This window comes from Endozoicomonas sp., from assembly GCF_965196975.1.
GTDB lineage: Bacteria > Pseudomonadota > Gammaproteobacteria > Pseudomonadales > Endozoicomonadaceae > Endozoicomonas.
The window spans coordinates 4,276,606-4,334,276 of sequence record NZ_OZ239981.1 but is presented as its reverse complement, the minus strand read 5'-3'; the positions used below and the strand labels follow the sequence as shown (position 1 = coordinate 4,334,276).

At 45.6% G+C, this 57,671-nt stretch carries 47 protein-coding genes (2 of these 47 only partly in view); 21 read left to right on the top strand and 26 right to left on the bottom strand.

Going from position 1 to position 57,671, the window contains the following annotated elements:
* A protein-coding gene (locus ACOCLE_RS19460) for a hypothetical protein (RefSeq protein ID WP_419533869.1) crosses the window boundary here: on the bottom strand, positions 1-170 show its beginning. 613 nt of this gene lie to the left of the window's left edge; only the first 170 of its 783 coding nucleotides appear in the window; its start codon is at positions 168-170; its stop codon lies off the left edge, out of view.
* Positions 171-184: 14 nt separating this feature from the next.
* On the opposite strand from ACOCLE_RS19460, the gene ACOCLE_RS19455 reads away from it, so the two are divergent.
* On the top strand, positions 185-1,465 hold the full coding sequence (locus ACOCLE_RS19455; RefSeq protein WP_419533868.1) for an ISKra4 family transposase: 1,281 nt from the start codon (positions 185-187) through the stop codon (positions 1,463-1,465).
* Positions 1,466-1,473: 8 nt separating this feature from the next.
* Here ACOCLE_RS19455 and ACOCLE_RS19450 read toward each other — a convergent pair whose 3' ends face one another.
* From ACOCLE_RS19450 to ACOCLE_RS19440, 3 genes are all read right to left on the bottom strand, one after another.
* Positions 1,474-2,565, bottom strand: coding sequence for a hypothetical protein (locus ACOCLE_RS19450; protein ID WP_419533867.1), 1,092 nt, complete (start codon positions 2,563-2,565; stop codon positions 1,474-1,476).
* Between the two features lie 312 nt (positions 2,566-2,877).
* Positions 2,878-3,720, bottom strand: coding sequence for a deoxyribonuclease IV (nfo, locus tag ACOCLE_RS19445; RefSeq protein WP_419533866.1), 843 nt, complete (start codon positions 3,718-3,720; stop codon positions 2,878-2,880).
* On the bottom strand, positions 3,717-4,358 hold the full coding sequence (locus ACOCLE_RS19440) for a helix-turn-helix transcriptional regulator (protein WP_419533865.1): 642 nt from the start codon (positions 4,356-4,358) through the stop codon (positions 3,717-3,719). The genes nfo and ACOCLE_RS19440 overlap by 4 nt, the downstream gene beginning before the upstream one ends.
* Positions 4,359-5,060: 702 nt before the next feature.
* Between ACOCLE_RS19440 and ACOCLE_RS19435 the strand changes: the two genes are divergently transcribed.
* Positions 5,061-5,531: a hypothetical protein gene (locus ACOCLE_RS19435; RefSeq protein ID WP_419533864.1), complete on the top strand. Its 471-nt coding sequence runs from the start codon at positions 5,061-5,063 to the stop codon at positions 5,529-5,531.
* A 1-nt stretch (position 5,532) separates the two neighbouring features.
* Here ACOCLE_RS19435 and ACOCLE_RS19430 read toward each other — a convergent pair whose 3' ends face one another.
* On the bottom strand, positions 5,533-6,813 hold the full coding sequence (locus tag ACOCLE_RS19430; protein WP_419532972.1) for an ISKra4 family transposase: 1,281 nt from the start codon (positions 6,811-6,813) through the stop codon (positions 5,533-5,535).
* A 150-nt stretch (positions 6,814-6,963) separates the two neighbouring features.
* Here ACOCLE_RS19430 and ACOCLE_RS19425 point away from each other — a divergent pair, with 150 nt between their 5' ends.
* Positions 6,964-7,590: a hypothetical protein gene (locus ACOCLE_RS19425; RefSeq protein ID WP_419533863.1), complete on the top strand. Its 627-nt coding sequence runs from the start codon at positions 6,964-6,966 to the stop codon at positions 7,588-7,590.
* Here ACOCLE_RS19425 and ACOCLE_RS19420 read toward each other — a convergent pair.
* From ACOCLE_RS19420 to ACOCLE_RS19410, 3 genes are all read right to left on the bottom strand, one after another.
* Positions 7,573-8,514, bottom strand: coding sequence for an alpha/beta hydrolase (locus ACOCLE_RS19420; RefSeq protein WP_419533862.1), 942 nt, complete (start codon positions 8,512-8,514; stop codon positions 7,573-7,575). The two genes, ACOCLE_RS19425 and ACOCLE_RS19420, sit on opposite strands and share 18 nt — an antisense overlap.
* Positions 8,514-9,158 carry a transcription termination/antitermination NusG family protein gene (locus ACOCLE_RS19415; RefSeq protein ID WP_419533861.1) on the bottom strand — a complete coding sequence of 215 codons (645 nt, stop codon included), beginning with the start codon at positions 9,156-9,158 and terminating at the stop codon, positions 8,514-8,516. Before ACOCLE_RS19415 ends, ACOCLE_RS19420 begins: the two co-directional genes overlap by 1 nt.
* Before the next feature lie 424 nt (positions 9,159-9,582).
* The gene (locus tag ACOCLE_RS19410; protein WP_419533860.1) at positions 9,583-10,749 is read right to left on the bottom strand and encodes a phosphoglycerate kinase; all 1,167 of its coding nucleotides are present in this window, start codon (positions 10,747-10,749) and stop codon (positions 9,583-9,585) included.
* A gap of 600 nt (positions 10,750-11,349) precedes the next feature.
* Here ACOCLE_RS19410 and ACOCLE_RS19405 point away from each other — a divergent pair.
* On the top strand, positions 11,350-12,135 hold the full coding sequence (locus tag ACOCLE_RS19405) for a hypothetical protein (RefSeq protein WP_419533859.1): 786 nt from the start codon (positions 11,350-11,352) through the stop codon (positions 12,133-12,135).
* A 60-nt stretch (positions 12,136-12,195) separates the two neighbouring features.
* Positions 12,196-13,476, top strand: a complete 1,281-nt coding sequence (locus ACOCLE_RS19400; RefSeq protein ID WP_419532972.1) for an ISKra4 family transposase — start codon at positions 12,196-12,198, stop codon at positions 13,474-13,476.
* A gap of 136 nt (positions 13,477-13,612) precedes the next feature.
* Here the strand turns inward: ACOCLE_RS19400 and tnpC are convergent, their stop codons facing one another.
* The 5 genes from tnpC to ACOCLE_RS19375 all read right to left on the bottom strand — a co-directional run bounded on the left by tnpC (position 13,613) and on the right by ACOCLE_RS19375 (position 21,767).
* Positions 13,613-15,118 carry an IS66 family transposase gene (gene tnpC, locus ACOCLE_RS19395; protein ID WP_419532963.1) on the bottom strand — a complete coding sequence of 502 codons (1,506 nt, stop codon included), beginning with the start codon at positions 15,116-15,118 and terminating at the stop codon, positions 13,613-13,615.
* A gap of 128 nt (positions 15,119-15,246) precedes the next feature.
* Positions 15,247-16,305 (bottom strand): type I glyceraldehyde-3-phosphate dehydrogenase, encoded by a 1,059-nt coding sequence (locus ACOCLE_RS19390; RefSeq protein WP_419533858.1) that lies wholly within the window; start codon positions 16,303-16,305, stop codon positions 15,247-15,249.
* A gap of 98 nt (positions 16,306-16,403) precedes the next feature.
* Positions 16,404-17,651: a Bcr/CflA family multidrug efflux MFS transporter gene (locus tag ACOCLE_RS19385; RefSeq protein WP_419533857.1), complete on the bottom strand. Its 1,248-nt coding sequence runs from the start codon at positions 17,649-17,651 to the stop codon at positions 16,404-16,406.
* A 424-nt stretch (positions 17,652-18,075) separates the two neighbouring features.
* Positions 18,076-20,073 (bottom strand): transketolase, encoded by a 1,998-nt coding sequence (tkt, locus tag ACOCLE_RS19380; protein ID WP_419533856.1) that lies wholly within the window; start codon positions 20,071-20,073, stop codon positions 18,076-18,078.
* A gap of 257 nt (positions 20,074-20,330) precedes the next feature.
* The gene (locus tag ACOCLE_RS19375) at positions 20,331-21,767 is read right to left on the bottom strand and encodes an Npt1/Npt2 family nucleotide transporter (protein ID WP_419533855.1); all 1,437 of its coding nucleotides are present in this window, start codon (positions 21,765-21,767) and stop codon (positions 20,331-20,333) included.
* Between the two features lie 245 nt (positions 21,768-22,012).
* Between ACOCLE_RS19375 and ACOCLE_RS19370 the strand changes: the two genes are divergently transcribed.
* The 6 genes from ACOCLE_RS19370 (at position 22,013) to ACOCLE_RS19345 (ending at position 28,491) form a co-directional block, all read left to right on the top strand.
* A complete protein-coding gene (locus ACOCLE_RS19370) occupies positions 22,013-22,975 on the top strand; it encodes an ArsR/SmtB family transcription factor (protein ID WP_419533854.1) in 963 nt (320 codons plus the stop codon).
* 103 nt (positions 22,976-23,078) lie between these two features.
* Positions 23,079-24,242, top strand: coding sequence for a methionine adenosyltransferase (gene metK, locus ACOCLE_RS19365; protein WP_419533853.1), 1,164 nt, complete (start codon positions 23,079-23,081; stop codon positions 24,240-24,242).
* A gap of 349 nt (positions 24,243-24,591) precedes the next feature.
* Positions 24,592-26,007, top strand: a complete 1,416-nt coding sequence (gene ahcY, locus ACOCLE_RS19360; RefSeq protein ID WP_419533852.1) for an adenosylhomocysteinase — start codon at positions 24,592-24,594, stop codon at positions 26,005-26,007.
* A 59-nt stretch (positions 26,008-26,066) separates the two neighbouring features.
* Complete coding sequence (gene metF, locus ACOCLE_RS19355) at positions 26,067-26,927, top strand: methylenetetrahydrofolate reductase [NAD(P)H] (protein WP_419533851.1); 861 nt, start codon at positions 26,067-26,069, stop codon at positions 26,925-26,927.
* A gap of 122 nt (positions 26,928-27,049) precedes the next feature.
* Positions 27,050-27,775 carry a 16S rRNA (uracil(1498)-N(3))-methyltransferase gene (locus tag ACOCLE_RS19350; protein ID WP_419533850.1) on the top strand — a complete coding sequence of 242 codons (726 nt, stop codon included), beginning with the start codon at positions 27,050-27,052 and terminating at the stop codon, positions 27,773-27,775.
* Between the two features lie 188 nt (positions 27,776-27,963).
* The gene (locus tag ACOCLE_RS19345; RefSeq protein ID WP_419533849.1) at positions 27,964-28,491 is read left to right on the top strand and encodes a DUF3332 domain-containing protein; all 528 of its coding nucleotides are present in this window, start codon (positions 27,964-27,966) and stop codon (positions 28,489-28,491) included.
* A gap of 15 nt (positions 28,492-28,506) precedes the next feature.
* Here the strand turns inward: ACOCLE_RS19345 and ACOCLE_RS19340 are convergent, their stop codons facing one another.
* On the bottom strand, positions 28,507-29,550 hold the full coding sequence (locus ACOCLE_RS19340) for a transposase (protein ID WP_419533005.1): 1,044 nt from the start codon (positions 29,548-29,550) through the stop codon (positions 28,507-28,509).
* A 185-nt stretch (positions 29,551-29,735) separates the two neighbouring features.
* Here ACOCLE_RS19340 and ACOCLE_RS19335 point away from each other — a divergent pair, with 185 nt between their 5' ends.
* Positions 29,736-31,217 (top strand): hypothetical protein, encoded by a 1,482-nt coding sequence (locus ACOCLE_RS19335; protein ID WP_419533848.1) that lies wholly within the window; start codon positions 29,736-29,738, stop codon positions 31,215-31,217.
* Positions 31,218-31,407: 190 nt separating this feature from the next.
* Here ACOCLE_RS19335 and ACOCLE_RS19330 read toward each other — a convergent pair whose 3' ends face one another.
* The 6 genes from ACOCLE_RS19330 to pilG form a co-directional block, all read right to left on the bottom strand.
* Positions 31,408-31,887, bottom strand: a complete 480-nt coding sequence (locus tag ACOCLE_RS19330) for a chemotaxis protein CheW (protein WP_419533847.1) — start codon at positions 31,885-31,887, stop codon at positions 31,408-31,410.
* 70 nt (positions 31,888-31,957) lie between these two features.
* The gene (locus ACOCLE_RS19325; RefSeq protein ID WP_419533846.1) at positions 31,958-38,245 is read right to left on the bottom strand and encodes an Hpt domain-containing protein; all 6,288 of its coding nucleotides are present in this window, start codon (positions 38,243-38,245) and stop codon (positions 31,958-31,960) included.
* Positions 38,246-38,369: 124 nt separating this feature from the next.
* On the bottom strand, positions 38,370-40,346 hold the full coding sequence (locus ACOCLE_RS19320; RefSeq protein WP_419537233.1) for a methyl-accepting chemotaxis protein: 1,977 nt from the start codon (positions 40,344-40,346) through the stop codon (positions 38,370-38,372).
* Between the two features lie 133 nt (positions 40,347-40,479).
* Complete coding sequence (locus tag ACOCLE_RS19315; RefSeq protein ID WP_419533845.1) at positions 40,480-41,037, bottom strand: chemotaxis protein CheW; 558 nt, start codon at positions 41,035-41,037, stop codon at positions 40,480-40,482.
* 80 nt (positions 41,038-41,117) lie between these two features.
* Positions 41,118-41,492 carry a twitching motility response regulator PilH gene (gene pilH, locus ACOCLE_RS19310; RefSeq protein ID WP_419537232.1) on the bottom strand — a complete coding sequence of 125 codons (375 nt, stop codon included), beginning with the start codon at positions 41,490-41,492 and terminating at the stop codon, positions 41,118-41,120.
* Between the two features lie 132 nt (positions 41,493-41,624).
* On the bottom strand, positions 41,625-42,023 hold the full coding sequence (gene pilG / locus ACOCLE_RS19305; protein WP_419533844.1) for a twitching motility response regulator PilG: 399 nt from the start codon (positions 42,021-42,023) through the stop codon (positions 41,625-41,627).
* Between the two features lie 259 nt (positions 42,024-42,282).
* Here pilG and ACOCLE_RS19300 point away from each other — a divergent pair, with 259 nt between their 5' ends.
* Positions 42,283-43,605, top strand: a complete 1,323-nt coding sequence (locus tag ACOCLE_RS19300; protein WP_419533843.1) for a TolC family outer membrane protein — start codon at positions 42,283-42,285, stop codon at positions 43,603-43,605.
* A gap of 178 nt (positions 43,606-43,783) precedes the next feature.
* Positions 43,784-44,818 carry an IS481 family transposase gene (locus ACOCLE_RS19295; RefSeq protein ID WP_419533178.1) on the top strand — a complete coding sequence of 345 codons (1,035 nt, stop codon included), beginning with the start codon at positions 43,784-43,786 and terminating at the stop codon, positions 44,816-44,818.
* A gap of 290 nt (positions 44,819-45,108) precedes the next feature.
* On the opposite strand, the gene ACOCLE_RS19290 is transcribed toward ACOCLE_RS19295, so the two are convergent.
* Complete coding sequence (locus tag ACOCLE_RS19290) at positions 45,109-47,514, bottom strand: hypothetical protein (protein ID WP_419533842.1); 2,406 nt, start codon at positions 47,512-47,514, stop codon at positions 45,109-45,111.
* A gap of 217 nt (positions 47,515-47,731) precedes the next feature.
* On the opposite strand from ACOCLE_RS19290, the gene hslO reads away from it, so the two are divergent.
* Together hslO and pckA are read left to right on the top strand one after the other, a co-directional pair.
* Entirely contained in the window at positions 47,732-48,601 is an 870-nt protein-coding gene (gene hslO, locus ACOCLE_RS19285; protein WP_419533841.1) for an Hsp33 family molecular chaperone HslO, read from the top strand.
* A 417-nt stretch (positions 48,602-49,018) separates the two neighbouring features.
* Complete coding sequence (gene pckA, locus ACOCLE_RS19280) at positions 49,019-50,632, top strand: phosphoenolpyruvate carboxykinase (ATP) (RefSeq protein WP_419533840.1); 1,614 nt, start codon at positions 49,019-49,021, stop codon at positions 50,630-50,632.
* Here the strand turns inward: pckA and ACOCLE_RS19275 are convergent.
* Both ACOCLE_RS19275 and ACOCLE_RS19270 read right to left on the bottom strand, forming a co-directional pair.
* Positions 50,621-50,821, bottom strand: coding sequence for a hypothetical protein (locus ACOCLE_RS19275; RefSeq protein WP_419533839.1), 201 nt, complete (start codon positions 50,819-50,821; stop codon positions 50,621-50,623). The genes pckA and ACOCLE_RS19275 overlap by 12 nt on opposite strands.
* 441 nt (positions 50,822-51,262) lie before the next feature.
* Positions 51,263-52,543 carry an ISKra4 family transposase gene (locus ACOCLE_RS19270; RefSeq protein ID WP_419533339.1) on the bottom strand — a complete coding sequence of 427 codons (1,281 nt, stop codon included), beginning with the start codon at positions 52,541-52,543 and terminating at the stop codon, positions 51,263-51,265.
* An 84-nt stretch (positions 52,544-52,627) separates the two neighbouring features.
* Here ACOCLE_RS19270 and ACOCLE_RS19265 point away from each other — a divergent pair, with 84 nt between their 5' ends.
* From ACOCLE_RS19265 to ACOCLE_RS19255, 3 genes are all read left to right on the top strand, one after another.
* Positions 52,628-52,846: a hypothetical protein gene (locus tag ACOCLE_RS19265; RefSeq protein ID WP_419533838.1), complete on the top strand. Its 219-nt coding sequence runs from the start codon at positions 52,628-52,630 to the stop codon at positions 52,844-52,846.
* 391 nt (positions 52,847-53,237) lie between these two features.
* Positions 53,238-54,365, top strand: coding sequence for an AAA family ATPase (locus tag ACOCLE_RS19260; RefSeq protein ID WP_419533837.1), 1,128 nt, complete (start codon positions 53,238-53,240; stop codon positions 54,363-54,365).
* Between the two features lie 63 nt (positions 54,366-54,428).
* A complete protein-coding gene (locus tag ACOCLE_RS19255) occupies positions 54,429-55,319 on the top strand; it encodes an IS982 family transposase (protein WP_419533099.1) in 891 nt (296 codons plus the stop codon).
* 724 nt (positions 55,320-56,043) lie between these two features.
* On the opposite strand, the gene ACOCLE_RS19250 is transcribed toward ACOCLE_RS19255, so the two are convergent.
* Genes ACOCLE_RS19250 through ACOCLE_RS19240 form a run of 3 tightly spaced genes read right to left on the bottom strand, consistent with a single transcriptional unit; the run spans position 56,044 to position 56,688 of the window.
* A complete protein-coding gene (locus tag ACOCLE_RS19250; protein ID WP_419537231.1) occupies positions 56,044-56,229 on the bottom strand; it encodes a transposase in 186 nt (61 codons plus the stop codon).
* Entirely contained in the window at positions 56,198-56,377 is a 180-nt protein-coding gene (locus ACOCLE_RS19245; RefSeq protein WP_419533836.1) for a hypothetical protein, read from the bottom strand. Before ACOCLE_RS19245 ends, ACOCLE_RS19250 begins: the two co-directional genes overlap by 32 nt.
* Positions 56,368-56,688, bottom strand: coding sequence for a transposase (locus ACOCLE_RS19240; RefSeq protein WP_419533835.1), 321 nt, complete (start codon positions 56,686-56,688; stop codon positions 56,368-56,370). The genes ACOCLE_RS19245 and ACOCLE_RS19240 overlap by 10 nt, the downstream gene beginning before the upstream one ends.
* Before the next feature lie 173 nt (positions 56,689-56,861).
* Here ACOCLE_RS19240 and ACOCLE_RS19235 point away from each other — a divergent pair, with 173 nt between their 5' ends.
* Both ACOCLE_RS19235 and ACOCLE_RS19230 read left to right on the top strand, forming a co-directional pair.
* Entirely contained in the window at positions 56,862-57,077 is a 216-nt protein-coding gene (locus tag ACOCLE_RS19235; RefSeq protein ID WP_419533834.1) for a hypothetical protein, read from the top strand.
* A 471-nt stretch (positions 57,078-57,548) separates the two neighbouring features.
* On the top strand, positions 57,549-57,671 hold the 5' end (the start) of the coding sequence (locus ACOCLE_RS19230) for a Tex family protein (protein ID WP_419533833.1). Its footprint extends 2,220 nt past the window's final position; 123 of the gene's 2,343 nt are visible here — the first part of the coding sequence; its start codon is at positions 57,549-57,551; the stop codon falls past the right edge of the window.

The window sequence follows — 57,671 nt, the reverse complement described above, 5'->3', positions numbered from 1 at the left end:
TGAGACTTAAATTCGGATTCTTCATCACTTGATGAAAGTTCTGAGAATTTAATTTCCTCACCTTCATATTCAGGGTTATCCGCCATTTGTAAAAGTGCTTTGGGTGCTCTCTCTGAATGATTGAAACAATAGTGCTCTATTTTCACAGCTACTATGGGAACACCACTCATAATAGTTAACTGTCATGCCCGCTTCTGTTATTTCCAGCTCTACCAAAAGCATCGTTTTGCAAATTGAAGTTTCTATAGATTCAGGCAACATGCTGAATCTTGAAGATAGTTTACAGCGTGCACTCAATGAAGCCGGGCAGCTTGGAACAAAAGAGTTATTGGGGCTATTTGAATCACCCAATAAAGAACCTATCGTCGTTAATCAGCAGAAGTGGAACTACAAAGGAAAGGTTCTTAAGCACTATGAAACCTTATACGGTCGTATACCTTCGGAGCGCTCCGTATATCAGGGTGTCAGAGGTGGCAGTACTCTGGCAGCACTTGATCTTCGTGCCGGTATTATTGGTTCAGCTACCCCCAAATTTGCCAAGTCTATCGCCTGGAAATACAGCCAGATGCCAGCGCCTGCGGTAAAAGAAGATTTTGAGACCAACCATCAAAGGACGCTTTCAAATTCTTATATCAAGCATTTATCGGACAGAGTAGGTGCATTAATTGAAGACCAGCAAGACACTCACTACCACCTTCCTCCACTAAAAGAGCCTGTTGAAACAATAGCCATTGGTCTGGATGGAACCTGCATGCTGCTTTGTGAAGAAGGCTGGAGGGAAGCCATGTGTGGGACATTGAGCCTATATTCTGCAGATGGAGACAGGCTCCACACGATATATACAGCCAGTTCGCCAGAGTATGGTAAACAAAGCTTTATGAGCAAGCTCGACGAGGAGATTGCAGATCTAAAACGACTCTACCCAAATGCCACATACATCGGGGTAGCTGACGGGGCTAGAGAAAACTGGAGTTATTTGAAACAACATACCTCTGGGCAGATACTCGATTTTTATCATGCATCTGAATATTTAGCTGGAGCAGCGGAAGCACTGTTTCCAACCAGTAAGGCGAAGCGACACCAGTGGCTTGAAGACAGGCTACATAGTTTGAAAAACAAGCGTGGAGCAGCCAAAAAAATCCTTCAGGAAATTGAATCAGCCGAGCTCCCGAAAAAGACAATCGCACTGACAGAGAAGCGCTACAAAGCTGTGAGCTATTTTACAAACAATCACCAGTTAATGAATTATCATCAGGCGCTTAAACGCCATTGGCCAATAGGTTCAGGAGTTACTGAAGCGGCTTGTAAGACTCTGGTAAAGCAACGATTATGTGGTTCTGGAATGAGGTGGAAAGCAACAGGAGCGGAAGTGCTTTTGACAACAAGAGCACTGATCCAGAGTAAGGGGCGCTGGGAACAACTTTGGTCTGAGTTCATGACTGGAAAGGTTGAAGCTAACCTATGAGTCAGTTATCAAATTGAGAGAGCACCCAGTGCTTTTCTACCTTTTGAATGAGCACCATCTGCACAGACGAGAGCATCAAAAGCTACTTTTCCAGCATTAAAAGCAACTTCACCATCACTAATAGAAACTACTTCATAGCCTTTTCCTGCATGCATCGTTATACCCATTCTTTCAGCAATCGCCTTAAGATCGGTTTCGAAATCTTTGCAGCTGATTTGACCACGCCTGTTGAGAATTTTCTTTCTGAGTGTTTTAAGGCCTTCTCTTAAAATATCATTGTTGAAGCACTCGATAGAATCGAAACAGCTATCATCAATATTAACAGTATGATTACGGGCATATTCTGTTCTTTTTTCAAACATCTCAATGTTGGTATTTTCCTGTTTTGCTTTTAATTGCAATGCACTCCATAGAGCATTGGGTCCCATACCAACAAAAACAACTTTAAGAGATCGTTTGTTAATAGGTGTGCCATTCCCTGGCAGTTGCTCTTCACTGAGCATATTCCTATTTACATCCAATATCTGAAAAGCCTGACGATTACCAAGATTAGTGCCATTCCCTGGCAATTGCTCTTCACTGAGCCCATTCCTGTTTACATCCAATGACTGAAAAGCCTGACGAAAATTATGATTAGAGCCATTCCCTGGCAGTTGCTCTTCACTGAGCCCATTCCTGTTTACATCCAATGACTGAAAAGCCTGACGAAAATTATGATTAGTGCCATTCCCTGGCAGTTGCTCTTCACTGAGCCTATTCCTGTTTACATCCAATGACTGAAAAGCCTGACGAAAATTATGATTAGTGCCATTCCCTGGCAGTTGCTCTTCACTGAACCTATTCCTGTTTACATCCAATGACTGGAAAGTCAGGCGAAAATTATGATTAGTGCCATTCCCTGGCAATTGCTCTTCACTGAGCCTGCTCCTTTCTTCTTCCAATGCTCTGGACACTGAACGATGTCTAATTAAGTTGCCAGTCCTTGGCGTTGGCTCTTCATTGAGCTCATTTCCACGTGCATCCAATTCAGAAAAAGTCATTGCATCAGGACACTTAGTTAAATCTTTGGCTCCTGTAGTTAAATAAGATCCTGACAACACCTTGAAATTACCCCTTATGTTTAATTATTGATTGTATTATGAAAATAACGTACGTTTCAAACATACGTTTAATTTAATTGTTTTTTGGATTATTTCCAGTACGAGTGAGTTAGTTTCACTGACAGAGGTGTCAATATGGGTAACAAGAGGTTTTTTGGTGTAGGCTTTAGCTGTTTAGTTTTTGATAACTGTTTGAAATAAAATACTTATTTTTGCAATAGTTTATTTTTTTAATATTCTAAATCATGGGCGAGGATACTCGTAGAGGGGGGATGACAAAGAGCTTTTGGCTCTTTGTCGAGTTTTAGCGGGTTATGCAGTCATCATTTTTAAAGCCGTAATTTCATCAGGCCATAATGTTTCATCAATGGTTTCGAGAACCATCGGGATACCATCAAATCGGTTATCTGCCATGATATAGCGGAATACTTCCCAGCCGATCTCACCTTGCCCCAGGCTGTGGTGCCGGTCTTTTCGTGAGCCCAATACACCTTTTGAATCATTAAGGTGCATGCCTTTCAGGTAGTTAAAGCCAATGATTTTATCGAATTCAGCAAATGTTTTCTGGCAGGCATCCTGAGTACGAAGGTCGTAACCTGCAGCAAAGGTGTGACAGGTGTCGAGACACACTCCAACACGGCTTTTGTCTTCAACCTGATCAATGATTTCAGCGATTTCATCAAATTGCCATCCCAGATTGCTTCCCTGACCTGCCGTATTCTCTATCACCGCAATAACTCCCTGGGTTTGCTCAAGAGCCATATTGATGGACTGGGCAATTCTGCCCAGACAATCCGACACATCAATTTTTCTTAAGTGACTGCCCGGGTGGAAGTTAAGTCGGTCAAGGCCAAGCTGCATACACCGTTCCATCTCATCAATAAAGGCCAGTCGGGACTTTTCAAGAGCTTCCTGTTCAGGGTGACCAAGATTTATAAGATAGCTGTCGTGTGGAAGGATTTGTTCTGGTTTGAAGTTGTATTTCTCACAGCGTTCTCTGAATAACTCTATACTCTTCATTGAGAGTGGTTTGGCACTCCACTGTCTCTGGTTTTTTGTGAACAGGGCAAAGGCGGTTGCGCCGATTTCATGAGCATTTACTGGGGCATTTTCTACACCACCGGCCGCACTGACGTGTGCTCCAACATACTTCATTGATTGGGACTTCCTGTAGGTTCTATTCGATACGTGCAACGGCGAGCACCATCTAAAATGTACTCAATGCGATTTACCGTTGCCTCTGGCGTAAAAAGATTTTTGAATACCCGTAGCTCAGAGTGGCAGAAATTCTGGCAGGCCTGTGCTGCAGCGCAAATTGGGCAGTGGTTTTCAATAAATAAAAAAACATCGCCCTCTTTTATGTAAGAAGCCATATAGCCTTCACTGGTTCTTATCCTGACAAGTGCAGCTATTTTAGATTCCAGTGTAGGTTGATCTATGAGTTCTTTTTGATAGATGTGCTCTGAGCTTTGACTTCGATGTTCAATCAGTTGACTAAGAGCCGGGCCACCAAATACTTCTTTTATCGAAATGATCATGTCGAGTGTTAACTGATCATGACAATCTGGAAATTGAGAATGAGCTTTCTGAGTAAGGTGCCAGGTTTTTCTTGGGCGGCCAACTCCGATGCGAATGGTCCTGGTACCCACCATTGCTTTATCCATCAGTTTTTCCAGGTGGCCTCGAGCTCCCATGCTCGTAATATTAAGTAGTTTTCCCAGGTCGCCAGCTGTCAGAGATCCTTCTGTTTTCAGGAGGTGGAGGATCTGATCCAGCGTTTTCTTATCTTTCATGCCCCAGAATTATATGGAGTACTTATTATTTTGTAAATCAAATGCTTTACAAAATAATAAGTACCAAGCGTAGCCTGAATAGGTAGATAAAAAAAATCAAAAAAGTGAGGGGCGTGATGAGTATTTCTCTTAAATATGACAATGTCACAGTAATGTCTATTGAAAGATTATTCCCTGTTTACCTGTTATTTTTCCAAATATTATCATTAAAGGAGGAGAAGAAAATCCAGAGAGTGATTGATCAGTGGGTACATCTAGGAGGTGGGAAAAACGCTACAACATTGATTGGATTGTTTCTATTAATCTGAAAAAAAGCAACGGTTGTTTAATAGGTAGGCCGCTGTGGGCTACAAAGTCCGTAAGTACAGTACCTATCGGTCAGCAGGTGCTCATTGCGATTAATAATAATAGCTCTGCTAATTATGCATTTAGTTTTGATGACTGTATACACCCGCAAAATTTTCAAAGACCTGTCGGTACATTGAGAATAATATAAATATTGAAAAAGAAACCCAATAGCGCTTACTTCCAGTTTTCATTAAGATGAGAAGGCAATGCTCCAATAGTTTTTCCAGATACTTAGTGTTGGAACTTTTTATATAAAGTATGATCGAAGAATCAAAAAGCATATTTATTTGATACAGCTGACTTCGCGAGCAGGGCCTGCTAGTTAAGAAAATATTTTTATGTATGGGGTTGAATATGGCAAGCCTGAGCCTTGGACCAATTGATGCATTTAATCATGTTTGGAGGGAGGAGGCTGATAAGCATACCGATTTTAGTATTGCTAAAAGTGTCATAGCAGACTTTTTTCATTTAATTGTCAGGCTGGTGAAAAGTCTCAGAGCTGGTTTTATTGGATTGATTGGTGGGTACGCTGTTACACAGGTTGAAGCGCAGGAATATTTGCTTCGTAATGAGAAAAGTGAATATCCTAATCGCTCTATTTGTACTTACTCTGTAAGAGAGCTAGAGAAAGAGGAAAACACCCTTATTCTTACAACGGGAACTAGAGATTACACCGTTAAGCTACTCCCGCCTATATTTATTCTTCCTGAAAATTATGATTCTCACTTAAAAATCGTGATGAGTGCTTTTTCTCCTGAAATGCAGTGTTGTATAAGTATTGAAAAACAGGAAAAATTACGGGTGCTCTCTCAATTTGATAACTGACTCATAGGTTAGCTTCAACCTTTCCAGTCATGAACTCAGACCAAAGTTGTTCCCAGCGCCCCTTACTCTGGATCAGTGCTCTTGTTGTCAAAAGCACTTCCGCTCCTGTTGCTTTCCACCTCATTCCAGAACCACATAATCGTTGCTTTACCAGAGTCTTACAAGCCGCTTCAGTAACTCCTGAACCTATTGGCCAATGGCGTTTAAGCGCCTGATGATAATTCATTAACTGGTGATTGTTTGTAAAATAGCTCACAGCTTTGTAGCGCTTCTCTGTCAGTGCGATTGTCTTTTTCGGGAGCTCGGCTGATTCAATTTCCTGAAGGATTTTTTTGGCTGCTCCACGCTTGTTTTTCAAACTATGTAGCCTGTCTTCAAGCCACTGGTGTCGCTTCGCCTTACTGGTTGGAAACAGTGCTTCCGCTGCTCCAGCTAAATATTCAGATGCATGATAAAAATCGAGTATCTGCCCAGAGGTATGTTGTTTCAAATAACTCCAGTTTTCTCTAGCCCCGTCAGCTACCCCGATGTATGTGGCATTTGGGTAGAGTCGTTTTAGATCTGCAATCTCCTCGTCGAGCTTGCTCATAAAGCTTTGTTTACCATACTCTGGCGAACTGGCTGTATATATCGTGTGGAGCCTGTCTCCATCTGCAGAATATAGGCTCAATGTCCCACACATGGCTTCCCTCCAGCCTTCTTCACAAAGCAGCATGCAGGTTCCATCCAGACCAATGGCTATTGTTTCAACAGGCTCTTTTAGTGGAGGAAGGTGGTAGTGAGTGTCTTGCTGGTCTTCAATTAATGCACCTACTCTGTCCGATAAATGCTTGATATAAGAATTTGAAAGCGTCCTTTGATGGTTGGTCTCAAAATCTTCTTTTACCGCAGGCGCTGGCATCTGGCTGTATTTCCAGGCGATAGACTTGGCAAATTTGGGGGTAGCTGAACCAATAATACCGGCACGAAGATCAAGTGCTGCCAGAGTACTGCCACCTCTGACACCCTGATATACGGAGCGCTCCAAAGGTATACGACCGTATAAGGTTTCATAGTGCTTAAGAACCTTTCCTTTGTAGTTCCACTTCTGCTGATTAACGACGATAGGTTCTTTATTGGGTGATTCAAATAGCCCCAATAACTCTTTTGTTCCAAGCTGCCCGGCTTCATTGAGTGCACGCTGTAAACTATCTTCAAGATTCAGCATGTTGCCTGAATCTATAGAAACTTCAATTTGCAAAACGATGCTTTTGGTAGAGCTGGAAATAACAGAAGCGGGCATGACAGTTAACTATTATGAGTGGTGTTCCCATAGTAGCTGTGAAAATAGAGCACTATTGTTTCAATCATTCAGAGAGAGCACCCAAAATTACTTGACTCTCATGAAGGAGAAGCTGCTGCCTTTGAAGCAGTGTATACAATTAACCTAAATATGCATCCATTTGCTGTGCACTCATCCGGTTTGCAAGAGAATAGCTTTTCTAATAAAGAAGATGGAAGAAAGCAGGCTAATAGAAAGGCTTTGGCTGGTACAGTTGCCAGTTTGTGTGAGTTGCAGAAATTTATAAGTTTTGTACCTATACAAGATCAGCATAGAATTACTTTCAATCTTCTTTCTTCTGGTCTCTGTAAAATAATGTTTGATGAAAAGATCTATGACTCAGACGTCCCTAAAACTAAAAGGGAGTCATTAAGAGATCTCGTATTGCTTGGTCGGGAATGTAAGCTGGCCAGAAGTCCTGCTTTAGCAAAGCGTTTTGATCTCATTACTCGTGACTCTTATTATGAAATCAAAATAGGTAATTGCTCTTTTTTTTCTTATAGAGATTTTTGCAGTAGGAAAGATGTTATCGATATTTTGGAACAATGGCTTAGATCCATTTCACATCTCGATCTTACTATTCAACGGTTGCTATCAATTGAAGAGAAAGGATATTTCTATCAGATTCTATATGGTCATCAACCATTAGGCTCACCTCATGAGAGCCTTAGGAGCGCATGCGAATTTGTGGGGCGTTTGAATACTAAATGCATAGTAGAGTCACTGACCGATATTTGATGCCAACCATTTCATGTAGTGATCCCTTGTTTCCTCAAGTTCATTCGGAAGGTGATGGCGAGCTCCATCGAGCCAAAGCACTTTAGGAGAGAAGTATAGTTTGTCCAATGCATGAATATTATACTTTCCGTCTACCGTTGTATCATTTGTACCTTGAATGATGAGAGGGCTTACGGGTATCTGTACATCAGATGACTCTATTCGACGAATCCAGCGATCCAGTGCTGACACCCATTGAGTTGGCAAAATAGTTGGTGCCAGAGGGTCATTGTGAGCCTTGCTCAGAAAGTCCTCGTCCCGACAGTTATCATTAAATTTTCTCGGTATTTGACGGATAAAAGGCCTTATGAGGTAAAGTTGAATACGGCTTATTCCCCATAACCATGGCCGCACGAGAGGAGCCGAAAGGATAACCTGTTCAAAAGGTACAGGCATGCTTTGCCTGGCCTGATGATTCAAGAGCTCAGTGATGATTGCACAACCGGTACTTTGCCCATAAGCAAGCCATGGTTTAGGTAAGATCGGCACACAGTAGTTGATCAGGTCTTCCAGAACTAACCGGTAGATTTCAAAGTCTTCAATCGTTGCGGACGCGCCACTTGATAAGCCGTGTCCAGGCAGGTCATACGCCAAAACATTGTAGTTCTGCTCAAGAAAGAAGCGAATGATGTGTTTAAAGAGACCTACATGATCATAATAACCGTGCAACAGAAAAACGGACCCTATAGCGCCAGAGCGTGTATATAAGTGACAGGAAATACGATAGCCGTGACTATTTACGTAGCCTAATCGGTGCTGAACGCCTGATATCCTATCTTCAAGGTCAATTTCGTAATATCGGAAATAGGCTTTTTCAGTAGAAAGAGGTACATCCTGATAATACGAAAGAGGACGCATACCTGTGATGAGCTTGAGTCTGTCCATTAACTCTCTTCGGGCACTTTCTGTAAGTCTTTCAGGGGAACTTCAATCTGTTTTTTGGCAATAACCTGCTCTTCAATTCCTTCCTTGGTTCGCAGGCTTTCAATAAACTGAATAAGAATAATGCCACGATCCATGTTAACACCTTTTATAAAGGTGCTTTCAAGGTGACGAAAGAGTGGATTGTCATACAAAACGGACTCTCCCTCCCTGAACCGGATGGATACCGGTTTCTCGTCAGGTATACAACCATTATATTTCCAGACAAAGGCCTCTATCTGGTCGATCAGTTGATCGCCATGAGGTATTGGGCTGGGGAGCAGTTTATCCAACTCGCTTTTGGGCAACTTTCCTTCGTGAAAGAGCTTATGGCTGACTTTGTTAAATCGCACCACCTGAGTAATCCCCCGGGTAGAGCGGATTTTGTGGTATGAGGGAAGATCTTTCTTGCTCAGTCGAATAAAGAGATAGCCCGGAAACAACGGAGCTCGGCAGCTCTTCTCCTGAATAAGTGGGCAATATGCCTCAAACCCTTGGCTTTCAAGGTTATCCTGCGCTCTGATCTCGGCTCTGTACTTTGCCTTGAGTAGATACCATCCGTGTTTCAAAATCGCTTCGCTAGATGACATAACAAATCCTTTTGGCAAAATTGACTGGGGAAAACCTGTTTTGAGGAAAAGAGCACCAAATCACGGGTAAGCGTTTCCTGCGGTGTTTGTGCTTCATAATCAGGCTTACTGGCTGGTTGGCAAGCTGCTGAGCTGTCGTACGGATAACATTCTCCCTGTTGATCGTGAGCAGCATATAACAGTACAGGCCATGCGTTTTGTGGATAAACAATGCGCCATATGACTGGTTGAAGTCGACACAATGGAGGATTTTGGCACGAATAGGATCGATTGATCTACTGGTGTTCAACGGGAGCATTCTACAGGACATAAATATACAGACAATACTCTGTAAGCAGCAGCACCCTGTAAGGAAAGACTAGTTTGGCGGGTAAGCAAGTAGAAAAGATGGGTGGCCGGAATAAAGAAATGGATACCGGTCACCCATGAAAATACGCAGGATTTAGCGCTTGGCTGCTTCTTCGAGCATCGCTACTGCTGGGAGCACTTTACCCTCGACAAACTCAAGGAAGGCACCGCCACCGGTAGAGATGTAAGATACTTTTTCTTTGATGCCGTACTTGTCAATGGCCGCCAGAGTATCGCCGCCGCCGGCAATAGAGAATGCATCAGAGTTAGCAATAGCCATGGACAGTGAACGTGTACCTTCACCGAACTGGTCGAACTCGAAAACGCCGACAGGGCCATTCCACAGAATGGTTTTGGCTGCAGTCAGAACATCTGCAAACAGCTTCTGGGTTTCAGGGCCAACATCAAAGATCATGTCATCATCTTCAACTTCATCTACCGACTTGATGATGGCTGGTTCATTCTCGTCAAACTTCTTGCCACAGACCACATCGACTGGCATCGGGATGTCACACTTTTCCATCAGGGTTTTGGCCTGAGGGATCAAGTCTGCTTCGTAGAGAGACTTACCAACATTTTTGCCAGCGGCCGCCAGGAAAGTGTTTGCGATACCACCACCAACGATCAGCTGGTCACAAATACCAGACAGGGATTCAAGAACGGTCAGCTTTGTAGAAACTTTGGAACCACCAACGATAGCGGTCATCGGACGCTCAGGTTTATCCATGGCTTTGCCAAGTGCTTCCAGCTCCGCTGCCAGCAGAGGGCCAGCACAGGCAATAGCAGCAAACTTGCCAACACCATGGGTAGATGCCTGGGCACGATGCGCAGTACCAAATGCGTCCATCACATAGATATCGCAAAGGGCTGCCATTTTGCGGGACAGGGTTTCATCATCTTTCTTTTCGCCAGGGTTGAAACGGCAGTTTTCCAGGATAACCAACTCACCAGCTGCCACGTCAAAACCGCCATCGACCCAATCTTTAACCAGGCGAACTTCCTTGCCCAGCAGGTTGCCAATGTAGTCAGCAACTGGCTTCAGGGAGAACTGCTCTTCATACTCACCTTCAGTAGGGCGACCCAGGTGAGAGGTCACCATAACATGAGCACCGGCTTCCAGAGCCTGTTTGATGGTTGGCAGGGAAGCCAGGATACGAGCATCACTGGTGACTTTGCCGTCTTTTACTGGAACATTAAGGTCTTCGCGGATCAGTACGCGTTTGCCAGCCAGATCCAGGTCGGTCATTTTTAAAACGTTCATGGGGAGCCCTCTTGATATTCACTTATGGGCGACTTCTTCAAGAGCGGGCAGCTGTTGTTGGTGCATACTCTTTAGAAATCGCCGGGGAAAACTTCGGAACAGCGGAAAAACGTCGGGGACGATAGCATATAAATGATACTTCAGGTATTCATTAAAGCGCTCTAATGACTTGAATCAAAGGGTCTATCATAGGGTTTCGGAATGTTACATGTATTTGTGGATGCAGTGTTTAGGTTTGTGAATAGGTTTCAATTGACTAGTCGAAAGTAAGAAAAAATTTTGTATTCCTATTTTAACAGCTCCATTGGTGAACTGAAGAAATCAGTGATGGAACTAAGTGATGAGTGAACTGCCAAAGGTATGGGTGGAACTGATAAGAATTTTAAATCCGGGTAATTATAGTGCAAATTTTTCTTGTTTTTATCATACCCGTTTTAGCGTTACTCGAGAGTCGTATGCAGGATGTTACTTTTGATATCCAGAGCATGGACTGCTGTTGATGGCTAATGAAAAGTTTGTTGCTGAATACTGAGGCATCCAATCATCAGCTTGTTAAATGAAAACTGAAGGGAACCATTTCTTGGCTCTACAGTCTTAAGGATGAAAGAAAACTTCTTTTGGAGTGATTTTATAATGGCTACTGGTGGCGTATTGGATAGTACTGTTGGTTTATTAAATCGTTGTGGTACCTACGTTCAAGATACTTTCAACTATTATACCGATACTAATACACGAGGACGAAAAGACAGTCCCTTTCGATATGCAGTTCAGGATACAGTTTGTGATACAGTCAGGACGTTAGCACGTACTGCAAATACTGGTTATGTGTTTGGGTATAACGTATTTGCACTTTGTAATGCTGCTGTTGGCTGGATGCGTGGCGATAGCAATTACCAAAATGCTTCACCGCAGGAGAGAAGTTTCAGATCACTGGACCAATTCCGTGTGAAGGCCGTTCAGGACGCCAACTCAAATCCTATAATGACGCGGCTTGCTAATCTAACTGGGGCAGTTTTTGCCGGCCTAACCGTTATTGCCATTACTGTGCCCGTTTGTTTGGCTTATAAGGGAGTGTTTGTTGGGCTCACGGCTGCCAAGGCGGCGATGGTTTACTCTGAATATTCAAAGTCTGGCTCTTCGGAGATTTTAAAGGCCGCAAAAGAATCCAATCAAGCCATAAACTTTACTTCTTGGAATGACCATTTTCATCAAAAATTTAATGAGCCTCGGCCATACTCCCATAGTGGTGTGCTTGCTACTGCATCTCACGCTTTGAATGCAACCAAAGATCAGCTTGGCGATAGAGCTATAGTTGCCGCTGAAAATCTGGTTAAGGCTTATGTGAAAGTTGGGGGTGATATAGGGGTGCTCTCTCTGAATGATTGAAACAATAGTGCTCTATTTTCACAGCTACTATGGGAACACCACTCATAATAGTTAACTGTCATGCCCGCTTCTGTTATTTCCAGCTCTACCAAAAGCATCGTTTTGCAAATTGAAGTTTCTATAGATTCAGGCAACATGCTGAATCTTGAAGATAGTTTACAGCGTGCACTCAATGAAGCCGGGCAGCTTGGAACAAAAGAGTTATTGGGGCTATTTGAATCACCCAATAAAGAACCTATCGTCGTTAATCAGCAGAAGTGGAACTACAAAGGAAAGGTTCTTAAGCACTATGAAACCTTATACGGTCGTATACCTTTGGAGCGCTCCGTATATCAGGGTGTCAGAGGTGGCAGTACTCTGGCAGCACTTGATCTTCGTGCCGGTATTATTGGTTCAGCTACCCCCAAATTTGCCAAGTCTATCGCCTGGAAATACAGCCAGATGCCAGCGCCTGCGGTAAAAGAAGATTTTGAGACCAACCATCAAAGGACGCTTTCAAATTCTTATATCAAGCATTTATCGGACAGAGTAGGTGCATTAATTGAAGACCAGCAAGACACTCACTACCACCTTCCTCCACTAAAAGAGCCTGTTGAAACAATAGCCATTGGTCTGGATGGAACCTGCATGCTGCTTTGTGAAGAAGGCTGGAGGGAAGCCATGTGTGGGACATTGAGCCTATATTCTGCAGATGGAGACAGGCTCCACACGATATATACAGCCAGTTCGCCAGAGTATGGTAAACAAAGCTTTATGAGCAAGCTCGACGAGGAGATTGCAGATCTAAAACGACTCTACCCAAATGCCACATACATCGGGGTAGCTGACGGGGCTAGAGAAAACTGGAGTTATTTGAAACAACATACCTCTGGGCAGATACTCGATTTTTATCATGCATCTGAATATTTAGCTGGAGCAGCGGAAGCACTGTTTCCAACCAGTAAGGCGAAGCGACACCAGTGGCTTGAAGACAGGCTACATAGTTTGAAAAACAAGCGTGGAGCAGCCAAAAAAATCCTTCAGGAAATTGAATCAGCCGAGCTCCCGAAAAAGACAATCGCACTGACAGAGAAGCGCTACAAAGCTGTGAGCTATTTTACAAACAATCACCAGTTAATGAATTATCATCAGGCGCTTAAACGCCATTGGCCAATAGGTTCAGGAGTTACTGAAGCGGCTTGTAAGACTCTGGTAAAGCAACGATTATGTGGTTCTGGAATGAGGTGGAAAGCAACAGGAGCGGAAGTGCTTTTGACAACAAGAGCACTGATCCAGAGTAAGGGGCGCTGGGAACAACTTTGGTCTGAGTTCATGACTGGAAAGGTTGAAGCTAACCTATGAGTCAGTTATCAAATTGAGAGAGCACCCTGATATAGGGGCTGATATCCAGAGGTGACTGCAATAACAAGCAAACCTTGTTGGCACCCGTTATTCGAGTTAGAGATTAGGTCTTGAGCTTCACAAAAAATGTTCGTAACTATTCAGCACCCAGCAAAGGCGTATTGTTGTAATTTCGAACCGCTTTAAGAAGCGCCTGAAATATGTTCAACCCCTGCTTTTTAGCAGATGATAAATAGCTTCGGATTCGGGTAAACATGGTACCTCCGTCTTCGCTTCTGAAGCAGCCTGAGATCTTCTGCTTAAGTTTGGCCATCCTGGCATCACGTTCACTGCCATTGTTATCGAAGGGAATTGAAAAGTCCGACATGAAGCGCAACGTTTCAACCTTAAACTCAATAAGCCTTTTGAACAGGTTGTAGGCCTTGGTATTCCTGACCTTCTTACGTCCAAGCACCTGTCGTTGTTTTTCCATATAAGCGGTTTCCTTCGTGAGAGCCCTTTGAAGGATTTGGTCGTATATCGTCTCAATGCGAAGCTGTATTGCACCAGGCATTTGAGTCAGACCGGCTGCTTTGTATTTCTTGCAGAAGTGCCAGGAGAGCGTAAGCAATTTCATCAGCCGCAGAGCCAGCTTATTCGCATCCCTATCGACAACTCCCTGAAGCTCTCTCAGATGATGGGCATTACAAAGCACATGCACTGCCGCATAGGCAAAGTAGGACTTCCAATGATCGTGAACCAGAATGCCTGCAAAAGTCAGCAGGATGCCCATTGCATCCATTGCTTCACAACCTCGCCTTTCTGAGAGGTAGTAAAGCGTCCATTGGTCATCTCGCATAATGTGTAACCACCACAGTGAACCGTCAACCCGCATGCCAGTTTCATCCGCTCCTGCAACCGGACTTTCTTGTAAAGCATCGCGGATACTCTGCTCAGTAGAGGCCAGGTTCTCATGGGTATAGGCAACAAAATTGGCAACAGAGCCTGCGCTGACACTCATGCAATAAATAGTATTGAAATACTCAGACACCCGGTGATATGGGATGAAGTGATACTGGTTTAAATGAACAGCCATTGCCTGAGTCACTTCTCCGTATTGAGCAGCGGCTTTCACTCCTTGGGGAAACTCAGCGGTGTTCCGTTTACCACAAGGACATACTTTAACGTCTGCCCAGTACGCGGTAACTTCAAATTCTCCGGGTCTACCTGGATCAAAAACCTGTCGCTCAATGTATTTGGTGGGTTTAATATCGATAAGCGAAGACTGGCAACAGCAACATTTTTCAACCTTCAGATGCCTGACATAATCGGGTAAGGCGACACGTCTCAAACAAGAGCCTTGATGACCTTTCTGGCCACCTGGTTTATTGCCTGAAGATGGTCTAAGGCTTTTGGGGTTCGGTGTTTCCTGTGAGGAGCAGGGGGCTTCTTTGGAAGATGTATCACCTTTATCACTCCCTTTTTTACTGGGCTTTTGATAACCATCTGACGATGGTGGCTTACTACTGTTTTGACTGTTTTTATTAACCCTTTCTTCCAGTTCGCTGCAACGTTCCCGTAAAAGCGCATTCTCGGTCCGAAGCTCTTCATTCTCTTTAAGGAGAGCTTCGGTAAACGGAGTAGCTGGGAAGTCTGGTTCCATACTGGAGATTTGTTAGAAAAATTGAGTATAAGATGATGGTCGAAAAATCAGAAAATTCCAGATTTATATGAAGGGTGCTGAATAGTTACAAATGTTCTTCTCATTCAGTGGCCTTTCATGCTCTGTCTTCAGCTTATCTTTGCTGAATTCAGGGTGTTCTGAACCTTATCCAGCCAGTAGCCAGCTACATCTAGCATTCTATTCGCAAATGCCCATTCATTGTCAAACCAGCATAACATCCTGACCAGCCTATTGGCAGAAACCTGAGTCTGAGTGCCATCAACGATGCACGAGCGGGCATCATGGTTGAAGTCTACAGAAGCATGGGGTTCGTTGGTGAACCCCAGTATGCCCTCTAGGCGGCCAAAGGTTGTCTGCTGCAGAATGCGATTGATTTCGGCTGCTGTTGTGTCCCTGCTAACCTGAACTGTAAGGTCTATACATGAAACATTAATGGTGGGAACCCGAACGGCGCTGGCTTTAAAGCGCCCTTTGAGCTCAGGCAGTAAACGGTTAATACCTTTGGCGAGACCTGTATCCACTGGAATGATTGAATGAAGGGCACTGCGTGTCAGGCGTAGATCGTTCTGATGATAGGCGTCAATAACGGGCTGATCATTCATGGCAGAATGGATAGTTGTCATAGTGCCATATTCGATTCCCAGGGAGTCATTCAGGGTTTTGAGTACGGGCACAATACAGTTAGTAGTGCAGGACGCACTGGAAACAATACGGTGCATCGAGGTTAACTGTTCTTCATTGATGCCGTAAACAATCGTGGCATCTACATCGACTTTGGCGGGCTGGGAAAACAGAAGACGGGAGGCTCCTCTTTCAATATGCAGTTCGGCCGTAGCACGATCGTTAAATGAACCTGAACACTCCAGTAGCAGGTCAATACTCAGGTCTTTCCAGTTGATTTTCCCTGGATCCGGCTCATTAAAAACCCGAATACGGTCATCACCGATAAATAGATGGTTATCTTCTGCTGTAACCACGCTCGGAAAGCGACCATGAGTAGTGTCATATCGTGTCAGATAAGCAAGGGTTTCAATATTGGCAAGCTCATTGATGGCAACCACTTCAATCCCATGGGCTGGGTTCTGACGATAGCCATTCTCGTATAATGCACGAAGTACACATTGACCAATTCGCCCATACCCATTGATGGCCACCCTGTATGTCATCGCTTGTCTTACCCTGCACATCTTGATTTTTAATGAGTGGATTATAATACCAAATCGTTATGACGGGCCTTTTTTATTAACCATTATCATTTTTCTGCCTATCCTGCTTTTGCGCTAGCCTCTTCATGGATCGGAGATGGCTCTGAGGCGTCTCCGTTATTTTTAACCATTAAAAGAGAAGTTACAGAGAGTATTCCACAGCCTGCCATGACTGCGGCCATCGGCATGGCTGTTCCATCATGAAGGAAACCAACCAGCGCAGATGCAATACCCCCCATCGTAAAACGGAGAGCACCAGCCAGTGCATTTGCAGAACCTGCTGATTTTGGAAAGTGAGACAGGGCCAGGGCATTGGAGTTAGGGCCAGTGAAGCCAATACAGGCGATATAGCAGGCAATGGGAATCATCAGGCCTGGAAGTCCACCAAATCCAGTGGCTGTGTTGAGTAAGAGTAGAAGTGCAGAGAGTGCTGCGATTAAGCTGCCAATACGCAGAATAGCAAATAACTTATATTGCTCGACCAGACGTATATTCACCATGTTGGCGACCCCCATGGCCAGGATATTGATGGCAAAAAGAAGGCCATACTGTTCTGCAGGAATGCCAAACAGCTCGATGTACACGAAGGGAGAGCCGGAAATAAACGCAAACATGCCACCAAAGAAAAAGGCATGGCAGAGGATACAGCCAATCGCTTCCCGGTTTTTCAGGATGTTGGTGTAGTTCAGTGCCAGCTGTATTGGAGACACCATCAGTCGGTCTTCATCTGGTAGAGTCTCCTTGACCCGGAAAAATGCCAGAATTAATGACAGGCAGGCGGTAATCGCCAGGAAGATAAACAGGCTCTGCCAGCCAAAGAACTTGAGAATCTGTCCACCCATAAGAGGTGCAGCCAATGGTGCCACGGTCATGACCATGAGAATGGACGACAATGCTTTTGCTACCTGTTCCCTGGGGAACAAGTCCCGAATCATGGCTGGAATGGTAACCATGATTGCTGCTCCGGCCATCGCCTGCAGTACCCGTACAATAATCAGCTGGGTGGCATTGGTGCACAGTGCAGCAAGAATATTGGTCAGAATATAGAAGATGATTCCGGGGAACATGACCGTTCTGCGACCAAATCGATCCGATAAAGGACCATAAACCAACTGGCTGATCGCAAAGCCAATGGTATAGGCACTCAGTGTGTACTGTATCCGGCTAAGAGGCTCACCCATGCTTTTAGCGATGGCTGGCATGGCTGGTAAATAAAGGTCAATGGCTAAAGGCCCAAGGGCTGTCAGGGCCCCAAGGGTAAGAATCAGGAATAAGCGTTCACTCCTATCCATGGTTGAAGTTGTCATTTTTCAGGCTCATATTTTCGGGCAGCCAAGAGCCTTCCTATAGGCTTCAAGAAGATTTTTTCGTCCCGAAATGGCGGTGGCTGCATTTACGTAAAAATTGTGTGATAGCCAGTACTTCTGGCTTAAGAGCCGAACCGCTGTAGTGCCTTTTGATATGTACGACACTGGTGTGTCATTTGTGAGGGAGAGTCTTGTCCGCTAAATCCAGGGGTTAATAGCGAAGAAGGTGGCTACATCGATTTATAGTTTATACGGCTATTAATAATTCTTTCATAAAAGCAATAAGTGATAAATAGATGAGTATACTGGTGCAAATAGTACTTACCAAGAATTTACACCTTAGTAATGCCTAGAGGTAGCTTTAGTAAAGAAAACGGCGAAAGACTTACGTCTATCGCCGTTTTTAATGGGGAGTGTTGATTGATTAGTCGAGCAGATCTTCTGCCGCTGCAACAATGTTCTCAACGGTAAAGCCAAAGTATGGGAACAGGTCTTCAGCCGGAGCGGACTCACCGTAGGTAGTCATACCAATGATGCGACCATCCAGTCCAACATACTTGTACCAGAAGTCCGCAGCCGCTGCTTCAATAGCAATGCGCGCAGGAACTTCCAGGGGGAGAACAGACTGTTTGTACTCAGCGTCCTGGGCATCAAATACATCCGTAGATGGCATGGATACAACACGCACTTTACGCCCCTGCTCAGAGAGAGCAGCCTCGGCTTTCATGGCCAGTTCTACTTCTGATCCAGTGGCGATCAGAATCAGTTCAGGCGTGCCTTCACACTCTTTCAGAATGTAGCCGCCACGTTCAACCTGAGCAACCTGCTCATCCGTTCTTACCATGCACGGCAGACCCTGGCGGGAGAAGATGAGAGCGCTTGGCCCATCCACACGCTCAATGGCATGTTTCCAGGCAACGGCAGACTCAACCGTATCGCATGGGCGCCATGCATTCATATTTGGGGTCATGCGCAGGCTGGCAATTTGCTCAATAGGCTGGTGGGTTGGACCATCTTCACCCAGGCCGATGGAGTCGTGGGTGTAAACCAGAATTGAGCGCTGTTTCATCAGAGCTGCCATACGAACGGCATTACAGGCGTATTCCATGAAGACCAGGAAGGTTGCTCCGTAAGGAATAAAGCCACCGTGCAGGGCAATACCATTCATCATGGCGGTCATGCCGAACTCACGAACACCGTAGAACAGGTAGTTGCCATCAGCGTCTTCACGCTTAATGCCTTTGGAGCCACTCCAGAGAGTCAGGTTGGAACCTGCCAGATCTGCAGAACCACCCAGCAGTTCAGGAAGTATTGGGCCGTAGGCGTTCAGGGTATTCTGGGATGCTTTGCGGCTAGCAACCTTTTCACCTTCCTGCTGGCAGGATTTGATGTAAGCAGAAGATTTTTCCGCAAAGTCAGCGGGCAATTCACCTTTCTGGCGACGAGTAAATTCAGCGGCGAGTTCAGGGTATTCAGCCTGGTAGGCAGAGAATTTCTCGTTCCAGGAAGTTTCTTTTGCTGCTCCGGCCTCTTTGGCATTCCACTGACTGTAGATATCTGAAGGTACTTCAAAAGAGTCGTAGTTCCAGCCGAGACGCTCACGGGTCAGCTTGATTTCTTCATCGCCCAGTGGCGCGCCGTGACAGTCTTCCTTACCTTCTTTATTCGGTGAGCCAAAGCCAATGATGGTCTTGCAGCAGATCAGAGTAGGTTTATCCTTTTCGGCTCGAGCTGCTTCAATAGCCGCTTTAATGGCTTCAGCATCGTGACCATCAACAGCAGGAATGACATGCCAGTTATAAGCTTCAAAACGCTTGACCGTATCGTCGGTGAACCAGCCTTCCACTTCACCATCAATGGAGATGCCGTTGTCATCGTAAAATGCGATCAGCTTGCCTAGCCCGAGAGTGCCTGCCAGTGAGCAGACTTCGTGGGAGATCCCTTCCATCATGCAGCCATCACCCATGAAGGCATAGGTGTAGTGGTCAACAATATCATGACCAGGCTTGTTAAACTGGGCTGCCAGCGCTTTCTCTGCAGCGGCCATGCCTACTGCGTTAGCGATACCCTGACCCAGAGGGCCCGTAGTGGTTTCAATGCCTGGCGCATAGCCATATTCTGGATGGCCTGCTGTTTTTGAGTGCAGCTGGCGGAAGTTTTTCAGGTCGTCGATGCTCAGCTCATATCCGGTCAGATGGAGCAGAGAGTAAATCAGCATGGAACCATGGCCATTCGACAGAATAAAGCGGTCACGATCCACCCACTCTGGATTAGCAGGGTTGTGGTTCATAAAGTCGCGCCACAGCACTTCAGCAATATCCGCCATCCCCATTGGGGCGCCGGGATGACCGGATTTTGCTTTTTGTACGGCGTCCATGCTGAGGGCGCGAATGGCATTGGCAAGCTCACGACGTGAGGACATGGGAATCTTTGCTCCTGGGAATCCAGTCTGTTTAAATTCGTGCGCTATTTTAAAGCCTTCACGCACAAACTTAAAACAATATGCACAGTTTGGTTGCAGTCCTTGAGTATTTTCATGGCAATCAACTGCTTATATGGGCAGATAAACAACTGTCTCCAAACACATCATATCAAATAAGAATTCCAAACCTGTTATGTCTGGATAAGTCGAATAGCGCCTCAATGTGGAGTAAGACTCGCGTCTGATATAAGCAGACCCTAAAGGTCCGTTCGCTCGTGATAGTGCCGGCCAAGATGTTTGATAGCGATCAGCCATAAGGCGATAGCCAGTATAAAAGCGCCTGCTAACCAAGACATGGCAAGACTGAGAGAACCAAAAAAGGCGATTAGAATCTGCTGAAAAAAAGAGCTTCCTGATTTGCCAACACGGCTGACTACTAATTCAATAGCAGCTTTTCCTTTGTACTTACGTTCTGCATCAAGAGGCACAAAGGTAATTTCTTTGGTTGCATCAAACAGTGTGTACTTTGCCGATTTTCCAAGAGCATGGCAGTACATACCTATCTGCAGGCCAATCATTGGTAGGTCAAAGCAGCACATACCGAAAAAACTGATCTGGGCTTTCTGGAAGAATGCCAGCAGAAAAAAAGGAAGTGCGGTCGCTGTCAGGATAATAGGGGTTGCAAAGGCTGCGGCCCACCAGCTGATGTTCAGCAAAGCTGGTGTTAGCAGGCCACAGATAAGGCTTCCTATTCCATTAATCAGGGCTACCTTGCCCATAAACATCGAGTAGTCTGCCTCACTGGGGTACTGCTGAACAAGCTGACTCTTCCATGCCAGTTCGACCATATTGATGGCTACGCAGTATGCCAGCATCACCAGAGCAATGCTGGCAAGATAGGGGCAGCGAAACAGATACTTTGCGCTGGCCATTAACGGCAGATTAGTCGTGGTATGTCTCTGCCTTGCTGGATCAGCAATCTTCTTTGGGGTTAATCGATAGCAGTACTCATTGAGGACCAGAATCAGCAAACCAAAAATGACGAACAACAATGATAGAGTCTTCAAGCTTTCTTGCCAGCCAGAGCCTGGTGTTGAGATTTCTCTGGAAACACAGTAGTAAAGCAGTGGGCCTGAAATAATGGATGCGCTGCTCCCAATCATTGTTATCAGGGGGTATTGCCGGGTAGCGCTTTGCGTGTTGTGGAAATCATTTACGGCAGTCCAGAAAAGGATGCAGATAACCGCAGAGCCCCAAAGTTCAGCCAAGGCAAAGAAGAGGGTCAGTGGCCAGTAATGGATCATGCCCGCAATAAATTGGAGATGGTCCGGAATCAGAAGAGAGAACTGGTCAAGAATCACTGTAGGCGCGAATGACTCAAGATTTGGATAAATCACCAGTGAAAACAGGGGCATCCAGATTAGAAAAGGGATCAGTGCAACCACAAAGAGTGTACGTTTATTGAGTCGGTTGGCCAGAAAACTGTAGGTTATTAGAAAAATGAAAGCGACAGGCATAACAACACCCAGCTTGATAAAGGGAATCGCTTCCGCGCCAAGCCGGGTAATTAGCAAAGACTCTTTTAGATTCCAGAGAATGTCAAAGTTGAAGATGCAGCAGGACATCATGGCAATTTGCAGATAAAGCATTGAACTTGAATTACCAGCAACATCCCTGGATATAGTTCTAGTCATATGCAGCGTACTTTCCTACCTCTCGTTTGTTACCTCCAAGTCCTCGTTTCTAGCAGGTGCTTTAATATAGGCTTGAGAGCGCTGCATAAATATAGTGCAGAGAACCAGTCTCTTGTGTCTATTAATTGTATATAAGAATATTTTGATATAGGTTTTGGCTCTTGCTAAACTTCTTTGCTGAAATATCCCAGTAAATGAGTCAATGATTTACTGCGCAGATGTAAGGTGATGGGAAAGGATGACTTGTGTTGACGGATGCTTTTGAACAGCTGGCCGTAGTAAGTAAAGCCTGTGGCGATGTTCTGAGATTACAGATTCTCAGGGTCTTGAGTACTGAATCCCTCGGCGTGCTGGAGTTGAGCGGTGTGTTTGATATGCGCCAGCCGGCTATGAGTCATCATTTGAAAGTTTTATCTCAGGCAGGGTTGGTTTCAACCCGTAAAGAGGGAAACACGGTCTTTTACCGCCGGGCCCTTCCTCCATCTGCTGGGCATCTTGAAGGTGTAGTACGCTCTTTGTTTCAAGCCGTGGATGGGTTGCAGCTACCAGATGATCTTGCTGATCGGCTTCAGGCTATTCGCCAGCAGCGGTCAGAACTGTCTCAGGCATTCTTTGCTCGAAATACTGAAGAATTTCGTCAGCATCAGGAGTTAATCGCTGAACACCAGCTCTATGCTGAAACGGTTGCTGATCTTATTGCCGCAACGGACTTTCCTGAGAAGAGTCTTGCTCTTGAACTGGGGCCTGGTGAAGGCAATTTCCTAGAGGTAATCTCTTCTGAGTTTAAGTTGGTTTATGCGGTGGATAACTCAGAAAAAATGCTGAGTTACTCCCGGGAGCTGGCTAAACAACAAAGCATTGGTAATGTCACCTTTGTTCACGGGGAGATCCAGTCGCTGAGCAACATGACCGGCGCATTTGACTGTATCGTCATCAATATGGTGCTGCATCATGTTCCAAGTCCAGCTGAAATCTTCAACTGGTCTTCCCGGCTGCTAAAGCCAGGCGGAAGTGTCTTTATCAGTGAACTCAGCCACCATGATCAGGACTGGGTTCGGGAGTCTTGTGGAGACCTGTGGCTTGGTTTCAGTGCAGAAGAATTGGCTCAATGGGCGGATAAAGCCGGATTGGTCAGCGGTGAATCCCAGTATCTGGGGTTGCGTAACGGTTTTCAAATCCAGGTTCGACGGTTCTTTCTTTCGGAATGAGCGATGGCCTGGTTAGCGCCTCACATCAAGAATGTATTTAATGAACCGTATGTTTCATTAAATAAAGAGGTTAGTTAAATTTTTTTAAGAGGATTAAACGGCTATGTCTGAGTATTCGCTATTCACATCAGAGTCAGTTTCTGAAGGGCATCCAGACAAAATTGCTGACCAGATTTCTGATGCCATTCTGGATGCCATCATCAAAGATGACCCAGACGCACGCGTTGCAGTTGAGACTATGGTTAAAACCGGTATGGTGGTTGTTGCCGGTGAAGTTCGCACCACAACCTATGTCGATATAGAAGAACTTGTCCGCAAAGTTGTTACAGATATTGGTTATAACCATGGAGATCTGGGCTTTGATGGTGAATGCGTAGCGGTTCTGAATGCGATTGGTAAGCAGTCTCCGGATATTGCTGTTGGAGTTGATGAGACTGAAGAGCATGAGCAGGGCGCTGGCGATCAGGGGCTGATGTTTGGTTATGCCACCAATGAAACACCGGTTCTGATGCCTGCTCCCATTTACTATGCGCATGAACTGGTTAAGCGTCAGGCTCAGCTTCGTAAGAATGGTGTTCTGTCCTGGTTGCGTCCAGATGCCAAAAGTCAGGTAACCATGCGCTATGACCAGAATGGCAAAGTTCAGAGTGTAGATGCCGTTGTGCTTTCTACCCAGCACTCCCCTGATGTCTCTTTGGAAGAGATTCGCCATGAAGTTCTGGAGCAGATTATTAAGCCTGTTTTCCCGGAAGGCTGGCTCCATGAAGAGACCAAATATCACATTAACCCGACGGGAATTTTTGTGATTGGAGGCCCTGTTGGTGACTGCGGCCTGACCGGACGCAAGATTATTGTGGACACTTATGGCGGCATGGCTCGTCATGGTGGTGGTGCGTTCTCCGGTAAGGACCCATCTAAGGTTGATCGCTCTGCAGCCTACGCTGGTCGTTATGTCGCCAAGAACATTGTTGCTGCAGGTTTGGCTGATCGCTGTGAAATCCAGGTCTCCTACGCTATTGGTGTTTCTGAGCCTACCTCTATTTCGATCAATACCTTTGGGACTGGTAAAGTTTCAGATGAGCGTATTGTTGAGCTGGTTCGAGAGTACTTCGATCTGCGTGCAGGCGGACTGGTGAAGATGCTGGACCTCAAGCGCCCGATCTATCAAGCTACGGCTGCCTACGGCCACTTTGGTCGTGAAGAGGCTGAATTTACCTGGGAGCGTACCGATAAAGCGGAGCAGCTTCGCAAGGCAGCAGGCCTCTAATAATCTCCTCTCAAGGCGGCCAATTGGCTGCCTTTTTTCTATGCATTCTTCTCAATGCCCTGTTGGTAGCATTCTGAGTTAGCCATAAGGCCATTTGATAATTTTGAACTTACGCAATACTCATAAGGTATATATGCGAACGATACAGGGCATGACAGCTCCATTTTCAAGCTGTGGTTGGTCGCATGCCTGATTGAGGTCATCCCGCTAACTCTCTTCCTCTTGCTTTCACTTATTGGTACATAGATTTAAGGTTAATCTTTGTCTATATCAAAATTTATTGATATAGATTTGTGCCGCTGCTAGACTTTATTAAAATTCGGATAATACGCAGAGTGGGATGAGTTTTATGAGTGCTAACCCTGATTTAACTGCTGATTTTCAAAGCTCCGTCAAGGCTCAGGACTATCGAGTAGCTGATATTTCTCTTGCGGACTGGGGAAGACGTGAGATCCAGATAGCGGAAGGTGAAATGCCTGCCTTGATGGCGATTCGGGCTAAATACCGTGATCAGCAGCCGCTGAAAGGTGCAAAGATCATGGGTTGCATTCACATGACCATCCAGACGGCCGTGCTTATTGAAACTCTGGTAGAACTTGGAGCTGAAGTACGCTGGTCTTCCTGTAATATCTTCTCGACCCAGGATCATGCAGCCGCTGCTATAGCAGCAGTTGGTATACCCGTTTTTGCCTGGAAGGGCGAGACAGAAGAGGAGTTCTGGTGGTGTATCGAGCAGACTGTTCTTGATGGTGCTGGTAAGCCGTGGCAAGCCAACATGGTACTGGATGATGGCGGTGACCTGACACTGCTTCTACACGATAAGTACCCAGAACTATTGGATAACATTCATGGCATTTCTGAGGAAACCACAACTGGGGTTCACCGTCTTCTGGAAATGCTGGAAAAAGGCACTCTGAAAGTCCCGGCGATCAACGTCAATGATGCGGTTACCAAAAGCAAAAATGACAACAAATACGGTTGTCGCCATTCCCTGAATGATGCCATCAAACGAGCAACTGACCATCTGCTGGCGGGTAAGAAAGCACTGGTAGTTGGTTACGGCGATGTAGGTAAAGGGTCTGCAGCTTCCCTTCGACAGGAAGGCATGATTGTAAAGGTGACAGAAGTTGATCCTATCTGTGCCATGCAGGCCTGTATGGATGGCTTTGAAGTGGTATCACCCTATACCAATGGCGTTAACGATGGATCGGAGGCCTCTATCAATAAAGAGCTTCTGGCTACCACTGATTTGCTGGTAACGACCACGGGTAATGTGCACGTTTGTGATCGCAATATGCTGAAAGCTCTGAAAAGTGGCTGTGTGGTATGCAATATCGGACACTTTGATACCGAGATTGATACTCAATTCATGCGGGAACACTGGATCTGGGAAGAGGTTAAACCTCAGGTGCACAAGATTGTCAGAGATGGTTCTTCAAATGACCATTTGATCTTGCTTTCCGAGGGACGTTTGGTGAACCTGGGGAATGCCACTGGGCATCCATCGCGTATTATGGATGGCTCTTTTGCTAACCAGGTTCTGGCTCAGATTCACCTGTACGAGGCTGGGTTTGCAAACCTGCCAGCAGATCAGAAGTCAGAAAAGCTGGCGGTAACTGTGTTGCCGAAGAAACTGGATGAAGAAGTTGCAGCCTACATGGTGGAAGGCTTTGGTGGTGTCATAACTCAGTTGACCCAGGATCAGGCTGATTACATCAATGTGCCCGTTGATGGCCCCTTCAAGAGCAACGATTACAAATACTAAACGTCTTTTAAGCTGGCTGATGCCTCCTCATCAGCCAGCTTCCTCTGCTGGTGAATGCCATGGCAAATACAATAACCAATAACACCCCTATCAGCTTTGAGTTCTTTCCTACTAAAACCGAAGAGGGTGCCCAGAAGCTTGAGCAGCATGCTATCAGCTTAGCCAGATACCAACCGGAATTTTTCTCGGTGACTTATGGTGCTGGTGGCTCTACACGGGATAGAACTCTTGAAACTGTGCTATCAACCCAGAACCAAACTCGTATCGCAACAGCACCACACCTTTCCTGTGTTGGGGATTCCCGCGAACAGATTAAAGAGTTGCTGAATTTTTACCGTAACCAAGGCATTAAACGTATTGTTGCTCTGAGAGGCGACCTTCCTTCAGGTATGGGACGTGACAGTGGTGAAATGCGTTATGCCAATGAGCTGGTGGAGTTCATTCGTACAGAAACGGGAGATCACTTCCATATCGAGGTTGCCGCTTATCCTGAAGTCCATCCGCAGGCGCCGAATATGGAAAAAGATCTGGAAAACTTCAAGCGTAAGGTGGATGCGGGTGCTAATTCGGCAATTACCCAGTATTTCTTTAATGCGGACAGTTATTTCTATTTCCTGGAACGCATCCGCTCGTTTGGTATTGATGTTCCAGTGATTCCCGGAATCATGCCGATTACCAACTATACCCGTCTGGCTCGTTTTTCTGATGCCTGTGGTGCAGAGATTCCAAGATGGATTCGTAAGCAACTGGAATCCTATGGCGATGACATAACCAGTATTAAAAAGTTTGGTGAAGAGATAGTGACCCAGCTTTGTGAAAAATTATTGGAAGGTGGCGCTCCAGGTTTGCACTTTTATACGCTGAATCAGGCAGCTCCCTGTCAGGGTATTTGTGACAACCTCGGTATTTCTGCTTCCTGACATTTTTTGCATCCACAGAGACCACAAAGCGAGCGGAAAATTTTTTTACACGCTTTGTGGTCTCTGTAGTTAAGCGCTTATAATTCCTCTTTAATTACAATCTCTCCCTCTACATTACTCCCATGAGAAACCCTCGTATTTATTCAGAGCAGCCGCTTAAGGCTGACAGCTCCATCGAACTCTCGGAAAGTGCAGCCAATCATGTCGGTCGCGTTTTACGAATGAAGCCCAGTGAACCTCTGGTCCTGTTTAATGGTGAGGGGGGCGCCTGGCAGGGAACGATAGAAAGTGTCAGCAAAAAAGCGGTGACGGTTTACCTGGAGTCGTTTATCGAAGGTGATGCCCAGTCTCCTTTGACTATTGAGCTTGGCCAAACGCTCAGTCGTGGAGAGCGTATGGATTATGCCATTCAGAAAGCAACAGAGGCAGGGGTAACCTCCATCACTCCGTTATGGAGTGAACGGTGTGAAGTGAAGTTGAATGCTGAGCGTTTGGATAAACGGGTCAAGCACTGGCAACAGGTGGCTATCAGTGCTTGTGAGCAGTGCGGTCGTAATATCGTGCCGATAATTCATATACCAGTTAAGCTTGAAGACTGGCTCTCAACTCGAGCTACTGAGTTGAACTTTGTACTGCATCATCGAACTCGAGAGAAATTAAGTGGCTATGAACAGCCTAGGTCAGTGTCTCTGTTGATTGGTCCGGAAGGAGGCCTGGCAGCACAGGAAATTGAGTTGGCTGAGAGGTATCGCTTTAACCCACTCGCATTAGGCCCCCGTGTTCTGAGAACGGAAACTGCGCCTGTGGTTGCCATCTCGCTGATGCAGTACCTTTGGGGAGATTATTGATAGTACCTATGAGATCAGTATAAGTAGCGAAAGTAAATGGCTGGTCAGTTCGAGTAAAAGTCCTATAATTCGCCGTCCTTTTTTGTAAGAGCTTTTAGTTATGAAAAGGCCGCTTTTCAGGCTCTTTACTTATTTGGTCCCAAGCAAGCGGCACATTTAGCTTTGGACTGTTTTGGAGTAAATGATTCATGAAAAAGGTGGCGATTAAAGCTCTGGCTGTTGCTGTTTTTGCTGCATCACTGACTGGCTGTATGGGTCAGATGGGCACCTCTGCTATGGTGACCAAAGCAAACCTGTCTGTTGTTGACAACCGTTATGGTCGTGCTGGACTGTTCATGCTGCTCAGCCCTGTTTACGGTATTGCAGCGACTGCTGACTTCTTCATCTTCAATACGATTGAATTCTGGACTGGCACTAACCCAATTACAGGCAAGTCTCCAGCGGTTGTTGATATGCCTGTAGACGCCATCTTCAAGGTCAACCACAAGCTGGACAAATCCATGACTGAAGTGCCTCTGGATGGTGTTGCTTCTACTTCTTTCAAGCAGGTTGATGAGAATACTGTTGAAATGCAGCTGACTTACACTGATGGTAAGCAAGCGATCATGTGTGGTGAAAAGTCTGGCGAGGCTGTCAATTTCTTCATGGATGGTGAGTTTGTTGCTACTGCTCAGGTTACTGAATTGAATGATTATGTTGCTTCCAAGCAGTCTTAATTGATTCAGTAGAACTTACGCATTGACAGCTCTGATAAAAGATGGTCTCAGCCAGTCTTTACCATCAGAGAAGCTCTTAATGAAGTCCCAAATAGCATCCTTGAGCGCATCATTCTTAACGCGATAGATGCTACTGAGAGATTCAGATACTTTCTTGGCCTGAAGGCAGGCATACCCAAAGATAGAGGCAAAAATATGGTTCCTGACCTGCTGCTTTCCTCTCACCTGAAAGCGCTCAATACTGCAGAGTTGTTTCAGCGCCCGGTGATACTCTTCGATCGCCCAATGGTGCAGGTGAAGTTCATTAAAGCCTACCTGTGGTGATACCTCTGATCCAGCATGGGGTGTGTAGACGACGTAATGGCGCAGCTCGTTTTTTAGCCGCGTCCGGTACAAACGCACAGAACCAAAATTACGTAGCCAAACGGTTATTCCCTCTTCAGGAATCTCCAGGCTCTGCACTTGTTGGTAGTCACCCTTTTGGATAGAAACAGTACGGTTGCTTTTAACGGCAAACATAAAACCCAGACCGTTGTTTTTCACAGTCTTCAGGTTTGCGGCACTGCTATACCAGGAATCCCCCGTAACAAATGCAGGTCGTAAGCCCCATACAAGTACTTCTTTCAGCATCTCGAGAAAATAATCATTTTTGGACTTTCCGTCCGCAGAGTCATAGATACGGAAATTGACAGGAAGGCTATAGCCTTTGATATCGGTGTAATAGAGCGTTATGAGATTAATGCCCTTGACGGCTTTATGATGCTTGCCCGAGTAATGATAGCCGATGAATGCCGTGTAGTTACTGTACGGCTTATCCAGCACCGTATCATCAACCGATAGCGTGCCCCCATCAAGAATCAGCCTTGCGGCTACTTCCATGAAAAGGTCATTGGGAGCAAAGTCTTCACGTTGTAGAAAACGGTTAACGCTGTGGTGTGACATATCTCCGATCTCACTAAGGCGAGTACAGGTTGCTGATTTCGGCTCACACAATAGAAACCCTGTATATTTCGGCAAATCACACCCAGCTGTTGTAGGTCTTGTTATCTTTCTACGCACGACGACATCCGCTATTTTTTGCTGATCTAGCAATTTTTACAGCTGCCTGTCAATGCGAAAGTCCTATTCAGTTAAAAAAAGGGAGCCTAGAGCTCCCTTTTTTATGGGATTTTGGTTTTAGACGATGGAACTATAAAAATAAAATACAGTCCAACATTGGCTTAATGTAATACTTGGAATTGATAATGCCAGAAATTGGAGGGATATCGTCATCAATCGCAGGAAAAATAGCATCAACATTTGAAGAAGATGTTCTAGGTTACATAGATACCTATCCTCGGTGGAGTGTAATTGAGGGGCGTCGCTACTATATTGATGGGCTTTCGATGGAAGGTCGGCGTAAATTCATTCCTACAGGTATTATAGAAGATTTTAAATGCTTCGAGAAATTTGCTATACGACCATTTGACTGTCACTCTTCAAAAGATTTGATTCATAATTCTACGCACTTTTTTAATCGTGAATTTAAGGTGGTCGATCCTGAAGATAGTATTACTCTTCAAAATGATGATGAGTGTGAAGCCTTTATTGTTGGTGGCGATAGTAAAAGTAATAGTGCTGAATTACTTGTCGCTGTTAATGATAGGGATAAAATGGTGGCTGGAAAGAAAATGATCCTGACCAACTCTGGTAAGAAAAGTGTTTTACCCTTTGCCAAGGAAAAGGGAGTAAGTTTTGAAAGTCGCCTGAAAGGAAAAAATATTTGGCTGAAACCCTCAGAGTCGGTTCTATTAGAGTTTGAGATAGAAAGGGATAGAAGAGTGTGGAAGGAGGTAGGAAAGAGCATATCTCACAATGTTTTTTTCGATGCTAACCCACTGGCTCGGCAGTCAGGCCCGATACTCCAGTACATAGAGGGTGGGATAAGTAAAGGAGTTAATTATGAGTTCGATGGTGAGCTATATCTTCCCCTGAATGCAACTAATAGATTATTACAGAGTAAGATTAAAACTGGTAATGGATCATATTGTCGGTTTGTTTGTGCCAATAGTGATGCGGAAATAAAGGCATTCCTTGAAGTTATAAAGGTTGAGTTGCAAGAGAGAGAAACTTCGTTGGGCAAGAAAGAATTTATGCTTCCATGTATAGTTTTTGAGCACCTGCCGGAGCATCATACATTGGCTCTTGCTTTCCATGTGAAAGAGGGTGTCGTATATTGTTATCTTCATGAGACCTTAGGATGCCAAAGTAATCTGGCTAAGACAATACGAAGTAAACTATTAAAAGTTATTCAACCCTGTTTCTCTGGTTATTCACTTGTTTGCCTCTTTCCAAGAGAGGCTATGCAAAAGGATTTCAGTGTTTGTGGCGTTTTTGCTATTAAGTTCATTAAATATATTAGCAAAAATCCTAAGACATGGATCTCCTTGATGGAAGAGCAGGGTGTTCCGGAAAAAAAGTTAGAAACTAGAGCTGTTCCACTGGAAATACTACCTGCTGAATTATTGAAAATGTGTCAGTATGACGGGCTTGCCTCACAAGAGCAGAAAAATTATCCGGTAGTGGGTGAAAAAAGAGGAGGGGGAACACTTGAGCAATATTGGGCCGCATATTCAGGCCGGAATCATAGGGGGATAAAAAACGTGCAGCTCTGGTTAAGTTATGTAAATATTACTCGGATTATAATGGCCTTAAAGAAAAGGAAGGAAGAAGAAAAGTTAAGGTAGCACGTTGTGCTCAATCTATTGTTTCAAGAGCCTCTGGTAAACGGAATTTGAGAGAGCGTGATAATAGTTTGTATCAACCAGGGCCTAAAAAGGAAAAAATCCGGGATGCTCTTACTGGTCGAACCATATATGTGGAAAAATTTGAGGTAGAGTCCTGCCATGGACTGCTACCCATCAAACAAATATGAGACTAGTGTTTAGCCTCGAGCTTACTGATGGAAACCACCGCTGCAATTTTCTGCTCTAGAAGTTCAAGATCAGGAATAGACGCAGGAACATCTCTCAGAATCACTCTGTGCTTTTCCATCGGTCCTTTTTCTTCTGCTGAATTTCGCACTTCTTCCCGCACCAGTGTTAGTGGCTGTGGTACACCCTGCACGACCATTGCATAGAATGGCAGGTTATCGTTTTTACTGGTGCGATGCATAATAGCGATACGGTTGGTGGCAGAGAACTCGGCAAATCTCCCCTGGTTCAGCCTTTCAAAGGAAACAACCGGAATCTTGATACCCCGCCAGCGAAGATCGCCCAGCAACCACTCGGTGTCCGGGTAGTTTTGTTCTGGGCGGCTGTAGTCCTGAATACCTGCAATGCATGCCGACGGTATCAGCAGGGGGCGCTGCTGCATTGGCATCAATACTGACGAAATAGGCTGGTGGCTTCCGGACATGGTTTCCTCTTAATTCTGGTGCCATTGAGGCTGCTTTTGCTGATAACAGCACTTTCTGAAAGCGCTGTCTTCAAGCCGTCTCAACCTCAATTAATTTTTCAATGGCTTCGAGCAGTGGCCCTTCCTGGAAAGGCTTACCTATGTACTCATTAACACCAAGGCTGAAGGCCCGGTTGCGATGCTTCTCACCGGTTCTGGACGTGATCATGATAATGGGAAGACCCTGAAGCTCTGGGTCGTTTCTGACAGCACTGGCCACCTCAAAACCATCCATGCGTGGCATTTCAATATCCAGAAGCATAATATCCGGTTTGTGTTCTGAGAGCATTGTCATTGCTTCTACACCATCCCGGGCAGACGTGACCTCGTAGCCTTGGCGTGTCAGCAAACGGCTGGTAACTTTTCGTACAGTTACAGAGTCGTCTACAACCAGAACCTTAACCGCTTGGTCACTGCTATCAAGTTCATATTTTTCTACTGAAGCCGGTTTGGTAATAAGATGCTTTCGATACAGTGCCGCAGGATCCAGGATAACAACAACTCGGCCATCGCCAAGGATAGTTGCACCATTAACCCCTGCCAGCCCAGAGAACTGGATTCCCAGGCTTTTGGTAATGATCTCCCTGCTGCCTACAATTGAATCAACCTGAACAGCAATATTCTCGCTTCCTCTTTGAACCAGTACAACTGGACACTGTCCGCCACTGATTTTCGGGGTGCCTGTACCGATCAAAGCACCCATATAAATCAACTGGTGTTCAGTACCATTACCATACACAAGAGGGGCGTTGTTTCTGTAGCAGTCGGTCAGCATGGTAGACGACATCATAGAAATGCCGTCAATGGCATGCATTGGAAGTGCGTACAGACTATTGCCCACTTCCACCATGAGAGCCCGGTTAATGGAGAGGGTAAATGGTAACCGGAGCGAGAAATGTGTCCCCTGACCCGTTTCAGAGTTGACCTGGAGACTGCCGCCGAGCTGGCGCACCGAGTTATTCACAACGTCCAGCCCGACTCCGCGACCAGAAAGATGGGTTACATTACTGGCAGTGCTGAACCCGGACTTCATAATCAGTTCAATAGCTTCCTGATCGCTTATATGTTCATCTGAGCTGATCAGCTTCTGTTCAACTGCCTTGGCCTTAACTGCTTCGATATTGATACCGCGACCATCATCGGACAATTCAACAACAACATCTGCTCCATCCCGGCGAATTGACAGAGAAATTTGACCGGTTTCCGGTTTGCCTGAGTTCCTTCGCTCTTCTGCTGTGTCCTCAATGCCATGACCAATGGCATTTCTCAGCATGTGCTCCAGAGGGGCCAGTATCCGCTCAAGCATGGTTCTGTCCATTTCGCCTTCAGCATTACTGACCAAAAGTTCAACTGGCTTATTCAGGTCGTCAGATACCTGTCGGACAATCTTGCGCAGCCTAGGTACCAGACGACTGAAAGATACCATTCGGGCTTTCATGAGCTGTTCCTGAAGCTCAATTTGGGTTCTGGACTGTTGCAGAAGCAGTGTCTCTGTATCCCGGGTTTTCTCCTGTAGCGCTTCACGCAGGTCCATAAGGTCGGATGCAGATTCAACCAATGAGTGAGAAAGCTGGGACAGTTCGGAGTACTGATCCATTTCCAACGGGTCAAAGTCAGGATTATCACCCAGATCACCCTGATGTCGGGAAATAATCTGGGTCTGTGTTTCTATATCAAGGCGTCGAAGCTGTTCTCGAACCCGGAGAATGGTTCGATTCATCTCTTCAAGTGTTCTGGTGGCATCTGCTGTTTGTTGCTCGATACGGGAGCGACTGATGCTGGTTTCTCCAGCGAGATTGATCAGTGTTTCCAGCAGTTCTGAAGGAACCCGGACCATTTCGCTGGACGCTGACTGAAGAGCATTTTCTTCACTATCCGTAGTGATCTGAGGGGCTACCTTGATGGTAGAAATTGGTTCCGGTAAGGGTTCAGTCTGTGGTCGATCAGGAAGATCAGTGACCAGTCCACTCTCAGACAACCTATGACTGACTGGCTCAGCAACTGAGGTCTGTCCAAGGTAATCAGGTAAAGCTTCAATATTGGCGGCTGGTGAATCACTGGCGTTCAGCCGACTCTTCCACTGTCTGAGTTCTTCCAGCATACGCTGAACATCGGGAGATGAGTCACCTCTACCAAGCGCCTTTAGCATTCCTTCGATGGTATCATGCGTTTTCTGTATCAGTGCCAGTGGTGCGCTTTCAAGCTCACAGCTACCGTTGGTAATGGATTCATAGATATCTTCAAGGGCATGGCTGAGTTCTCCCAGCTCGTTGAGCTCTGCCATCATTGCTCCACCTTTCAGGGTGTGCAAGCAGCGTTGAAGCTCATGAATCGGTTGGAGTTCATTAGGGTTTCTTAGCCATGTTTCCAGAGACTGTGCCGAATCCTCAAGGAGTTCATAAGCCTCCTCAATAAACAGCTTTCGCAGTTCCTGGTCAGACTCATTCTCACTGATAAAAGAGGCAAGTGATTGTTTTTCAGCCGGTGTTATTGCATCTGAAGACCTGGCTTCCAAGCGCTCAAAGTGCTCGTCTGAAATTGACGACAGTACAATTTCCTCATCAGCATCCAGAATAAACTCAAAGGCATCACTCTCTGGGCCTTGTTTTGAAGAGTTATCAAGTTCTGATGTGGATGGTTCTGCTTCACTAAGCTCGTGCTCAGGCAAAAGCGATTCAAGCGCCTCACGTAAAGCGCTGAATACTGTCTGTGGAGATTCCGGTGTTTGCTGGGAGGCTACCTGGTTCATCATTTCGACCAGTGCCTCGAAGCCATCAGTAAATGGTGGCAATAGCTGCTGGGGGAGTTTGGTTTCGTGAGTTTCCAGATAAACGCAGACATCCCGTAGTACGTCACAGAGCTCTGTCATGGCTGACAGACCTGCTTCATTCGCATTTTCAGCTAGAACTTTCAGTTCAAACTTGAACTGATCAAGCTCCTCAAGCGGAATGTTATTAACCCATATCTTGAGGTAACTGCTGGCATCCAGTAACAGATCAAGGTCACTCGCCAGGAAAAGAGCTGCTTGTTGGCCTGTTGGTTGCTTTTCTGATGGGCTCTCTGCTCCCAGCTCATCCTTCAAACTGTTGCTAAGTAGCTGGTTATGAAGTGCGTTTAGCCAGTTCAGGAAACTATCGACTTTAAGCTCAAGAGACTGTGGGGCTGTTTGGAGTTGCAGTAATGCATCTTCAATCAGATCAACGCCCTGCTCCAGCATACTAATGACTTGGTTGTCAGCTGGAACCAGATGAGCGCGAAACTCTTTGATGGTTTTCTCGATAGCGGCAATCAGCTCTGCAAGAGGCGTGATTTCAGCCATAAATGCACTGCCTTTCAGGGTGTGCAAGGCTCGTTGGACGGTATCGGTGATCTGGATATCACCACCAAATTGGTGTCCGCTTTCGATAAACTCTTTTACTACCCCGAGGTGGCTTCTGGCTTCACTGTCAAAAATTTCCAGTAGCTGTTGGTCGTATCCACTCTCCAGCTCACCGGTTTGTTCTTCCGTGTCAGGTTTACCTGCTACAGCCGTTGCTGGTGGTTCTAACGATTCCGTAGCGGTGTTATTCAGAGCTTCTTCAGCCTTCTCTTCCACAATGTTACCGAACATCATGGCGGGCTCTTGCTGATCAGTGTCTACTGACTCCTCACGATCCACCGCAAAACTGATCCCTTTGCCCAAGGCATCTGCTTTTTCCATACAAAGCAGGACTTCTGGTGTTAGCTGCTGGCTGTCTTTGGCAAAGTCATTCACCAGCTCGGGCAGCATGGTAATGATTTCATCGAGCAGTTCGACCATTGGCTCGGAAGCAGCAATGGAGCTCTCTATTACGCTGTTTAGCATATTCTCGACGGACCATGCCAGCTCACCAATAACATCAGCTCCAATCATTCGGCCGCTACCCTTCAGGGTATGAAAGGCTCTTCGGATCTCATCGATGCTGGTTTCATCATTGATGTTGTTGCGCCAGTTAGGGAGTTCGGCTTCGAGCTGCTGTTGAACTTCTGTCGCTTCCTCGACGAAGATCTCATGAAGGTCTTCGTCACTCTCTTCATCCAGAGAAACACGTAAGTTTTCTTCTAAAGAGAAAGAGTCGTCACTGGAAGAAGTGATACTGGGCGCCACACTCTCAGAGACATGACCTGTCAGACTTGTGTTGTCGCTTATTGCTGAGGTGTTATCTGAAAAGGAGATGGTATTGTCAGCTGCTGTGGACTCTTCAATATGAGAAAGACCTTCAAGAGAAGGCAGGTCATCTTCATTCAAGGAGAAATCAATAGCCAATGGTTGTTCGTCAGCTTCTGTTTCTGGTCTCTCAACAGACACCGAATCTGGAAGCAGACTCTCCATCTCGGATAGGTCAATTGATGGGGAAAAAGAAGGAACCTGCTCTGTGCTATTGTCTTGAGAGGCACTCTGACTATCGGTTGTGAACTCGATTGTCAGACCATAATCTGGCTCTTGTTCAGAAGCTTCTGCAGTAACAGACGTCGGTTCTTCGTAGTGAAATTCGATAACGTCCTTTTCTGCAGCCTCTTTTTCCAGAGCCGCTTTCTCTTCATCTGAAAGTAGGTGTACGGCGAATGGGTTAACCTTGGCTCTCGTCTCTGCAGGGGCTGGTGTGGCTGATACTTCGGGCTCGGTGCTCGTTACCTGAAGGGATGACTCCAGCTTATTGAGGCTTTCCTGAGTAATATCCAGCGTTTTCTCGGAGTGAGTAGAAGCGCCACCACTCAGCTGTTCCAGATAGTACTCAATACTGGATAGCGTATCTGCCAGGGCTTCAAGCTCATCAAGGCTTGGCTTAAGGTTCTTATCAAGCCACTGATTCTGAATATGCCGTGAGCAGCGGCTGATTAACTCTGCAACCCTGTTAAGCGGGATAATCGCAAGGCCTCCCTGGATACTTTTTATCAGGGGGAGAAGTTTGACTAAAAACTCCTGATTATGCTGACTACCCAGGTAGTCGACGACGGCTCCTTTTGCTTGCTCCAAGTTTTCTCTGGCCTCATGGATCACCGTTTGATGAATATCATTCATCTGGGCAGATACGGAGGATTGGCCGGTTACAGAGCGGTTTAAGCCCATGAACTGATTCAGGCCGGCTTCAATTTCTAATAACTGGGCTGCTGTATTGATCAGAACCTCATGAACCTGCTCAGATGGCTGATCACTGTTCAGAATGGCTTGCAGGTGACTTGACTCTTTTTGCATGATGTTCTGCAAATGGTCGAGACCAAGCATGCAAAGCGTGTCAGAGATTTGCTGGCAGGTGGCGAGCTGGTCCCGAAGTCTGCTCTTATTGACCTCAGGATTTAGCAGGTAAAGGTCCAGAGCATCTTTGACATGAGCGAGCTCTTCCTTAATAGCTTTCACCACAGGAGCCGCCGCATCGAAGCTGATCAGGTTTATGTCCTGAGGCTCAGATTCGAGAGCCTTCTCGAGTGAATAACGACGCTTCAGAGAGAGAATAAGTGCATTGTCACTATTCGCTTTACCAATCCGGTATAAAATTTCTCTTAACAGCTCTTCTGATGGGAGAGTATTCAGGCGTTTGGTTTCTTCAGTGGCCAGGCACTTCAACTCATGATCCATTTCACGCAGTATTGTGATGGCATGGTTGTCTATGGCAATGGAGCCTTCCTTGAGGCCTTCTGAAAAGGCTGTGCAGGCATCCCATAATGGGGAAATAGGTGAGTCCCAGCACAGATTTTGCAGCTTGGCAAATATTTTGCTGATCACTGCGAGCTGCTGTTCTCGCTGGCTATCTCTGAGCACTCCTGCAAGGCAGAGTTGATATTTCTGGCGTATTTTCCGCACCAGAACGGCAAAACCACTGGCTTGCAGCTTTGTCAGCTGAGCTTCTGGAATCGGCGCTATGGTATGAATGATAATGGGTGTAAAGAAGTCAATATCGGACAAAGCACGTTGCCCGCGAAGCTGCCGCATTTCGCTCAGCAGGGTCTTTAACAGGCCCGGAGAATCCTTACCAGACCTTGATGTATGAGCCAGATAGCCGGGTAGCTGAAGCATTGCCTGAATCAGTATAACCAGTTGTTCCTGAGCATTCTCAATTGGCGTTCCTTTCAGACTATCCAATAGCAGCAGAATTTCGCGGGTAAGCAGTCGGGCTCCCTTCTGCTTTAACACCTTTAATGTGCTGTGAATCTGCTGAATTTTTGTACGGCAATTCTCCAGAAGCACTAAGTCATCTGTTGAGTCAGCATACTGTTCAAGGTCTTGACGGGCTTCAGTGAGGGTACTGTCAATCTCCCCAATCACCCAGTCCAGACCTATGTATTCACGCTGTTCGACCATGCCGGGCTCCCGTTCCAGCTACCATTCCCGCTTTCGTAAGCGCTCTTCTTAACAAGAGGGCCTGAGCGGTGGGCATCATGCTTGTTCTCATACTCTTGTCTCTTGCAGAGTCAGTCTTCCTGTCTCAGGACTCTGTCGTCTCAGGCAGTTTGAAACCAGTAACCGACTGACGCATCTCCATTGCCATGCCGGCCAGGTCACCGATAGACTGAGCGGTTGCCTTGGTACCTGAAGAGGTTTGAATCGAAATATCCCGAATGGCCACCATGCGGTTGGAGATTTGAGATGCTGACTGTGCCTGAATTTTTGCGGTTTCAGAAATGTTCCGGATAAGACCTGACAGGCTATTAGAGACCTGCTCGATCTCTTCCAGAGCAACACCCGCATCCTGTGCCAGGCGAGCCCCGTGTACCACTTCAGAAGTGGTTTGCTCCATGGAAATTACTGCTTCATTTGTATCAGTCTGGATGGTTGAAACGAGAGCTTCTACCTGCTTGGTTGCCGCCGATACACGCTCTGCCAGACGTTGTACCTCATCTGCGACTACAGCAAAGCCCCGACCTGCCTCACCGGCCATGGAGGCCTGGATGGCAGCGTTCAGAGATAGAATGTTGGTCTGGTCGGCGATCTCATTGATCAGGGAGATGATGTCACCGATCTCCTGAGAAGACTCACCCAGTCGCTTAAGACGTTTGGAGGTATCCTGAATCTGTTCACGAATGGTGGTCATGCCATCAATCGTATTTCGTACAACCAGTCCACCGTTAGCCGCAATTTGTACAGAGCGTTCGGCAACATCAGCAGAGTCTGATGCTTCACTGGAAACCTTATCAATGGACTCTGCCATCTGGTTAACAGACTGCGTTGTTGCGCCGATTTCCTGAGCCTGATGGTCGGACGCTTCAGCAAGCAGACGTGCGGTTGACTGGGTTTCCTGAGCTGCAGCATCTACTTTTACTGCGGTCTGGTTGATGGTATTAACCAGGGCTCGCAGCTGCTCAATAGAAAAGTTAATGGAGTCCGCAATGGCTCCGGTAAAGTCCTCGGTTACACTGGCTTTAACGGTCAAGTCACCGTCTGCCAGATCCGCCATCTCATCAAGCAGTCGCAGAATCGCTTTCTGATTAGCGGCACTCTGAGCTTCCGTAGCTTCACTTTGGGTCTTAGTCTCTTCCAGACGACGGTGGGTATCCATGATGATGGACATTGCGGTCAGCAGGACAAACAGTAAGGAAAGTCCACCAGAGACCATAATGGCCAGCTCAAGTGTCTTCTGTTCTATAGTGGAAGCAGACAATGTATCTGCCAGTACAGATGTCTGCTGCAGCAGTTGCTGAGAGTCGGTGAAGATGATGTCTGATGCGGCACGTACCTGAAACAGTTCCGGAGAGGTTTCCAGAATCTCATCAACACTGCCGTCCACGAATTCAAACAGGTCAGAAATCTCCATGAGACGGTCAATGGCTTCATCGTCAGTTACCTGACTAATTCGCATGGCAATGTTGCCTTCCAACATCCCATCAAGTACGCGACCAAAGAGTTTAGCGTCTCGGCCAAAACTATCAGCGGCCATAATGGAGTCTTCACCACCTTCAAGAACCTTGGCTACGCTTCGGATAATACGTTCTGCCAACCAGGGCTGGCGCTGTGCCATAGCAATCTGATCAGAAGGTGCATTATTTTCCAGCAGGATTTCTACAACTTCATCGTATTCAATTTGCAGCTGGGGAATGGTTTCGCTCAATGTGGTAGCAACGTCGTGCAGTGACAGTACGGTATCCTGGGCAGAGAGGATACTATCTGCTTCAACTTTCATTTCAGACCAGGCAGAACCAAGGGCTTCGATCTGCTGGGCTGCAGCACTATTGGAGGTATCAACAAAAGGGAGTACCGAGAGTTTGGCACTATTCAGTTCGCCAATATATTGGCCAAACATTGAGGTAGCATCTTTCAACAGAGGAAAGGCTTCTTCTTTACCGGCGGCCGCTTCTGAAGCGTTTTTGGCAATCTGCTGGGAAAGAACCCGGAGTTCACCCGCGTTGGTTGCATGGGTATGCAGAAGCTGTGATTGCTGGTCGTTATAGATAAATGCACCGGTCATCACAGACAGAGACAGCACCAGCATTGTGATCGAAGCGATCGTGGCCCTGTTAGCCTTGCTTCCCTGTCCCCTTTTCGCTTGATTGCCTTTCATGGTTTATTCCCCGATTTCTAATATGAAATCAAAATCCTGTTTATTCGCTGGCGGCTTTTAGAAAACGCTCGTTAGTAACGAGTCCCTCAACACTGAAGACGACATAGTGTTGATCTTTGGAATATGAGCCCCGGGTAAATGGGTGGACACTTTCCGGGAGTGATGCCGGTATCTCGTCCGAGTAGCTACTGGTTGTAAATTGCTGCATTCCCTTAACTTCATCAACAATCAGACCGACAGATAGATCTTTCTTCTCAATGACAAGAATCCGATTGTTTTGGTTAGGTTTTGCGGACAATTGACTGTTCAATCCGTAACTCAGGAACTCTCCCAGGCTGACAATAGGGATCAGGCGTCCCCGGACATTCGCTATTCCTTTGACCCAGCGCTGAACACCAGGTAATGGTGTTGTTTGAGGAACAGGAAGAATTTCAGAGACTGAGCCAACCTGAACCATATAGTGCTGACCATTCAATAGAAAACTGACGCCCTGCCAATAGCTCATATCATCTTGATCGTCAGGTATTGGGGCGCTGTACAGGGAGGCACTTTGCTCAAGTGCTTCCAAGTAGTCGAATGGGTGAGTGGAGTTGGTCATTGTACTCCTTTCCTTAGAGGATCCCTTTACTGGTCAAAGTCGTGAATGTGAATAGCATGGTTATTAGACGTAGACTTTATTCAGGCAGCAACATCGCTTAACACTTCGTTAAGGGTTTCCAGAAGGAGGTTTTCCTTGATGGGTTTGGTCAAATAGTTCTTGGCTCCCTGGCGCATACCCCAGACGCGGTCGGTTTCCTGATCCTTGGTGGTTACAATAATGACTGGAATATGGCCAGTGCTACCGTCTTTAGAGAGTTGGCGGGTAGCTTGAAAACCATTCAAACCGGGCATGACGATATCCATTAACACCGCATCCGGTTGTTCTTCCCTGCAAAGGGCAACACCATCGGCACCATTGTCGGCAGTCAGTACTGTATGACCATGCTTTTCAAGCATTGCGCTCAGTTGGTAGAGTTCGGTTGGTGAGTCGTCAACAATCAATACCTTAGCCATAAATCCCCCGGTGTTGTCGGCCTTTGTATAGTTATTCAGGCCGGCACCTAACTTGGTTACTTGCTTCACATTATTTCTTGATACTCCCCGGAACAATTCAAATGAATGCAGGCAGGGAGCTCTTAATTTTACTTAAACCGCCAGAGCGTAGTCAGGGCAGTGATCTCGAATAGCTCCAAACAGCTCATCACGGCTGAATGGTTTGGTCAGATAGTAGTCTGAACCGGCAATACGCCCTCTGGCACGGTCAAAGAGTCCATCTTTGCTTGACAGCATGATGACAGGAATCTTTTTAAATGCACTATTGTTTTTGATGAGCGCGCAGGTCTGGTAGCCATCCAGGCGGGGCATCATGATATCAACAAAGATGATGTCTGGTTCGGATTCAGCAATTTTTGCCAATGCATCAAAGCCATCAGTGGCCGTAACCACCAGACAGCCCGCTTTTTTCAAAAGAGTTTCAGCAGTTCGACGAATCGTCTTGCTGTCATCAATGATCATGACCTTGAGGTCTTTTTCGCCACCTTGCATGTTTTTCCCCTGGCAATCCACAGAAGAAGCGAAAATGGTTCGCTGCCATTCTTTCTTGTCGATCCGTTCTCAATGGCTTAATTCTGTTTCAACCGGATATCTGGATCGCTTATTATGCTTTTTTATCATAAGTTGGTCGTTGCTGACCAGAAGCGTGAGTGTTGCAGATCACGATTTTGCCAACCAGCTATAAAGTCCCAGCCAAGAATGGCGATGTATTTTCATAATAAATCTCAGTACGAAAGATACAGGGACACCCATGAATCGTTTTCCACTTCTGTTAACCAGTATGTTCACAGGACTACTGGCATGGAACTCAGAAGCAACTGCTGAAGCTTTGGAAGAAGCACTTAGTAGTGCTTTGCTTTCACATCCTCAGGCAAAAGTTGCTCTTAATCGGCTGAAAGCAGAGCAGGAAACCATTGGTGCAGCAGCAGCTGATTTCTGGCCAACCCTCGATATAGCAGCGGGTATTGGTGGTCAGAACAAAGATGTTCCAGATGGATCAAATGACCAGATTGATGAGAAGAGTTTTACCCGACAGGAAGCCTCTTTTTCGATAAAGCAGAACCTTTTTGCTGGTTTTAATACGTGGAATAGCGTTAAAGGTGCTGAAAAAGGTACTGAAGCAGAGCAGTGGCGGCTTTATTCAACACTGGAAGACCTGGCTTTGCAGGTTATTAATGTCTATCTCAAGGTGCTTGAGAGGCGGGACCTTGTTGAGCTGGCGGAAGAGAATCTGGAAATCCATGATGAAATTTATGACCAGATTGAACGTCGTGCCAGACAAGGTGTAGCGCGAAGCTCTGACTTGATTCAGGTAGAAGGACGGCGTGCAAGGGCTAATGCGAACCTGATCAATGCCAGAAATAACCTGATGGATGCCGAGAGTGAATACCGGGCGCTGGTTGGTCATAGCCCTGATGATTTAGAGTTTCCTGGTTTTGAGCATCTGGCATTGCCTGAAGATTTGAATAACGCCATTAAAAAGGGATGGCAGGATCACCCTAACATCAAAGCCGCTGAACTGGATGTTGAGTCATCAGAATACGCTTATTCATCACGAAAAAGCAGTTATCTCCCTTCTCTGGATGCTGAGCTTGATCAGAGTTGGAAACGTAATGCTGATGGCCAGCTTGGTGATTACCGGGATACCGTTGCGATGGTGCGGCTTCGTTACAACTTGTTTCGAGGTGGTGGTGACAAGGCCCGGTTGATGGAGAGCGCTTATCAGGCAGAGGAGAGCCGCTCTCAGAAAGCCAGAGTCATGAGAGATATTGAAGAAAGAATGCGCATCGCCTGGGCAGCGCTTCAGTTTACCGGCGAGCAGCGTGAGTACCTATTGCTTCATGAGGATGCCAGCCGCGATACCGTAGCAGCTTACGGAGAGCAGTTTAATATTGGTAAGCGAACCCTGTTGGACTTGTTGGATAGTGAGAATGAGCTGTTCCAGTCCAGTAACAGCTTGACCTCGGCCGTGTATCAGGAAACGTACGCACGCTACCGTGTACTGGCGGCGGTTGGTAAGTTGCTTGAGAATATGGAGTTCACCCTTCCTGATAACTGGCAGCGTGATGATTAGTTGTAACGTGTGCCCTTGGTTTGTTTAAATATTTATCCTAAAAGTGCTGCCTTCATAAGAATCATAATGTGGAGTAGTTCAGACTTAATCTGACATTTTCTTCTCATCAAAAGAAAAGGGTTACCGATTTAGAAAGAAGGTGAGTTCACTGAAATCTAAATCATTAAAGGTGACCCTTATGATTCACACCAACCAGAAAATCATCAAGCACAAGGTCGGGCTACTGAACCTTGCAGATGAGCTCGGAAACATCTCTAAAGCCTGTAAAACCATGGGTGTCTCCAGAGATACATTTTATCGTTACCGGGATGCTGTTGATGAAGGTGGGGTCGAAGCACTTCTTGATCAAAGCCGAAGAGTTCCAAACCTCAAAAACCGAGTAGACCCCGCTGTTGAAAAAGCGGTTCTTGAGTATGCGGTAGAAGATCCTGCCCATGGGCAGGCCCGTGTTTCCAATGAACTTCGCAAGCAAGGTATCTTCGTCTCTCCCAGCGGTGTGAGAAGCATCTGGCTAAGAAATGATCTGGGAAGCTTCAAACTGCGCCTCAAAGCCCTTGAAGAGAAAGTGGCTCGAGAAGGAATCATTCTCACCGAGTCCCAGGTCAGGGCACTTGAGCGCAAGAAGCTGGATGATGAGGCCAGTGGTGAGATTGACACAGCGCACCCTGGCTACCTTGGTTCACAGGACACTTTCTATGTTGGAACCTTTAAAGGTGTTGGCCGCGTTTATCAGCAGACTTATGTTGATACTTACTCCAAGGTAGCGCAGGCCAAACTCTATAAGACAAAGACCCCAATTACGGCTGCAGACCTGCTCAATGACCGCGTGTTGCCATTCTATGAAGCTCAAGAGCTACCTGTGCTCAGAATACTGACAGACAGAGGTACAGAGTATTGTGGTCGTGCTGATCAACACGATTATCAACTTTACCTGGCGGTGAACGACATTGAACATACGAAGACGAAAACCCGGCATCCACAAACGAATGGAATCTGTGAACGCTTCCATAAAACGATTCTGCAGGAGTTTTATCAACCTGCATTGAGAAAGACGCTGTATACGAGTATTGAGATGATTCAGTCAGATCTGGACGAATGGTTAATTCACTACAATACTGAGCGTACCCATCAAGGTAAGCAGTGCAACGGGAGAACGCCGATAGAAACACTGATTGATGGGAAAGAGATCTGGAAGGAAAAGTTCATAGCCTGAATTTAACCTGACAGACACCTTCTTGAAAATCGGTAACTGTCAGGTCAGGTCTGAACTTCTACACATAATGCCATCAATTTCAGCTGCCCGTTGAGGGCTTCCCTGACTCTTTTGTTTTATTAATGTCTGGCTATTTTCTGAATGCTTTGTCTTTTTTAAGGATACGCGGTTAGAGATTATATTAGCATCTGGTAGGTAGGCACTATAGATCTAAACTCAGAATAAAATGAGCTGATACCTGAGGGATTCATTTAATAATATTAGGTGCATAATGTTTTCTCTACTGTGGTTTAATGTAGATTTGCGAAAACTTTAATAGCTCCATTATCCTTAAGGCGCTCTGTGACTGCGCTCTGAATTGTTTCTTGTTCATCAAATGTCATCTGATTTTCATGTGTTTTGTTTGCATTTACGATGGCAAAAAAATCATCATCCGACATTTTTGGTTGTGAGCCTTCTGGTATGTAAGCCATATAAATACCATTTGTTTTTTCTGCCGGGAGCTTTGTGACGGCAGGGAAACTCTCAAGGCTTGTGCTTGCTGGTGCAGAAATTGCCGTTCGAAGAGCACTCGTCACTGTTTTGGCCGTATTATCAGCAGCGAGATTACCGGTACCACTATCATCTCGTGAGCAGTAAGGTAAGCGGGTTTTTCCACGATTTATGACCCAAATATTTTCTTTGTGAACGAAGTGTATAGTAACATCACGTTCTGCTTGAGTATCGGCAAAATACGGGTTGAATACCTCGTAAATGATATTCATCACCTTACTATCTGTGACGGGCTCAGCCTCGCCCTCTAATGATTCATCGAGCAATTGTGCTCTCTTTTTCAATGCGTTTTGTTGCTCTTCTGATATTTCTGATCCTGCAAAATGGAATTGAATATCAGTTATGCTGTTAAAGTCCAGATCATCTTCCGGGTTATAAGTATTCCCAGTTGATGGTTCAGGCCTCTCTGCTCTTGAAACAGTGGAAATCATCGGTTTCAATTGAGCACTTTTTAAATTAGCTTCAAGAACGTCCCTGGCGGAATCCTCTGTGAAGGTAAAAGAGAGTTCTGGTTGGCTAGGCGGCGGCGGGGCTTCCTGTGCTCTACATAAGTGCTCAGGCAGTTCCAGATTTTTTATCGGCCTTATTGATTCAAAACGAGTGCCAGTGCCTTGGGCTTCATGTAAGCCTTCACTCATTCCAGACATCATCTGGTTATCGAGTGCTTTTGGCCCATGTGGAAAAGAACCAAATCTGATGGTTTCCACTTCGGGTAACTTTCTAGGTTTAGGGCCGGATCTGCCAGAAGCCTCCCAGTGACTAATGTCGTTTTCCAATAATCCTATATTATAAGCAAATGCTTGGTTATTGTATTTATGGATAGCTGTGACAATATCATGACCCGCCTTCTTTGCAGCCTCTTCAGGATCATCTGGCTCCGTAGTGTCTGGATACCAGAGGATCATAAATTGGTTGTTATTGTTATTACCAGGTTTGAAGCGAAAACTGTCTGGAAAGGTATGTACAAATGCAGTACCTGTGGATCCTCGATAACAAAAGCATTGCCGGGTGGCTAGACCCCTATCTTTAATTTGGGAGCTGAGAGCGAACCTACTGCTGCCTGGCTTGTTCAGTGAGTCTCGAAGCTCTGAGTGCAGAGTTTCGAACGCTTCCGGGTTTTTAAAGATATCTAATCTTTGTTCAGCCGGTAATGCTAATTCAGAACTCTCGGAAACAATAACCGAAACTCTTATGGTTTTGACAGGTTTTGAGACATCTTCTCCCTCTTCCCCCTTCTCGACTCTGTTGTCATCAAATTTAGTAGGGAATGCCTCTGGTGGCTTGCCATCAGCAGCTGACCTCAAGGGAATTACATTATCAACCGGAAATTGAAGATTAAAGGCTGCTTGCTGTAACACTGGTGGGTTATCTTGAGTTACAGGTATTGTTGATACTGTAGATCTTGGTGGTTCAGGTATCTCAGTTTCTTCAAGTTCGGGTACATGCGGCTTCTCCACCACTTCAAAAGTGCCTGAGTTATCAATAAGTGCCCACTCTTCTGAAGAAAGATCCCCATCGGTCACTTCATATCTGAGAGCACTTTCAGGTGCGTAAGAGCTAAGTTCTTCTGGACTGACCCCTAGCGAAAGCAGTCTTTGATGCGTTGTCGCTATCTCCGCTTCTAACTTTTTCAGAGGCTCTGCCAGCTTTTTACCATCAACACCAAACTTTTCTTCGACGTTATTTAGATGAATTCCCAGTTTTGAGTGAAGTTCCTGTAAATAGCCCTCATCAATTCCTTCCTCAGGAGGGATGACACAAATGGTCTTTCCGCCATCTCTGGGTGTAAAGAATACCTTATATCCGCAGTCACAACTGCTTTCTGGCTCTTTTATAGCTCGGCGAATGGGGTCGACAGACTCGGCTAGCTTTTGTTTTTGTTCTAATTTGGCTTTTTGGTTTAACTGGCCTTCGTAGTCTTTCTTTAGACGGTCAATTTGTGTAGGTTCGGGATTAACATTTGGAACTGCTGAGGTTTGCTCAATGTTCCTTTTTCCTATTGGTAGGGAATCACTTTGAGTGTCGTCCCCAATACCTGTTTGGCTGCTTGCAGGCAAGGGCGTTTCTAACTCTTTGGTTGGCTTCTCAAAAGAAGGTGGTTTAACAATATGATTTAATGAGATGCGGTCTTGTGGTGTTGGCATACCCTTTCCCTGGCAATGCTAGCATCTTTAGAGTATAGCCAAACAGCATTTTAGAGAGACACGCTATAAACATGGCGAAGTGTTTTGGGTCGAATCGTAATATAATACGCCGTTTCTTATTTTATGTTTCTTTATAAATCAGTGGCTTGCCTGTATTTGGTCGGTAGTTTTCATGATGCCGTCAGTTTTTTGATAAGCCCGGAACGGAATGTTGCCCATGAGCAGAACTGATAACGCAGTGCAGCGCTTTATCTTTGAAAATACCGATATTCGCGGTGAAATCGTTTCCCTTAACAATAGCTATGTTGACGCCTTGGCTGCCCATGATTATCCAGAAGTTGTCAGGCGTCTTCTGGGGGAACTGGTGGCTTCTGCCGTATTGTTGAGCACCACACTGAAGTTTGAAGGGCTACTGACCCTTCAGGCCAGAGGCGACGGGCCATTAACGCTGCTAATGGTGGAATGCACAGACCAGAAGTCTTTCAGAGCCGTTGCGCAATTCAAAGATGATCTTGCTGAGGGAACACTTCAGGAACTTCTGGGTAAAGCAAGCCTGTTGATTACTGTGGACCCGGTTAAAGGGAAGCGTTATCAGGGGATTGTACCTCTGGAAAAGGAAACACTTTCAGCAAGTCTTGAAGACTATTTTACTCAGTCTGTGCAGTTGCAAACACGGTTGTGGCTGGCTTGTGATGGTCAAACCTGTGGCGGTTTTCTGCTGCAGGCTTTGCCTGCCAGTGCTGAGCTTTCTGAGGACATTCGCGCTGAATCCTGGAATCGCATGACGGCGCTGGCTGACACCATTCAGGACGCTGAGCTGCTGGATCTGGATCATGAAACACTGCTGATCAGGCTGTTTCATGAAGAAACGGTTCGTATTTTTGAAAAAGAGCCGGTTCGTTTCGTCTGCACCTGTTCTCAGGAAAGAAGTGCGAAAATCATCAGTACTCTGGATCGAAAAGAAATCGAGTCAATTATTGAAGAAGAAGGGCGGGTTGCCATGGACTGCCAGTTCTGTAATCACCAATATGTTTTTGGTAAAGATGATCTGGATTCAATCTTTAACGAAAAACCACAAACACATTAAGGCTTTTAGGTTCCTCTTCTTCTTGTTTGGTCGGGAATTTAGTTAAATTCCTGACTAAATGGTCAAATGCTGTTTTATTTTGTTTTTTCTTGCTTGTTTTTGTTGTCTGGTGCTGGATTTTACCGGCTCTTTATGAGTTCATTAGCCAGAGATAATGATGAGAGTGTGCACTTGTGTTTTCTTCCAGTGACCGATGATAAGTTTGACGCGGGGCAACACTTTCAAACTGACAAAGGTTTAACGTCTTTTACCAGACTCAGTTAACTATCAGGCGTGAAAAGAGGGCTCTATAACCTGTAATTTCAGAGTTATATTTAAATAATAGGTTCAATACCCTATCATAGCGCGCCACAAGAATTATCATAATCTAACAACATGAAACGTTAAGTTGAGCGTATTGCCTTAGGAGAACTTTGCATGGCCCATGTAAACGTAAAGGAAGCTCTGGCTGCAGTCGGAATCAAGGATGTCCTTGATGTGGTTTACAACCCCTCTTATGACACCCTGTTTGAAGAGGAGACCCGGCCGGAACTGGAAGGCTATGAAAAAGGGGTGGTTACTGAAATGGGGGCCGTGTCGGTGGATACCGGTATTTTCACTGGCCGTTCTCCGAAGGATAAATACATCGTCAAGGACGATACGACCCGGGATACCATCTGGTGGTCTGACCAGGGGAAAAATGACAATAAGCCCATTACTGAAGACGTCTGGGCAGATCTTAAATCACTGGTAACCAACCAGCTGTCCGGCAAGCGCCTGTTTATTATTGACGGTTTCTGCGGTGCTAATCCTGAAACACGCTTGAGCGTGCGTTTTGTGACTGAAGTGGCATGGCAGGCTCACTTCGTCAAAAACATGTTCATCCGGCCCAGCGAAGATGAGCTGGTGGGCTTTGAACCTGACTTTATTGTGATGAACGGTGCAAAGTGTACCAATCCAAAATGGCAGGATCATGGCCTGAACTCTGAAAACTTTGTGGCATTCAACCTGACGGAGCGGATTCAGGTCATTGGTGGTACCTGGTATGGCGGTGAAATGAAGAAAGGTATGTTCTCCATCATGAACTACCTTCTGCCGCTCAGGGGCATGGCGTCTATGCACTGTTCTGCCAATGTGGGTGAACAGGGGGATACAGCAATTTTCTTTGGCCTGTCTGGAACCGGTAAAACCACGCTCTCTGCAGATCCAAAGCGTGCTCTGATTGGTGATGATGAACACGGTTGGGATGATGATGGCGTCTTCAACTTTGAAGGCGGTTGTTATGCCAAGACAATTAGCTTGAGAGAAGAAAATGAGCCTGAGATTTTCCATGCCATTCGTCGAGATGCGTTGCTGGAAAACGTAACCGTTGATGCTCAGGGTAAAATTGACTTTGATGATGGCTCAAAAACCGAGAATACCCGGGTTTCCTACCCCCTGTACCATATTGATAATATTGTTAAGCCGGTTTCCAAGGCTGGTCACGCCAAGAAAGTGATCTTCCTTACTGCCGATGCGTTTGGTGTTTTACCCCCAGTCTCCTGTCTGACACCTGAGCAGACCAAATACCACTTCCTCTCCGGCTTTACTGCGAAACTGGCGGGTACTGAGCGTGGGATCACTGAGCCAACACCAACCTTCTCTTCCTGCTTCGGTGCTGCATTCCTGTCCCTGCACCCAACCAAGTACGCAGAAGAACTGGTTAAGAAAATGGAAGCTCATGGTGCTACCGCTTATCTGGTGAATACTGGATGGAACGGTACTGGCAAGCGTATCTCCATCAAGGCAACCCGGGCAATCATTGATGCCATTCTGGATGGTTCTATTGATAAAGCAGAAACCAAAACTCTGCCTTTCTTCGGATTGCATGTACCACAAAGTGTTGCTGGTGTTGATGACAGTATTCTGAACCCTCAGGATACTTATGAAGATCCTGCCGAGTGGGAACGTAAGGCTCATGACCTGGCGGATCGCTTTATTACCAACTTTGTTAAGTTTACTGATAACGAAGAAGGCAAGGCTCTGGTAGCAGCAGGCCCATCACTGGGTTGATTTAAGTTCCACAAGAATAGCCATGTTATAAAGGGAAGCTCTGTCTTCCCTTTTTTTATTATCCAGTCTCACTATTTCTGCCCTGAATTCGGTTTGCTTTCCAGTGAGGTCTGCAATTTCACAACTGAACATTGTTTCAACGTCTGAATTGATATTAAGAAAACCAGGTGCAGTATTTTGTTGTTCCATAGCATTTGCCTTTTTTATTGTTGGTTTTGTTACTGGGGACTGGCGACCTTACCTCTGGTTCAGGCGACGAGCGACTTTATGGCCCTTGAGCTTTGCCCGGCGCTGGGTCAGCATCAGTCGTTTTTTTCTTGGGTGGCGATCCAGTGGGGTGTTTTCAGTAATCATGGCTCGTCCTTAATCAATGGGCTATTGACTGGGTGGTCACGTAGCGTTCAAAGGAGTTCTGATTTTTTGACTGGTGATTTTCAAGGGCTTCCTGAATGAGATAGGCGACGATCAGATGCTCTTGATTCTCCCTCTCCTGTTCGGAGGGATCACTGCCTGTTCTGACTGTCCAGCATCTGGAACTGGGTATTGATAACCTTCCTGAACTCAATGAGCAGATTGCCAATACCCAACAAAAGGCTTTGGTATGGGTGCTCTCTCAATTTGATAACTGACTCATAGGTTAGCTTCAACCTTTCCAGTCATGAACTCAGACCAAAGTTGTTCCCAGCGCCCCTTACTCTGGATCAGTGCTCTTGTTGTCAAAAGCACTTCCGCTCCTGTTGCTTTCCACCTCATTCCAGAACCACATAATCGTTGCTTTACCAGAGTCTTACAAGCCGCTTCAGTAACTCCTGAACCTATTGGCCAATGGCGTTTAAGCGCCTGATGATAATTCATTAACTGGTGATTGTTTGTAAAATAGCTCACAGCTTTGTAGCGCTTCTCTGTCAGTGCGATTGTCTTTTTCGGGAGCTCGGCTGATTCAATTTCCTGAAGGATTTTTTTGGCTGCTCCACGCTTGTTTTTCAAACTATGTAGCCTGTCTTCAAGCCACTGGTGTCGCTTCGCCTTACTGGTTGGAAACAGTGCTTCCGCTGCTCCAGCTAAATATTCAGATGCATGATAAAAATCGAGTATCTGCCCAGAGGTATGTTGTTTCAAATAACTCCAGTTTTCTCTAGCCCCGTCAGCTACCCCGATGTATGTGGCATTTGGGTAGAGTCGTTTTAGATCTGCAATCTCCTCGTCGAGCTTGCTCATAAAGCTTTGTTTACCATACTCTGACGAACTGGCTGTATATATCGTGTGGAGCCTGTCTCCATCTGCAGAATATAGGCTCAATGTCCCACACATGGCTTCCCTCCAGCCTTCTTCACAAAGCAGCATGCAGGTTCCATCCAGACCAATGGCTATTGTTTCAACAGGCTCTTTTAGTGGAGGAAGGTGGTAGTGAGTGTCTTGCTGGTCTTCAATTAATGCACCTACTCTGTCCGATAAATGCTTGATATAAGAATTTGAAAGCGTCCTTTGATGGTTGGTCTCAAAATCTTCTTTTACCGCAGGCGCTGGCATCTGGCTGTATTTCCAGGCGATAGACTTGGCAAATTTGGGGGTAGCTGAACCAATAATACCGGCACGAAGATCAAGTGCTGCCAGAGTACTGCCACCTCTGACACCCTGATATACGGAGCGCTCCAAAGGTATACGACCGTATAAGGTTTCATAGTGCTTAAGAACCTTTCCTTTGTAGTTCCACTTCTGCTGATTAACGACGATAGGTTCTTTATTGGGTGATTCAAATAGCCCCAATAACTCTTTTGTTCCAAGCTGCCCGGCTTCATTGAGTGCACGCTGTAAACTATCTTCAAGATTCAGCATGTTGCCTGAATCTATAGAAACTTCAATTTGCAAAACGATGCTTTTGGTAGAGCTGGAAATAACAGAAGCGGGCATGACAGTTAACTATTATGAGTGGTGTTCCCATAGTAGCTGTGAAAATAGAGCACTATTGTTTCAATCATTCAGAGAGAGCACCCTTTGGTATTACTTAAGGAGAAGGGCTTTGAAGAAGCCTGGATTCTGAAGCTATGGGAACAGTTCAATGATGAGTACTTTCTTCGACACCAGAATGATGAAATCAGCTGGCAGATGGAAGGAATCCTGAACCATCGGCCTGGCAAGCCTTTGATACTGATTCTGGAAGTCAAAAATGGCTATGAGCATCTAGGGGGCCAAAGTATTTGCCTATACCCATGACCAGCCCAATCTGTTTGCAGCGACGGTTGCGGCCTTTCATCAACTGTGGCTGGCTATTCAGGATGCCCGAATTATTACGTCTAATAATAACTTCAGCCTGGATATCTATACTGTGCTTGAAGAAGCCGGATCGGCTATTGGCCCCAACCCAGAGGTCGAAGTATCGTAATCGTTTGATTAATCAATAAAAAACCTTTTTCCTTTCCATAAAAAAGCATATTTTCATTCAAAAAAACATGATCACGAATATTTTAGATTAATTTTTTTATTCATTTAGTGAAACTTTTTTCCCTGCACACCATCCAAAATAATAATTTGAAATTAAAACAACAACTAATTGGCTTTTTAGTATTTTTCCCTACAAATAAAGACACAAAAAAGGATAATAACCTTGACCCCCGCTCTAGATTTCCTAGGTGTTTTGCCTAACCGTGATTCCAATGCAATATCAGGTTTTGAAAGGGCATTGAGATCTCTGGAAACGCCGGTATTTACCCGCAGCCCTCCAACATGGCTTGGACGAACAGTTAAATGCGTTGCATATGCCGGTGCCTTTATAATTGGAGTGGGGTTGAGTAAATCCTTGGTTATTGGACTGTGTGCTTTAGCTATTACAGACCTGGCCATTACCGCCATCACAAATCGATTTATTACACAGCCACCTATAAAGACTCTACGGAGTATTCAGCAACAGTATCAAAGAGCAGCCCAAGCGACAGAGAATCCAGATCCGTTAAGAAGACTTGAAGAAATGGTAGGAATGGATGAGGTTGCAGAGCAAGTCAAGGGAATAAGAAGTAAAATAATCGTAGATAATAAGCGTCGTCAACTAGGACTTGTCACCACATCAAGCTCTAGCCATATGGTATTTACAGGCAATCCCGGCACGGGTAAAACAGAAACGGCTAGGATAATGGCGGAGATCTTATTTGAATTAGGTATCATCAGGAAAAACAAGGTAGTTTATGCTGACCGAACCACCTTGGTTTCACCATGGATTGGAGCGACAGGACTAAAAACTGAACAAGTAATTAAAAGCGCAATTGGCGGTGTTTTGTTTATAGATGAAGCTTATGCATTAATCCGGGAAACGGATGATAAGGGTGCTGCAACTGGAAGAGATACGGGAAAAGAAGCTATTGAAAAGTTATTATTAATGATGGAAAAGCATAAAGGCGAGCTTGTAGTTGTTTTTGCTGGATACCCTGATGAGATGAAAACGATGTTAACAGCAAACCCCGGATTACAGTCGAGAATTCAACATACGGTTAAGTTTAAAGATTACACTAACGATGAACTGGCTAGCATCTTCAGGGGTTTTTGTAACAAAAGTGACTACACGTTATCTGAAGAGGCTTTCTCGGCTCTCAAAGAAAAAATCTCCCAAATGAAAGAGCTATGCGAAAAAAGAACCTTTGGAAATGCTCGTGCGATTAGAAACCTATTAGATAAAGTTATTACGACTCAAAGTAAAAGGCTCACAGAATTAACGCCATGTGCGACTTTTAGGTTTGCATAAGGAGACATGACTGATCCTGCTTTCTGCTATTAAAAGCAGTAGAAAGCAAAGAAGGTTTCAGTCATGCCCGTTGAAGAGTTTATCACTACAGTCTACTGCTTGATCGACGATTTGGTAAAAGAGCTTTTTCCTGTACCACTGCGACTTCGAGGGTTTCCACCAAAGCTCACTGATAGTGAAGCGATCACCATGGAAGTTGTCGGTGAATGGCTTGGGCATCATAAGGACACTGAGATTTGGAAGTATTTTACCCGACACTGGCGACACCTGTTTCCTGACATTCCTTCACGCTCGGCATTTGTCAAACAGGCCGCCAACTTATGGCATGTGAAACAACGACTGCAAATTCGTATAGTCCAGATGATGCATGCAGATAATGCAGATATCCATTTAATCGATGGTTTTCCGATTGATGTTGTCGTCAGAACCCGTGCACCACAGAGCCGTATCTTTAAAGCTGAGGCTGGTTATGGTTACTGCGCTTCCAAGGACAAGAAGTTCTATGGCTTTCAGGGGCATTTGCTGGTTGAAGCACGAGGGATTCCTGTGGGTTTTACTCTGACCGCAGCGAACGTAGATGAGCGTGATGCAGCCTATGACATGCTCGAGACCATTTCTGGCCTCTTGCTTGGCGATAAGGGCTATATAAGGCCTGAGTTTAAAGCTGATTGTCAGGAATTAGGTATTGATCTTCAGACGCCACTGAGAAAAAACATGCAAGATGAACGTCCGAAGTCGTTTGTAAAGCTGGTATTACGGGTACGACGGAGAATAGAAACAGTGATAGGTCAATTGACAGAGCGCTTTGAAATAGAAAAGTGCCATTGTCGAGATAGATGGCATATGACATCACGTATCGCTCGGAAGTTACTGGCACATAATATTGGTTCTTATCTGAATATAATTGCTGGTCGTCCTGCAATACAGTTTGAGAACCTTATTTCCGAAGATTAAAAAACGGAAAGCAAATAATTGCGTGATTTTGAAGATACAACTTGGACTTACCATCATGCTAGCCCGGATATTTCATAAACGTGCTCCCGTTCTCGCTTGTCCTTTGCCGCCCTAAGGGAGTTTTGCTCGGTCGACCGTACTCCCCGGTACGGCACTCCCTCACAAAATCCCTTAGGGCGACAAAGTCCTGCCCGAGATTCGGGGCAGTTTATGAAATATCCGGGCTAGTAATTTGAGATAGTTTCAGACAAAGTCGCACATCGCGTCAGAATTAGGTATTGACAATCTTGATGCGGACACACTCAAAGAAATAACATCAGCAGACATAACCAGTACGTCAATAGACGAACCAGACCCAAACAGTAGCGTCCCAAGCCAAATGTATTCCTGATGATTATAAAAAACAAGGCTCTTTTCGAATTCCAGATTGCTATGTCACCAGCAAGTTGACCAAGGGCTGAAGCAGGTTTTTGCCTCTTCGGCCAACATTATGCAAAAACTCAAAAAAACCAAGGTAAAGGGGTAAAGCCTCTTGAGATATTCCCCTGTGAGGTCTTAGCCACGAGCGCAGCAGTGACCAAAATCCATCCATCGTATTAACGAGAACCTCGTAAATATCGTCTTTGTCGTCATCACGGGCATATTCACCTTGCCATGACAGACCGTTTTATGTCTGAAACTCCAACTTCAAGATCATCATAGATATGGATTCATCGGTATAAACCTAGCTCTGTGGGGCTACATGTTTCTTGATAAATGGTTCGATGGCCACCTTTTTAACATTCGACAGCATGCTGATAATGACCTGACCTCCTCTTTGAATCATTCCCAGTACCGGTGGTTTGTCTTTTTCGAGAGTCCCACGAACCGGAGCGCCTTTAAGCCTTCTTTTTCTCGCTGGACGATCCAGATTTTTTTAAGACTTCAGGGTGTCCCTTGTGACCAGCTACAATGTATACCTCGTCAAATTCAACTTCTCCATCAAGAATCACTTCAGGCTTCTGGTCAACAACACCATTCCGTAAGACTGTGGTCAATATGGTGTGCATCACTGGCATACAGGGCCAAGCTCCTGAGCTTTCTGGCTGTTGAAGGCGTTAAGGGCCATTAAATAGAGACAGGCAATCCAGGCCATAATTGGTCGTTGGTATCCAGAGAAAACCGTATTTGTCAGGTCATCAAAGTAACGTTTACAGGACTTACAGTAGTAGTGCTGGCATTCTACCTGAACATTGTCGTGACCATTCTTTTTGATATTCTCAGAGTCACAGTGTGGGCAACGAACAGTGCCATCTGACCAGCGGTTCTCACGGATCATTTCAAAGCAGGTTTCATTACTGATGAGATCTGAAATTCGGCCTATATTCATGGCCTATGCTGGCAATGACTAATTTTTTCAGCAGAGGATAGTTCTTAACTCGAAAAGAGCCTTAATCCATATACAGCCAGTCGCAGGCTTGCTTATTTTTGGAGTAATAATGGTTCTTGGTATTGAATTGAAAGAGCCAAAACCGGAAAGTTGAGAGGAAGTGGTTATAAAGAATGAATACACAAGCGGCAAAGTGGGCTAATAACAACCGCAGCCAGGGCCGGGAGCTTGACCTGAAAGAATATTCCGGCCCTGACTGGATGAGCACAGCCTACAAGAATAATCACTACGTGGTAATGATTGAAGAAGGGGGCAGGATGAACAATGGCGTTACAGCTATCAAGGCGATGGTGCAGCGACACGATGATAAACCCATCCCCCATCACTAGCGGGAAATGAAGTCCATCAAGAATGAAATCTTCGGACCTGAAGTGACCGTCATCGAATGCTACCCAGCAGAAACGAAGCGGGTGAGTAGCAAAATATCTATTGGTTATGGGTGTTGTCGGAAGGGAATTTGCCGCTGAATCAATAAATCTGAAAGCGTGTTAACATATTAGCGTAGACGCTGTTGATCGTTCACTTGGAAAAGTTTACCAAGGTCAAGTGCTGTAATACTTATGTAAATTTAAAAAATGATTAATAAATAGTAATGATAACAACAGGTTATAATGGTAATAACCCTAGATATAAAATCTCGTTATAATGCCCGGTTTTCTCTGGTCGTTAGCGTGTCTGTATGGCTTGAGTTTTCAGGCCAGGATAGGCATTAATTACCGGCTGGATGCAGAAACGGTGCTGTTTCTGAGCATTGTCTGGAAACTGTCCTATTGTTTTGATTCCCATGATGAGTGTGTTTTATGCAGAGTATCTCCCAGCGTATAGCTGAAGAGTTGGGTGCCAGACCTGAACAGGTCACCAGTGCTGTACAGCTGCTTGATGATGGATCCACGGTTCCTTTCATTGCCCGTTATCGTAAAGAG

What these genes read in the sequence shown, in the direction of transcription:
- ACOCLE_RS19455 (WP_419533868.1), top strand. Translation starts at nt 185, where the DNA reads ATGCCCGCTTCTGTTATTTCCAGCTCTACCAAAAGCATCGTTTTGCAA.
- nfo (WP_419533866.1), bottom strand. Translation starts at nt 3,720, where the DNA reads ATGAAGTATGTTGGAGCACACGTCAGTGCGGCCGGTGGTGTAGAAAAT.
- ACOCLE_RS19440 (WP_419533865.1), bottom strand. Translation starts at nt 4,358, where the DNA reads ATGAAAGATAAGAAAACGCTGGATCAGATCCTCCACCTCCTGAAAACA.
- ACOCLE_RS19435 (WP_419533864.1), top strand. Translation starts at nt 5,061, where the DNA reads ATGGCAAGCCTGAGCCTTGGACCAATTGATGCATTTAATCATGTTTGG.
- ACOCLE_RS19430 (WP_419532972.1), bottom strand. Translation starts at nt 6,813, where the DNA reads ATGCCCGCTTCTGTTATTTCCAGCTCTACCAAAAGCATCGTTTTGCAA.
- ACOCLE_RS19425 (WP_419533863.1), top strand. Translation starts at nt 6,964, where the DNA reads ATGCATCCATTTGCTGTGCACTCATCCGGTTTGCAAGAGAATAGCTTT.
- ACOCLE_RS19420 (WP_419533862.1), bottom strand. Translation starts at nt 8,514, where the DNA reads ATGGACAGACTCAAGCTCATCACAGGTATGCGTCCTCTTTCGTATTAT.
- ACOCLE_RS19410 (WP_419533860.1), bottom strand. Translation starts at nt 10,749, where the DNA reads ATGAACGTTTTAAAAATGACCGACCTGGATCTGGCTGGCAAACGCGTA.
- ACOCLE_RS19405 (WP_419533859.1), top strand. Translation starts at nt 11,350, where the DNA reads ATGAAAGAAAACTTCTTTTGGAGTGATTTTATAATGGCTACTGGTGGC.
- ACOCLE_RS19400 (WP_419532972.1), top strand. Translation starts at nt 12,196, where the DNA reads ATGCCCGCTTCTGTTATTTCCAGCTCTACCAAAAGCATCGTTTTGCAA.
- tnpC (WP_419532963.1), bottom strand. Translation starts at nt 15,118, where the DNA reads ATGGAACCAGACTTCCCAGCTACTCCGTTTACCGAAGCTCTCCTTAAA.
- ACOCLE_RS19390 (WP_419533858.1), bottom strand. Translation starts at nt 16,305, where the DNA reads ATGACATACAGGGTGGCCATCAATGGGTATGGGCGAATTGGTCAATGT.
- ACOCLE_RS19385 (WP_419533857.1), bottom strand. Translation starts at nt 17,651, where the DNA reads ATGACAACTTCAACCATGGATAGGAGTGAACGCTTATTCCTGATTCTT.
- tkt (WP_419533856.1), bottom strand. Translation starts at nt 20,073, where the DNA reads ATGTCCTCACGTCGTGAGCTTGCCAATGCCATTCGCGCCCTCAGCATG.
- ACOCLE_RS19375 (WP_419533855.1), bottom strand. Translation starts at nt 21,767, where the DNA reads ATGACTAGAACTATATCCAGGGATGTTGCTGGTAATTCAAGTTCAATG.
- metK (WP_419533853.1), top strand. Translation starts at nt 23,079, where the DNA reads ATGTCTGAGTATTCGCTATTCACATCAGAGTCAGTTTCTGAAGGGCAT.
- ahcY (WP_419533852.1), top strand. Translation starts at nt 24,592, where the DNA reads ATGAGTGCTAACCCTGATTTAACTGCTGATTTTCAAAGCTCCGTCAAG.
- metF (WP_419533851.1), top strand. Translation starts at nt 26,067, where the DNA reads ATGGCAAATACAATAACCAATAACACCCCTATCAGCTTTGAGTTCTTT.
- ACOCLE_RS19350 (WP_419533850.1), top strand. Translation starts at nt 27,050, where the DNA reads ATGAGAAACCCTCGTATTTATTCAGAGCAGCCGCTTAAGGCTGACAGC.
- ACOCLE_RS19345 (WP_419533849.1), top strand. Translation starts at nt 27,964, where the DNA reads ATGAAAAAGGTGGCGATTAAAGCTCTGGCTGTTGCTGTTTTTGCTGCA.
- ACOCLE_RS19335 (WP_419533848.1), top strand. Translation starts at nt 29,736, where the DNA reads ATGCCAGAAATTGGAGGGATATCGTCATCAATCGCAGGAAAAATAGCA.
- ACOCLE_RS19330 (WP_419533847.1), bottom strand. Translation starts at nt 31,887, where the DNA reads ATGTCCGGAAGCCACCAGCCTATTTCGTCAGTATTGATGCCAATGCAG.
- ACOCLE_RS19325 (WP_419533846.1), bottom strand. Translation starts at nt 38,245, where the DNA reads ATGGTCGAACAGCGTGAATACATAGGTCTGGACTGGGTGATTGGGGAG.
- ACOCLE_RS19320 (WP_419537233.1), bottom strand. Translation starts at nt 40,346, where the DNA reads ATGACCGGTGCATTTATCTATAACGACCAGCAATCACAGCTTCTGCAT.
- ACOCLE_RS19315 (WP_419533845.1), bottom strand. Translation starts at nt 41,037, where the DNA reads ATGACCAACTCCACTCACCCATTCGACTACTTGGAAGCACTTGAGCAA.
- pilH (WP_419537232.1), bottom strand. Translation starts at nt 41,492, where the DNA reads ATGGCTAAGGTATTGATTGTTGACGACTCACCAACCGAACTCTACCAA.
- pilG (WP_419533844.1), bottom strand. Translation starts at nt 42,023, where the DNA reads ATGCAAGGTGGCGAAAAAGACCTCAAGGTCATGATCATTGATGACAGC.
- ACOCLE_RS19300 (WP_419533843.1), top strand. Translation starts at nt 42,283, where the DNA reads ATGAATCGTTTTCCACTTCTGTTAACCAGTATGTTCACAGGACTACTG.
- ACOCLE_RS19295 (WP_419533178.1), top strand. Translation starts at nt 43,784, where the DNA reads ATGATTCACACCAACCAGAAAATCATCAAGCACAAGGTCGGGCTACTG.
- ACOCLE_RS19290 (WP_419533842.1), bottom strand. Translation starts at nt 47,514, where the DNA reads ATGCCAACACCACAAGACCGCATCTCATTAAATCATATTGTTAAACCA.
- hslO (WP_419533841.1), top strand. Translation starts at nt 47,732, where the DNA reads ATGAGCAGAACTGATAACGCAGTGCAGCGCTTTATCTTTGAAAATACC.
- pckA (WP_419533840.1), top strand. Translation starts at nt 49,019, where the DNA reads ATGGCCCATGTAAACGTAAAGGAAGCTCTGGCTGCAGTCGGAATCAAG.
- ACOCLE_RS19275 (WP_419533839.1), bottom strand. Translation starts at nt 50,821, where the DNA reads ATGGAACAACAAAATACTGCACCTGGTTTTCTTAATATCAATTCAGAC.
- ACOCLE_RS19270 (WP_419533339.1), bottom strand. Translation starts at nt 52,543, where the DNA reads ATGCCCGCTTCTGTTATTTCCAGCTCTACCAAAAGCATCGTTTTGCAA.
- ACOCLE_RS19255 (WP_419533099.1), top strand. Translation starts at nt 54,429, where the DNA reads ATGCCCGTTGAAGAGTTTATCACTACAGTCTACTGCTTGATCGACGAT.
- ACOCLE_RS19245 (WP_419533836.1), bottom strand. Translation starts at nt 56,377, where the DNA reads ATGCCAGTGATGCACACCATATTGACCACAGTCTTACGGAATGGTGTT.
- ACOCLE_RS19240 (WP_419533835.1), bottom strand. Translation starts at nt 56,688, where the DNA reads ATGAATATAGGCCGAATTTCAGATCTCATCAGTAATGAAACCTGCTTT.
- ACOCLE_RS19235 (WP_419533834.1), top strand. Translation starts at nt 56,862, where the DNA reads ATGAATACACAAGCGGCAAAGTGGGCTAATAACAACCGCAGCCAGGGC.